This window comes from Mycobacterium sp. NGS40 (genome assembly GCF_059812735.1).
Genome location: NZ_JCALDG010000009.1, coordinates 227,824 through 279,661, shown reverse-complemented (window position 1 = coordinate 279,661; position 51,838 = coordinate 227,824). Strand labels below are relative to the sequence as shown.

Here is a 51,838-nt window from a genome sequence, read left to right as displayed (position 1 = left end):
CGAACACTTCGGCAGGCGGCCGGCCCCAGCCTGCCAGCCCAAGCCCACGGCGATTGTCGCTGTGAGGCGGGCACAAAGTCACATGGACCGAGGCATGCCGGTGCGCTTCCCAAGAGTTGTCGGCCAACCAATTTAGACTCGCGATGCCTTGATAGCCACGTCACGAAAGGGGGAGCCGGGATGCGATTCCTGCACACCGCCGACTGGCAGCTGGGAATGACCCGCCACTTCCTGGCCGGCGACGCCCAGCCGCGGTATTCGGCCGCGCGGCGCGACGCGGTGGCCGGCCTGGGCGCCCTCGCGACCGAGGTGGGCGCCGAGTTCGTCGTGGTCGCGGGTGACGTCTTCGAACACAACCAGCTCGACCCGAAGGTGATCGGGCAGTCATTGGAAGCCATGCGCGCCATCGGTATTCCGGTCTATCTGTTGCCCGGCAACCACGACCCACTCGACGCGTCGTCGGTATTCACCAGCGCGTTGTTCACCCGGGAATGCCCGGACAACGTGATCGTGCTCGATCGGACGGGTACGCATCAGGTGCGACCGGGCCTCGAGATCGTCGCCGCGCCATGGCGGTCCAAGGCCCCGACCGCCGATCTGGTTGCCGAAGTCCTCGAGGGACTCGACGCGGGCTCCGTCACCCGCGTGCTCGTGGCCCATGGCGGCGTCGACGTGCTCGACCCCGACCGCGAGAAGCCGTCGCTGATCCGGCTGGCCGGGCTCGAAGAGGCGCTGACCCGCGGCGCGATCCACTATGCGGCACTGGGGGATAAGCACTCGCTCACCCAGGTCGGTGAGAGCGGCCGGGTCTGGTACTCCGGGTCGCCGGAAGTCACGAATTTCGATGACGTCGAATCCAATCCGGGGCACGTCCTGGTCGTCGACATCGACGAGAGCAACGAGGTGGCGGTGACGCCCCGGCACGTGGGCCGTTGGCAGTTCGTCACCCTGCACCGTCAGGTCGACAGCAGCCGCGATATCGCCGACCTCGACATGAATCTCGATCTGATGACCGACAAGGACCGCACCGTGGTGCGCCTGGCACTCACGGGTTCGTTGACGGTGACCGACCGCGCCACCCTGGACGGCTGCCTGGACAGATTCGCGCGGCTGTTCGCCGACTTGCGCACCTGGGAACGCCACACCGACCTCGCGGTGATACCCGCCGACGGCGAGTTCACCGATCTCGGCATCGGCGGATTCGCCGCCGCGGCCGTCGAGGAGCTGGTGGCCACGGCGCGCGGGGACGACACCGACTCCGCGACCGACGCCCAGGCCGCACTGGCGCTCTTGCTGCGCCTCACTGATCGGGGCGCGGCGTGAAGTTACACCGGTTGGTCCTGACGAACTATCGCGGAATCGGCCACCGCGAGATCGAGTTTCCCGACCACGGCGTGGTTGTGGTCAGCGGGGCCAACGAAATTGGCAAGTCCTCGATGATCGAGGCGCTCGACCTGCTGCTGGAGTCCAGGGACCGGTCGACGAAGAAGGAAGTCAAGCAGGTCAAACCCACCAACAGCGATGTCGGCTCGGAAGTGACCGCCGAAATCAGCAGCGGCACTTACCGTTTCATCTACCGCAAACGCTTCCACAAGAAGTGTGAGACGGAGTTGACCGTGCTGGAGCCGCGCCGCGAGCAGCTGACCGGCGACGAAGCCCACGAACGGGTTCGCAGCATGCTCGCCGAAACGGTGGACAACGACCTGTGGCACGCCCAGCGCGTGCTGCAGTCCACATCGATGTCCGCGGTGGATCTTTCCGGCTGCGATGCCCTTTCGCGTGCACTCGATGTCGCGGCCGGTGACGAGTCCGCCCTATCCGGCAACGAGCCGCTGCTGATCGACCGGATCGACGCCGAGTACGCGCGCTATTTTACCCCCACCGGGCGCCCCACCGGCGAGTGGGCCACGGCCATCGCTGCACTGTCCGACGCCGACGCTGCGGTTGCGGAGTGCACGGCGGCCGTCGCGGAGGTCGACGACCGGGTGCGTCGCCATGCCGCGCTGACCGAGCAGGTGGCCGAACTGTCGCAGCTGCGGCTTGCGGCCGGCCCGCGGTTGGCCGTCGCGCAAGCCGCCGCGGACAAGGCCGCCGAACTCACCCGCCAAGCGCGGGAAGCCAAGCTGGTCGCGGCCGCCGCCGCGGCGACCAGTGCAGCGGCCGACGCCGCACACCACGGCCGGTTGCGTCTGGTCGCTGAAATCGCAACGCGCACTGCGGCTGTCGCGACTGTCGAGGCGGAAGCTCAACTAGCCGCCGATGCGCTGACGGCCGCGCAGGCCGATGCCGAGGCGGCCGGTACCGCGTTGCAGGAAGCCACCCGAGTTCTGGCCGATCTGCAGACCCGCGTCGAATCGGCCCGCCGCGCCGTCGATCAGCTCGCCGAGCGCGAGGAGATCGACCGGTTGAGCGCCCGGCTGGCCAAGGTCGATGCCATCCGCCGTGACCGTGACCGGGTCGGTGCGGAGCTCTCCGAGGTCGTGCTCACCGAGGAGCTGCTGCGCCGAATCGAAAGCGCCTCAGCGGCGGTCGATCGCGCCGGCGACCAACTGACGTTGATCTCGGCGGCCGTCGAGTTCACGGCGGTCGCCGACATCCAACTCGCGGTCGGGGCAGAACGTGTCTCGTTGTCGGCGGGTCATACCTGGTCGACGACGGCCACCGGCCCGACCGAAGTCGAGGTTCCGGGTGTCCTCACCGCGCGGATCACTCCCGGTGCGACCGCGCTTGATATACAGGCGAAATATGCGGCGGCACAACAAGAACTGGCCGACGCACTAGCCGCAGGTGACGTGGCCGACCTCGCCGCGGCGAGACTGGCCGACCAGCACCGCCGCGAATTGCAGAGCGTCCGCGACCAATTGAGCGCGACGCTGGCCGGACTGTGCGGCGACGACGATATCGATGTGCTCCGGGAGCGGCTGGCACAGCTGCGCGCCGGGCAGCCGGCCGAGCCCGATCTGTTCGCCATCGATATCGCCGCTGCCCGCGCCGAACTCGACGCCGCGCGGGCCGCTCGCCTGGCCGCGGAAGCCGCATCCGAGGCCAGTCGCCGGGCCGCCGCGGCCGCCGATGCGAAGCTCGTCGAAACCTCCACCCGGGCAAAACTTTTGCTCAACGAATTGACAACGCATCGAGCCGAACTCGCCAGGGCGACCGAACAGCTCTTGGCCGAGCGTAGCTCGGTGGCCGACGAGGACCTGGCTTCGTCGGCGCAGGCCGGACGGCAGGCCGCGGCAACCGCCGAGCGTCAGGCCGCCGAACTTGCCGAAGAATTGTCCGCGGCTGCGCCCGATGCGGTGACCGCCGAATTGGCCGCGGCCAACGAGGCTGCCGCGTCGCTCGGGGCGAGCTACGAAGACGCGGCTCGCTCGCTGCGCGAGCTCACCATCGAACTGTCGGTGTTCGGCAGCGAGGGTCGCCAGGGCAAGCTCGATGCCGCGCAGGTCGAGCGTGAGCACGCCGCCAATCAGCACAACCGGATCGGCGGCCGGGCCCGCGCCGCACAGCTGTTGCGTTCCGTAATGGCCCGCCATCGCGACACCACCCGGCTGGGCTATGTCGAGCCCTACCGCACCGAATTGCAGCGACTCGGCCGCCCGGTGTTCGGGCCCAGCTTCGAGGTCGACGTCGACACCGACTTGTGTATCCGCAGCCGAACACTCGATGGCGTCACGGTGCCGTACGACTCCCTATCTGGCGGGGCCAAGGAGCAACTCGGTATCCTGGCGCGGTTGGCCGGCGCCGCGCTGGTAGCCAAGGAGGACGCCGTTCCGGTCGTCGTCGACGACGCGCTCGGGTTCACCGACCCGCAGCGGCTGGCCAAGATGGGCGAGGTGTTCGACACCGTCGGCGCGCAGGGTCAAGTGATCGTGTTGACCTGTAGCCCCGATCGTTACGACAGCGTGAAAGGTGCGCACCGCATCGATCTCAATGCGTAGCACCCGCCGCGCTGCTGATCGCCACTGACCCCGGCAGAATGGGCGGCGATGACCATGAACGCGAAAAGGCGCCGAATGCACGAGAGGCTTGCGGGAATGCCCGGCGTGCGACCGGTGCGCAGGCCGATATCCCCGGGCAGCGCCGAAGAGTTCGATCTGTACTACGTGCGCACCGGCCGCAAGTCCGCCCACCCGCTGGTCATCATCCCGGGCGGTCCGGGCGTGGCGTCGGTGCAGGTCTACAAGGGATTACGGCGTCGCGCCGCCCTCGCCGGTCTGGACATCATCATGATCGAGCACCGGGGGATCGGCATGTCGCGCCATGACGACTCCGGCGCGGACCTGCCGCCCGAAGCGATCACGGTCGATCAGGTGGTCGACGACATCGCCGCCGTGCTAGACGACGCCCATGTGGACTCCGCGGTCATCTACGGCACGTCCTACGGCAGCTATATCTCAGCCGGGTTCGGGGTACGTCACCCCGGCCGGGTGCACGCGATGGTTCTGGATTCGCCCCTGCTGTCACGACACGACATCGAGGTCGTTCGCCGCGCGGTCCGGGGCCTGCTGTTCGATGGCGATACTCCGGAGACCGCCGCATTGGCTCCCAAGGTTCGCAAACTGATCGACACCGGGGTGATCGCCGGGACGGCGGGGGAGATTGCCACCACCATCTACGCTTACGGCGGGGCGCCGCTGCTGGATCGTGAACTCGACTTGTTACTCAGTGGCCGAATGACGTTGTGGCGGATGTTGTCGCGCTTCTCCGCGGTAGTGAGTATGAATGTCGCGTACCGTCACGAAATCGACCTGGTGAGTCGCATCGCGTTCCGCGAGCTCGACTACGGCGCCCAGCCCGACGGCCTGCCGCTCGATCCGGCGGTGGCGCTGCGTGAAATCATCAGCGGGACAGATGCTTTCGAGTCCGAGCCGTACGATCTGGTCGCGGAGATGCCGAAGTTCACCTGGCCCACGGTCGTGGTCTCCGGCGGCCGTGACCTGGTGACACCGCGGGCGGTCGCAGAGCAGGTGGCATCGCTGGTGCCGAATGCTCTGTTACTCGCGTTGCCGACCATGGCGCACAGCGCCGTGGACTTTCGTGAGCCCGCGGCACTGATCATCGCGGAGGCGGTGTGCCGCGGCGAAGTCGACCAGCTTGCCGGCCGGGGACCGGCGCTGGACACCCTGCCGGCCCGCCCGGCGATGCGCCTGCTGTGGAAGGCCGTCGAGGTGGCCGCGATCGCGGAGGGTGCGCTGCCGGTGGTGACACCGCCATGGCGGCGGCTCAGGTCCGCATGAACCCGACCGCGGTGTAGTCCACATCGGCCAACCCGGCCGCGCCGTAATTGGCCAAATCCTTTCGTACCGCTCGGTTCCCGGGCGACTGGAACAGCGGCAGGTTGAAGCCCTCCTGCCAGATCATCTGGTCAACCTGGTTGGCGAGGTCACGCGCTTTGTTTACGTCCAGCTCAGAAAGCGTCTCGGCGATCTTCGCATCGATCGCGGCGTTGCCGATCCTGCCGAAGTTGCTGTCACCGTCCGAGGTATAGATCTGTGCAAGTGCGGACAACGGGAAAGCGTTGCCCTCCCAACCGAATTGGGCGATATCGAAATCGCCGACGCCGACGTACTGGCTGAAAAAGCCGCTGCCGGCCTTGAGGTCGAGTACCAGCTTCACACCGATCTGCGCCAGGCTGTTCTGCGCGACCATGGCAATCTGCCGGTTGGATGCCGCGTCGAAGAGCACGTCGCGAACGACGAGCTGCCTGCCGTCCTTCTCCCGCACCGCGCCGTTGAGTTTCCACCCCATGGCATCGAGATCTCTTCTGGCCTTCTCCGGGTTGTAAGCGCCCGGCGCGCTGTTGTCTTGGTAGCCAACCTGTCCGGCCACATAGACGTGATTGTTCAGCGGCACGGGATGGGTGCTCAGCCCGTGCTGGACGACATCGACGATGGCTTGGCGGTCGATACCCTGGCAGATCGCGAGCCGCAGCCGCTCGTCGGCCATGATCGAACCCTCGGCGCCGTTGAACGTGAAGTGGAACCACGTCGGGGCCGGCGCGCGCCGGATCACGATGCCGGGTGTGCGCCCGGCGGTCACCATATCGTCGAGCGTCGTGATGCCGGCGGCATCGATGGCCTTGTTCTGTAAGGCAGGGATGATGGCGGAGACATCGAGCACCAGGAAGGTGATCGAATCCAGCCGAGGCTTGCGGCCCCACCATCGTGGATTACGGGTCAGCACGATGCGCTGCGCGGTCCGGTCGATCGTGGACACGACGAAGGGGCCGGCCGACGGGCCCGGCGCTTCGAGCTGGCCCTTGTTGAATACCTCCGGGTTGGCCGTCATGCTGCGCGGTTGCATCCCGCCGGCGAACATCCCCCGCCATTCGGCGTACGGATCGGAGAAGGTGACCACCGCCTGCCGGTCGTTCACACCCCTGGTCACCGACTTCACCCGTTCGAACCCGGCCCGGCTGGCGATCAAGTACCTCTTGTCGCGGCCGTTGCACGCGTCGACCTCCGACTTGAGGTCTTCCCAGGTGATCGGCGCGCCGTCGCTCCACGTTGCTTTGGGATTGATTGTGTACGTGACGGTTTGGGGGTTGGTCCCGGTCAGCTCGGCACCGGTGAAGTAGTCGGTGTTGAGCGTCAGTCTGCCGTCCGCCTGGGTCATGAACGCCCCCGGCAGCGTGGCCGCCAGCACCGCGCCGGTGTCAGAGGTATTGCCGTCGATGTTCAACTGATTGAAGTTGTCCGGGAACTCCGTCAGCGGTAGTCGCAGGTTGCCGCCGTCTTGCAGCGTCGCCGGGTCTTGCGGATTCATGTCGCTGGTGGCGCCGACCTGAGCCGCTCGGGTCTCCGGCATGTCCTCGTAGCCACTCGAGCAGCCGGTGACCACCACCACGAACGCCAGTGCCAGCGCCGCGAGCGTGCGGGCTCTCGGTAGGTGTGTCACGCGCACGATGCTAACCGGACGCGGCATCGGGATGCGCCCGTGGAACGGCGGCCAGCAGTCGCCGGGTGTAGTCGTGCTGAGGGTTGGTGAAAACCTCATCGCCGTCGCCCTGCTCGACGATGCCACCCCGGTACAACACCACCACCTGGTGCGCCAGGTGCTTGACGACGGAAAGGTCATGCGAGACAAACAGATACGACAGACCAAAGCGCTCCTGCAGGTCGAGCAGCAGGTTGATGATCCCGGCTTGGATCGAGACGTCCAGCGCCGACACCGGCTCGTCGAGCGCCAAAATCTTCGGCTGCAACGCCAGCGCTCGGGCGATACCGATGCGCTGCTTTTGCCCACCGGAGAACTCGGCCGGATAGCGAGCGGCGTCCGCATAACGCAGACCGACGGTGTCGAGCAGTTCGGCTACGCGTGCATCGGCATCGACCTTCCGGAATCCATTGGCCTGCAAAGGTTCGGCTATGATTTCGGAAACAGGTAGACGGGGGTCCAGTGATGCCACCGGGTCCTGGAACACCACCTGAATGTCGTGCCGCATCGCGCGCCGGCTCTCCGGATTCAGCCCGGCGACGTCGGCGCCGAGAACCTCAATCGAACCCGATTGCGGCTCGTTCAATTCCAAGATCTGTTGCAGAATAGTCGATTTTCCCGAACCGGACTCTCCGACGATCGCCAGAGTCCGGCCCTGCTGCAGGGTGAAGCTGACGCCGGCGACCGCTCGCACCTCTCCCACCCGCCGGCGAAATACCACGCCCTTGGTGAGCGGGTAGGTCTTGCTGAGGTCGGTCACCCGCAGCACGGTTGCGTCCTGGTCTGCCGCGGTATCGACGGCCGGCGGCCCGGTTGTCACGTCGAAGATCTCGGAGGCGGTGCGCCCGGCGACGTCGTCGGTGCGAATGCACGCCGCCCGGTGGCCTTCGGAAACCATCACCAGAGCTGGCTCGGTCGAGCGACATTCGTCGATGGCCAGCGGACAGCGGGGGGTGAACGGACAGGCGTCGGGGACAAGCGTGGCCAGGTTCGGCGGCGCTCCGGGAATCGGAACCAGCCGGGTGCCCTGCGGGGCGTCCAGGCGCGGCACCGACCCGAGCAATCCGACCGTGTAGGGCATGCGGCGGTCCCGGTAGAGATCGTCCACGGCCGCGATCTCGACCTCACGTCCGGCGTACATGACCATTGCCCGGTCGGCGAACGCCGATACCACCCCCAGGTCGTGGGTGATGATCAACACTCCCGCGCCGGTGACGTCGCGTGCGGTCCGCAGCACATCGAGGATTTGAGCTTGCACGGTGACGTCCAGCGCGGTGGTGGGCTCGTCACAGATAAGCAGGTCCGGATCGTTGGCGATCGCGATCGCGATCACCACCCGCTGGCGCTCGCCGCCGGATAGCTCGTGCGGGAACGCTTTTGCCCGCCGATCTGGCTGCGCGATACCGACCAGCTCGAGCAGCTCGACGGCCCGGATCCGGGCCGTTGCGCGGTTGACGTCGTGGTGGTGAACCTGGATGGCTTCGGCGATCTGTTCCCCGACGGTGTAGACGGGAGTCAGCGCCGACATCGGGTCTTGGAACACCGTGCCGATCGTCTTGCCGCGGATACGTGACATCGCCTGGTCGGGCAGCCCGAGCAGCTCCTGGCCGTGCAGCCGAACCGAACCCGAAATCTCGGCGTATTCGGGCAGCAGCCCGACGACCGCCATCGCGGCGGTGCTTTTGCCCGAGCCCGATTCCCCGACGATCGCGAGCACCTCGCCCGGATCGATGTGATAGGTCGCCCCGCGCACCGCGGGCACCCGCGTATCCCCGGTGTCGAAGGTAACGCTGAGGTCGGTCACCTCCAGCAGTGCGGTCATTGCGGCGGCCCGATTGGCTTGAGCTTCCTGCGGCGGGACGGCTTCGCGCCCGGATCGATCGCGTCGCGCAGACCGTCGCCGGCGAGGTTCGCGCACAACACAATCAATATCAACGCCGAGCCGGGGACCAGGAAGACCCAGGGGAAGGTGGTCGCCGACGGAGTGCCTTCGGCGATCAGCGTGCCCAGCGATACGTCCGGTGGCTGAACACCGAATCCCAGGAAGCTCAACCCGGTTTCGGCCAGGATCGCGAAACCCACGTTGAGCGTTGCGTCGATGATCAGGATCGAGGCGACGTTCGGCACGATGTGATGCACGATCACCCGTCGGCTCGACACTCCCATATACCGTGCCGCACGGACGAATTCGCGTTCCCGCAGGCTCATGGTCAGGCCACGCACCATCCGCGAGCTGACCATCCAGCCGAACGCCGCGAGCAGCACAATGAGCCACAGCACGCTGTTCGAATGTTTGGTGCGCGGCGTGACGATCGCAATGAGCAGGAAGCTGGGCACCACCAGCAGCAGGTCCACCAGCCACATCAGTGCCCGGTCGCGCCAGCCACCGAAGTAGCCGGCTACCGATCCGACGGTGGCGGCGATGGTGGTCGAGATCACCGCCACGCAAACACCGATCAGTAGCGACTTCTGCATGCCGGTAAGAGTGCGGGCCAGTAGGTCCTGGCCCAGCGCGTTGGTGCCCAACCAGTGTCGCCACGACGGCGGCTGCAGCAGTGAGTGCAGATCGAGATCGGTGTAGCTGTACGGCAATAGCGGCGGCACCGCGTAGCAGCCGACGAATGCCAGCGCCAGCAGAATCAGCGCCACCGCCGCAGGCTTGTTGCGAAAAAAGCGTCGCAGCAACAGGTTTCGGCGCGATGTAAAGGTGGCGACCGGGTGGATGTCGGAGTGCCCCGGTGCGCTTTGATCGGTCTTCTGGGTCACGAAACCCGCACCCTGGGATCCAGTGCCGCATAAATGACGTCGGACAACAGCCCCGCCAGCAGAACGGCCGCGCCGGAGAAAAGCGTGATCGCCGCGACGACGTTGGCGTCCTGGGTCGCGATTCCGGACACCACCCATTCGCCCATGCCGTGCCAGCCGAAGATCTTCTCGACGAACACCGCGCCGACGACGAGCCCACTCACTCCGTAGGCGAACAGGGTCGCCATCGGAATGAGCGCGGTGCGCAAACCGTGTTTGAACAGCGCCCGCCGACGGGTCAGTCCTTTTGCCCGCGCGGTCCGGATGAAGTCCTCGCCGAGCACGTCGAGCATCGCATTCCGTTGGTAGCGGCTGAAACCCGCGATGGCGCCCAGGGCCAGGGTCAGGGTGGGCAGCACGATGTGCTGCAACCGTTCGATGATCGCGTCGACGGTTCCGGTGGGCGCAAGCGGCGAGGTTTCCCCGGTGTACTGAAAGATTCCCACGCCGGCGAACATGTTGATCCGCAGTGCGCCCAGAATCAGCAGGCTTGCCAGGACGAACGACGGGATGCTCAAGACGATCAGCGACAGCACGGTGATCACCCGATCGCTGAGCCGGTACTGCCGCACCGCGCCCCAGGCCCCCACGATGACGCCGATCAGCGTGCCCAGCACCGAACCGGTCACCACCAGTCGCAGGCTCACCCCGACCCGGCGCCACAGTTCCTGGGAGACCGGGTGACCGCTCACCGTCACCCCGAAGTCACCGTGGACCACACCGGAAACCCATTTCGCGTAGCGGATGGCCACCGGTTTGTCCAAGCCCAGCGCAACGGCCTTGGCGTGAATCGCCTCCGGCGGCGGCGTCGGGTGGCGCTGCATAAAACTGTCGAGCGGATGAAAGGTCTGCGAGGTCAGCAGGAAGGTCAGGAAGGACGCGAGCACCAGCAGGACGACGTAGTTGAGGAAACGCCGGGCGAGGTACCGGATCATGCCCGGCGGGCCTGCCTGCATCGCATTGGGACAGGGTAGCGAGATACGCGCGACCCGGCTTGGATCGCCCGGCGCCGGCCGCGCCGAAGCGGTTCGCCCGGAGTTGCGTATGATGAATTCTTCAATTGATGAACTACAGCATTAACAAAGCCTTCAGGAGCACGGGTGGAAGCAAAGCCCCTCTACAAGCTCAAAGCCGATTTCTTCAAGACGCTTGGGCACCCCGCGCGCATCAGGATTCTCGAGCTCCTGGTGGAGCGGGACCGCTCCGTTGGAGAGTTGTTGGTGTCCGATGTCGGACTCGAGGCGTCCAACCTGTCCCAGCAGCTGGCGGTGTTGCGTCGGGCGGGAGTCGTCGCCGCTGACCGTGACGGCAACGTGGTGACCTACTCGATCGCCTCGCCCGACATCGCCGAGCTCCTCGCGGTTGCTCGCAAGGTGCTTGCCCGGGTGCTTACCGACCGGGTGGCGGTGCTGGAGGATCTGCGCGCCGACCACTCGGCGAATTAGCGCCATGGGTTGGTTCGCCAAAATTCTGCACGTGGGCCGCGTCGTCGAGCCCGCGGGCGCGCCACCGCCGCCGGCAATGGAACCACCGGCGGGAGTGCGTGGTTCGCTGCAGATCCGGCATGTCGACGCGGGTTCGTGCAACGGATGCGAGGTGGAGATATCGGGTGCGTTCGGGCCGGTGTACGACGCCGAGCGGTTCGGGGCCCGGCTGGTCGCCTCGCCCCGGCATGCCGATGCGCTGCTGGTGACCGGGGTGGTGACGCGCAATATGGCCGGCCCGCTGCGCAACACCGTGGAGGCGACGCCCCGCCCACGGGTGGTGATCGCGTGCGGAGATTGCGCCTTGAACGCAGGGGTGTTCAAGGATGCCTATGCCGTGGCCGGTGCGGTCAGTGACGTGGTGGGAGTCGATATCGAGATCGCGGGGTGCCCACCGACACCAGCCGCCATCGTTGCGGCTCTGCGGTCGGTGACTGGGAAATGACGGCCACGTCGACTCTTGGTTCGGTGGCGACGCCGAAAACGTTGTCACGAAAGGGTTTTGGTCCGGCGGTCGGTGGGATCAGCACGTCGGGCGTGGGCATCGCCGGGGTGTGGCTGGGCTTGCAGGCCATGTTCGGGTCGGTGCGGGCGATACATATCGACTGGCTTCTTCCGCTGTCCGGTGTACACCTCGAGCTTGACCCGCTGGGCGGATTCTTCATGGCGCTCACCGGCGCGGTAGCGGTCCCGGTTGGTTGTTATGCGATCGGGTACGCGCGGCATGAGCGGCTGAGTGGGGCCACGGTTGGCATGCTGCCGATGTTCGCCGCGACGATGATGCTGGTGCCGGCCGCGGGTTCGGTGACGACCTTTCTGCTGGCGTGGGAGTTGATGGCGATCACGTCGCTGATACTGGTGCTGTCCGAGCACACCCGTGCGCAGGTCCGCGCGGCGGGTATGTCGTATGCGGTGATGACCCAGCTCGGGTTCGCCGCGATCCTGGTCGGGCTCATGGTGTTGTCGGCAGCCGGCGCATCCGACCGGCTCGCCGACCTCGAGGGGGTGTCCGGTGGGGTCCGCGCGGTGGTGTTCGCGCTGACAGTCGTCGGCTTCGGGTCGAAGGCGGGATTGGTGCCGCTGCACGCCTGGTTACCCCGCGCCCATCCCGAGGCGCCCAGCCCGGTGTCGGCGTTGATGAGTGCGGCGATGGTCAATCTGGGCATCTACGGCATCGTTCGCTTCGACCTGCAGTTGCTCGGGCCGGGTCCCCGTTGGTGGGGTCTGGCGCTGATGGCCGTTGGTGCCGTGTCCGCGCTCTACGGTGTGCTGCAGGCCTCGGTGGCGACCGACATCAAACGGCTGCTCGCATATTCGACGACGGAGAACATGGGCCTGGTGACGCTGGCGCTGGGTGCCGCCGAGCTTTTCGTGGACACCGGTGCCGACGGTCCGGCGACAATTGCCGCAGCCGCTGCGGTAGTACATCTGATGGCGCACGCGGCGTTCAAGAGCCTCGGGTTCTTGTCGGCCGGATCGGTGCTGGTCGCCACGGGTGTGCGCGATCTCGATCTGCTCGGCGGACTGGCCCGCCGGATGCCGGTCACCACAGTGTTCTTCGGCTTGGCCGCGCTGGGCGCGTGTGGACTCCCGCTCGGCGCCGGCTTTGTCGGTGAGTGGCTGCTGGTGCAGTCCCTGATCCACGCCCCACCCGGACACGATCCGACGGTGGCACTGACCACTCCGTTGGCGGTCGGCGTGGTCGCACTTGCCACCGGCCTGAGCGTGGCCGCGATGGTCAAAGCGTTCGGGATTGGGTTCCTCGCCCGTCCCCGCTCGAGCCAGGCCGCCGGCGCGGGTGAGGCGCCGGCCAGCATGCGTGCCGGGATGGCGACCGCGGCGGGCGCCTGCGTGATCCTGGCGGCCGCGCCGGGGTTCGTCGCCCCGATCGTGCGGCGGGCCGTCGCGACGCTGCCGTTCGCCCACGGGTTCGCCGACTTCGGCACCGTGGTCCGACTGCCCGGAGTGCCCGGTTCGATCGCACCGGGTGTGATCGCCGCCAGTGTGCTCGCCACCGCACTGGTGGCGTCCGGGCTGGCCCGGTTACGCGCCCGGCGCCGCCCTGCGCCTGTCGTGCTGCCGTTATGGGCTTGTGGCGCAGACGATCTCACCGAGCGCATGCAATACACGGCAACGTCCTTCGCCGAGCCGCTGCAGCGAGTCTTCGGTGAGGTGCTGCGCCCCGATACCGACATCGAGGTCACCCAGACGGCCGAATCACGGTTCATGGCTGACCGAATCACCTACCGTAGCGCGATCACCGACGCGGTCGAACAGCGTCTGTACGCCCCGGTGGTCGCGGCGGTCGCCGCCGCCGCCGGCTTGATGCGCCGTGCCCACACCGGCAGCGTGCACCTCTACCTGGCCTACGGGGCGCTTGGCGTGCTGATCGTGCTGGTGGCCGCCAAGTGAACGCGATGTCCTACGTCGCGGGGGCGGCTCAGCTCGGCCTGGTCACACTCGGTGCGCCGCTGGTGATCGGCGTAACGCGTCAAGTGCGGGCCCGCTGGGAGGGCCGAGCAGGCGGCGGAGTGTTGCAACCATGGCGAGATCTGCTCAAACAGCTTGGTAAGCAACAAATCACGCCGGCGGGAACGACGATTGTGTTTATCGCCGCGCCCGCGATCGTCGCCGGGACCACATTATTGATCGCGGCGATCGCACCGATCGTCGCCACGGGATCACCCCTGGACTCCAGCGCCGATTTGTTCGCCGTGGTGGGCTTACTTTTCCTGGGCACCGTGGCGCTCGCTCTTGCCGGCATTGACACCGGCACCTCGTTCGGCGGTATGGGCGCGAGCCGCGAGATCACCATTGCCGCTCTGGTCGAGCCGACGATCCTGCTGGCGGTGTTCGCGCTGTCCATCCCGGCCGGCTCGTCGAATCTCGGTGCGCTGGTGACAAATACGATCGCGCACCCAGAGCATGTACTGTCCTTGACCGCGGTGCTCGCCTTTGTTGCGCTGGTGATCGTCATCGTCGCCGAGACCGGGCGCCTGCCGGTCGACAACCCGGCGACTCACCTGGAATTGACAATGGTGCATGAGGCGATGGTCCTCGAATATGCCGGACCCCGGTTGGCGCTCGTCGAGTGGGCGTCTGGGATGCGACTCACGGTTCTGCTGGCGCTGCTGGCAAACCTGTTCTTGCCGTGGGGTATTGCCGGTGCCGCGCCCACCGCGCTTCAGGTGCTGGCGGCTGTCGCGGCGATAGTGATCAAGGTGGCGGTGCTGGCCGCATTACTCGCGACATTCGAGGTGTTCATCGCCAAACTCCGATTGTTCCGGGTGCCCGAACTGTTGGCGGGTTCGTTCCTGCTGGCCTTGCTCGCTGTCACCGCCGCCAACTTCTTCACGGTGCGCACATGACGGACGCGAACTTCTCGACCTTGGTCGACTTCGCCGCAGGCGGGCTCGTGCTGGCCGCCGTCTTGATCGTCTGGCGCCGCGACGTGCCCGCCATCGTGCATCTGCTGGCCTGGCAGGGCCTGGCACTGACCGCGATCCCGGCGCTGCGCGGCATCCACGACCACGATGGCGCACTGATCGCGGTCGCCGTCGTCGTAATGGTGCTGCGCGTGGTGGTGTTGCCGTGGCTGCTCGGGCGCGTGGTGGGTGCCGAAACCACCTCGCGACGCGAGGCCACGCCGCTGATCAACACCACCAGTTCGCTGCTGATTACCGGGGGATTGACGGTCGCCGCCTTTGCGATCACCCAACCGGTGGTGGACCTGGCACCCGGTCCCAGCACCAACGCCGTGCCCGCCGCGTTCGCGGTGGTGCTGATCGCGCTTTTCGTGTTGACCACCCGGCTGCACGCGATCTCGCAAGCCGTCGGATTCCTGATGCTGGACAACGGGATTGCCGCGACGGCTTTCCTGCTTACGGCGGGAGTGCCGTTGATCGTCGAACTCGGAGCCTCACTCGATGTGCTCTTGGCCGTCATCGTGATCGGCGTGCTGACCGGCGGGCTGCGGAACACCTTCGGCGACGCCGACCTGGACAAGTTGCAGGAACTGCACGACTGATGACCGCTTTGCTCCTCACCGCGATCCTGGCGCCACTTGCCGCGTCGATCGCCACCCTGGTCGGCGGATGGCGGCGCGTGACCGCGGCACTGACCGTCCTGTCCGCAGTCATCGTGCTGGTGTGTGGCGTCGCGTTGGGTTTTCGGGTCGGATCCGGTACCCGGTTCGCGCTCGGCGGGCTGCTGCGTGCCGACGCGCTCACGGTGACGATGCTCATCGTCATCGGGATCGTCGGCACGCTGGCCACCTGGGCGAGCGTTGCCTACATCGACGGCGAGCTGGCGCGCGCCCACACCGATGACCGGGGTGCCCGCCTGTTCGGTGTACTGACACCGGCGTTCTTGGCGGCGATGGTTCTCGCGGTGAGCGCCAACAATATTGGCGTGGTGTGGGTGGCGATCGAGGCCACCACCGTGATCACCGCCTTCCTGGTGGGGCATCGGCGCACGCGCACCGCGCTGGAAGCGACCTGGAAGTACGTGGTGATCTGTTCGGTCGGTATCGCCGTCGCGTTCCTGGGAACCGTGCTGCTGTACTTCGCCGCACGCTACGCCGGGTTGCCCGCCGCCCACGCGTTGAACCTCGATGTCCTTGCGGCGCACGCGCGCGGCCTGAATCCCGCGGTCGCGCGGTTGGCCGGGGGACTGTTGCTGATCGGCTACGGGGCCAAGGCCGGGCTCTTCCCGTTCCACACCTGGCTGGCCGACGCCCACAGCCAAGCCCCCGCGCCGGTGTCCGCGCTGATGAGTGGCGTGCTGTTGTCGGTCGCGTTCTCGGTGATCCTCCGACTGCGACCGATCGTCGACGCTGCCACCGGGCCCGCTTTTCTGCGCGGCGGACTGCTGGTTGTCGGGTTGACGACGCTGCTGGTCGCCGCGCTGATGCTGACCGTCACCGGCGACATCAAGCGGATGCTGGCGTACTCCTCGATGGAGAACATGGGGCTGATCGCGATCGCGGCGGCCGCGGGCACCACGCTGGCGGTCGCCGCACTGCTGCTGCATGTGCTCGCCCACGGAATCGCCAAGACGGTGTTGTTCCTGGCGGGCGGTCAGCTGCAGGCCGCGCACAACTCGACGGCGATCGCCGATATCACCGGCGTCATGCACCGGTCGCGGCTGATCGGCGTGTCGTTCGCCACCGGCCTGATCGCGCTGTTGGGCCTGCCACCGTTCGCGATGTTCGCCAGCGAACTGGCGATCGCGCGCTCGCTGGCCGGCGCGCGGCTGGCCTGGGTGCTGGGGATCGCAATCCTGCTGATCGCGATCGCCTTCGCCGCTTTGGCCCGCAACTGCGGGCGAATACTGCTCGGTGCGCCCGCGGCGGGTGCGCCACCTCTTGCCGTGCCGGCCACAGCCGCAACGGTCTTGGTCCTTGGCATCGCCGCCTCCGCCGCCCTCGGCATTACCGCTGGTCCGCTCACCCAGCTGTTCACAATGGCCGCCAGCGCCAACACCGGAGCCTCGCGATGAACCGAATCTGGTTGCGGCACAGGGTGTCGCAGCGCGAGCTTGCAGAAAGGGCCGAACAACTGCTGGACGATTCCTTCAGGCTGGCCTTGGTCGCCGCACACGACGATTCAGACAGCCTGCGTGTCGTCTACCTGTTCCTGGCCGGCTGCCCCGATCGCCGCGTCGAGCTTGAATGCGTTGTGCCCGTCCATAATCCAATGCTCCAATCGTTGGCCTATGTGTCGTTTCCGGCGAGTCGATTCGAGCGCGAGATGGCCGATCTCTACGGAATCCGGCCCGTCGGCCACCCCAAACTTCGCCGCCTGGTCAGTCACGCGCACTGGCCCGACTGGCATCCGATGCGCACCGACCCGGGACCCGCGCCCGAATTCGCCGGCACCGGCGCGTTCCCGTTCCTCAACGTCGAAGGGCCCGGGGTGTACGAGATCCCGGTTGGCCCGGTCCACGCCGGTCTGATCGAACCGGGCCACTTTCGCTTTTCGGTCGCGGGTGAGACCGTCGTGCGGTTGAAAGCCCGGCTGTGGTTCGTCCACCGCGGCATCGAGAAGCTGTTTCACGGCCGGACCGCCGATGGGGCAGTCGATCTCGCCGAACGGATCAGCGGCGATACGTCGGCCGCGCACGCCCTGGCCCACAGCCTCGCCGTCGAAGACGCCCTCGGCATCGAGCTGCCCGAAGAGGTGCACCGGCTGCGCGCGCTGATCGTTGAACTTGAGCGGCTCTACAACCACGCCGCCGATCTCGGCGCCCTCGCCAACGACATCGGCTACTCCATCGCCAACGTCCATGCCCAACGCATCCGGGAAAGACTGCTGCGGCTCAACGCCTCCGTCACCGGCCACCGGCTGCTACGCGGTGCCATTCGCCCGGGCGGCGTTGTGCTGCAGGGTCTTCCCGATATCGAGGAACTTCACCGGCTCGCCGCGGACCTGGCCGAGGTCGTGTCGCTGACACTGACGAACGCGGTCGCCTACGACCGATTCGCCGGCACCGCGATTCTTCGCTGCGAAGACGCTCGTGCCCTGGGTTGTCTGGGGTACGTCGCTCGGGCCAGCGGCCTTCGCACGGACGCCCGGGTCGAGCACCCCACCGTCGATCTGCCCGTCGTGGAAATTGCCGCGACGACAGGCGATGTTCTGGCCCGTTACACCGTGCGGCGCGACGAGTTCGCCGCGGCCGCTGACCTGGTCCGGCACGTCGTCGAGTCACACAGCGGCCCAATCGAATACGGTGTCAGCACCGAAGCGGGTACGCCCGGCAGCGGTGTCGGCATAGTCGAGGGTTGGCGTGGCACCATCGTGCATCGCGTCGAAATCGACGCGACCAACCGCATCACCCGGTCCAAGATCGTCGACCCGTCCTGGTTCAACTGGCCCGCGCTTCCCGTGGCGATGGCCGACACGATCGTCCCCGACTTCCCGTTGGCCAACAAGAGCTTCAACCAGTCCTACGCGGGCAACGACCTGTAGCCGAGGCAAGCCCGGACTCCCGGCCGGCCGCCGCCGAGACATTCAAAATTCGCTGAGCAAAATTAGACCCTGCGCCTATGGCAGGAGATATGCTGCGGCACCGATTGCCTGGCAATTTCCATCCGAGGAGGCTTGCGTGACGGTTACCGATGATTACTTGGCAAACAACGCCGGTTACGCGAGCGCATTCAATGGTCCACTGCCGCTGCCGCCGAGCAAACACGTCGCGGTCGTGGCGTGTATGGATGCCCGGCTCGACGTCTACCGCGTCCTCGGCCTGAACGAGGGCGAGGCCCATGTCATCCGCAACGCCGGCGGAGTTGTCACCGACGACGTCATTCGGTCACTGGCCATCAGCCAGCGACTGCTGGGGACTCGGGAGGTCATCCTGATTCACCACACCGACTGCGGGATGCTCACGTTCACCGACGACGACTTCAAGCGCGCCATCCAAGAAGAGATCGGTGTGAAGCCGCCGTGGGCGGCCGAGGCGTTCGCAGACCTCGCCGAGGACGTGCGGCAGTCGTTGCGGCGCGTCGAAAACAGCCCGTTCGTCACCAAGCATGTGTCGGCGCGCGGATTCGTCTTCGACGTCGCCAGCGGCAAGCTCGAAGAGATCACCCTCTAGCACTCCCGTCTCTTGCGCCGACTTCGGCGCGCTGGAGTGCATGAATACTTGCCCCCTTCGAGCGACAACCGAATTTCCCGTCGATCGGCGCTCGGATTGTCGCTCGGAGGAGGGCAAATCGTGATGTCCTCCGAAGTGCGCATCAACCGCCGCTAATCAGCGCCATTGACACGGCCGGGCCGGGCTGGTTCTATGAACGTCAATGACCGTAAACATGGTCAGTTCTACCAAGATTATCCGGATAAGCGGTTTGGACAGGGAAGCCATGACCAGTGGTGTGACGACGGGCCCCGCGGCCGGTCAGTACGAATTGAGCCACCTGCGCTCGTTGGAGGCCGAGGCCATCCACATCATCCGTGAGGTGGCCGCGGAGTTCGAGCGGCCGGTGCTGCTGTTCTCCGGCGGCAAGGACTCCATCGTGATGCTCTACCTGGCGCTCAAGGCGTTCCGCCCCGGGCGGCTGCCGTTTCCGGTCATGCATGTCGACACCGGCCACAACTTCGACGAAGTGATCTCGACCCGCGACGAACTCGTCGACGAGTTCGGGGTGCGCCTGGTAGTGGCATCGGTGCAGGAAGACATCGACGCCGGCCGGGTCGTCGAGACCATCCCGTCGCGCAACCCGATTCAGACCGTGACGCTGCTGCGTGCCATCCGCGAGAACAAGTTCGACGCCGCGTTCGGCGGCGCCCGGCGCGACGAGGAGAAGGCCCGCGCCAAGGAGCGGGTGTTCAGCTTCCGCGACGAATTCGGCCAGTGGGACCCCAAGGCCCAGCGTCCCGAGCTGTGGAACCTCTACAACGGCCGGCACCACAAGGGCGAGCACATCCGCGTCTTCCCCCTGTCGAACTGGACCGAGTTCGACATCTGGTCCTATATCGGCGCCGAGAAGGTGAAGCTGCCGTCCATCTATTACGCCCACCGGCGCAAGGTGTTCGAGCGCGACGGGATGCTGCTGGCCGTGCACCGCCACATGCAACCGCGCGCCGACGAGCCGGTGATGGAGAAGACGGTGCGGTTCCGCACGGTCGGCGATGTCACCTGCACCGGGTGCGTCGAATCGGAGGCCGCCACGGTCTCGGAGGTCATCGCCGAAACGGCGGTGTCCCGACTGACCGAGCGCGGCGCCACCAGGGCGGACGACCGCATCTCCGAGGCTGGAATGGAAGACCGGAAACGGCAGGGATACTTCTGATGGCTGCACCGACGACACTGCTCCGCATCGCAACGGCCGGCTCGGTCGACGACGGCAAGTCCACCCTGATCGGGCGGCTGCTGTACGACTCCAAGGCCGTGATGGAAGACCAGTGGGCCGCGGTCGAAAAGACCTCGAAAGAGCGCGGCCACGACTACACCGATCTGGCGCTGGTCACCGACGGCCTGCGGGCCGAGCGGGAACAGGGCATCACGATCGACGTCGCCTACCGCTACTTCGCGACCCCCAGGCGCAAATTCATCATCGCCGACACTCCGGGGCACATCCAGTACACCCGCAACATGGTCACCGGTGCGTCGACCGCCGCACTGGTGATTGTGCTCGTCGACGCCCGCCAAGGCCTGCTCGAGCAGTCCCGGCGGCACGCCTTTTTGGCCTCGCTGCTGGGCATCCAGCACATTGTGCTGGCCGTCAACAAGATGGACCTGATCGACTGGGACAGAGAGAAATTCGAAGCGATCAAGGACGAATTCCACGCCTTCGCCGCACGTTTGGACGTGCAGGACGTGGCCACCATCCCGATGTCGGCGCTGCACGGCGACAACGTGGTGACCAAATCGGACAAGACGCCCTGGTATGAGGGTCCCGCGCTGCTCTCGCATCTGGAGGAGGTCTATGTCGCCGGCGACCGCAATCTGGTCGACGTGCGCTTCCCGGTCCAGTACGTGATCCGGCCGCAGACCCACGAGCATCGCGACCACCGCAGCTATGCCGGAACGGTGGCCAGCGGCGTGATGCGTCCCGGTGACGAGGTGGTGGTGCTGCCGATCGGCAAGACCACCCGGATCACCGAGATCGAAGGCCCGAACGGCTCTGTGGGAGAGGCATTTCCGCCAATGGCCGTCTCGGTGAGCCTGGCCGACGACATCGACATTTCGCGCGGCGACATGATCGCCCGCACCAACAACCAGCCCAGGGTCACGCAGGAATTCGACGCGACCGTGTGCTGGATGGCCGACGGCGCGTCACTCGAGCCGGGCCGCGACTACGTCATCAAGCACACCACCCGAACCACCCGCGCGCGGGTCACCGCGCTGGACTACCGCCTCGATGTCAACACCCTGCATCGGGACAAGAGTGCTACGGCGTTGAAGCTCAACGAACTTGGTCGCATAACGCTGCGCACGCAGGTGCCGCTGCTGCTCGACGAATACACCCGCAACGCGAGCACCGGCTCGTTCATCCTGATCGATCCGAACACCAACGGCACGGTGGCGGCGGGCATGGTGCTGCGCGACGTCGCGGCGCAGAAGGCCAGCCCGAACACCGTGCGGCACAAGTCGCTGGTCACCGCCGATGACCGGGCGGCTCGCGGCCGGACGGTATGGCTCACCGGCCTGTCGGGTGCGGGTAAATCGTCGGTGGCGATGCTCGTCGAGCAGAAGCTGCTCGAAAAGGGCACTCCCGCTTATGTTCTCGACGGCGACAACCTGCGCCACGGCCTGAACGCCGACCTGGGCTTTTCGATGGCCGACCGCGCGGAGAACCTGCGCAGGCTGGCTCATGTCGCGACGCTGCTCGCCGATTCCGGCCAGACGGTGCTGGTGCCCGCGATCAGTCCGCTGGCCGAGCACCGCGAGATGGCTCGTAAAGTGCACGACGACGCCGGATTTGAGTTCTTCGAAGTGTTCTGCGATACCCCGCTCTCGGAGTGTGAAGCGCGTGATCCCAAGGGGCTGTATGCCAAAGCCCGCGCGGGCGAAATCACGCATTTCACCGGCATCGACAGTCCGTATCAGCGGCCCAAGAATCCGGATCTGCGGTTGATCCCGGACTGTTCGCTCGAGGAAATGGCCCAGCGCGTCATCGACATGCTGGAGTTGCGCGCCTAGCCCGCAGACCCAAGCATCCGCAGCGCAACGGGCCGATGGTGGCACAATCCTCAACGTGCGCATGTCGGCAAAAGCGGAGTACGCGGTGCGGGCGATGATTCAGCTCGCCACCGCGGACAGCGGCACGCTGGTCAAGACCGACGATTTGGCGCAAGCGCAGGGCATACCACCGCAGTTTCTGGTCGACATCCTGACCAACCTGCGTACCGATCGGTTGGTGCGCAGTCACCGCGGCCGCGACGGGGGCTACGAGCTGGCCCGTCCGGGTAGCGAGATCAGCATTGCCGACGTGCTGCGCTGCATCGACGGGCCGCTGGCCAGTGTCCGCGACATCGGCCTCGGTGACCTGCCGTACTCGGGGCCGACGGCACCCCTGGCCGACGTGTGGCGTGCGCTGCGCGCCAGCATGCGCTCGGTCTTGGAGGAGACAACGCTGGCTGATGTGGCGTCGGGCGCCCTGCCCAAACACGTGGCCAAGCTCGCCGACGACTATCGCGGCCAGGAAAGCCTGCGGCATGGCGCTCCGCGCGCCGACTAGCCCGGTTGGCTCAGCTGCCTGACCCATAGGGCCGAGTCAAGATCTCCATAGCGTGCCCGGCGGGATCCAGGAAGTAGACCCCGCGGCCGCCGTCGCTGTGGTTGATCTCGCCGGGTCGGCTTTGCCGTGGATCGGCCCAATGCTGCAGGCCGCGCGATTGGATCTTGCCGTAGATCGTGTCGAACTCCGGCTCGGACACCAGGAACGCGTAGTGCTGGCGCCGGATCTCATCCCCCTCGGGGGCGTCGGCGTAATCGAGGCTCACCCCGTGCTCGAGTGCGACGACCATGAAGTGGCCGAATGGCTTCGGGGCGGGCAGGTCGAAGAGCTCGGCGAGGAATTCCGCGGATTCGTGTTTGTCGCGGGCGGCGACGATGGTGTGGTTGAAACTGATGGACATAGTTCTTTCCAGTATTCACCTATTTGGGCGCGGTCAGCTCCAGCGCGATGTTGTCCGGGTCGCGGAATTCCAGAATGTAGGACGGCCCGATATCCTTGATCGGCTCGTGCTCGACGCCCAGTTCGTCGAGATGTGCTGCCGCGGTGTCTAATTCGTCCAGGCTGGCGAGCCGGAAAGCGATGTGGTCAAGACCGCACCGGTCTTCGTGAAAGCGATCCGAGGCGACCGGCCGCAGCCCGAGCAGCGTGCCGCCGAGGTCGTAGATGACGCCGCCGTACAAGAAGGAGAACTGGTTGCGGGTTGCCTCGTCGGCATTTTCGGGAAGTTCCAGCAACACCGGCCAGCCGAACACGCTCTCGTAGAACTGCCGCGATCGCTCGATATCGGTGACGGTCAGCCGGACATGTGCGATGGAGGTACTGGCTAAGGGCACTTACCCGAGCATGCCAGAATCGCCGTCGTGCGGATAGCAATGACGATGCCGGTGATGGAGCCGGATTTGGATGCCGCGGTGCTCGAGACCTGGGCGCGCGCGATCGACGAGGGCCCCTTCTCGTCGCTGTGCTGGGGTGAACGCATCGCGTTCGAAAACCCGGACAACCTCACGCTGCTCGGTGCGCTCGCGGCCTGGACGAAACGGGTGCGCCTGATGACGACGGTGATCGTGCCGCAGCTGCACGATCCGGTGATGTTGGCCAAGGGCCTGGCGACCGGCGACATGCTGTCCGGCGGCCGGTTGACCGTCGGCATCGGCGTGGGTGGCAGGCACGAGGACTACCACGCGGTGGGCGCCGACCCCGCGTCGCAGACCATGCGCGACATGGCCGATCGGGTCGCGGTGATGAAGCGGGTATGGGCCGGTGAAAAGATCACTGAGTCGGTGCTCCCGGTCGGACCGGCACCCGTCCAGCCCGGTGGTCCGCCGTTGTTCGTCGGCAGCATCGGACCGAAGACCATCCGCAGCGCGGCCGCCTGGGCCGACGGGCTGGCCGGCACCACCCTGGACCTGGACGTCGGCAAGCAAAATGAGCTCTTCGACGTCACACGGGAAGCGTGGGCGCGGGCCGGCAAGCCCAAACCACATCTGGTGACGTCGTTCTGGTTCGCGTTCGGCACGCCCGAGGAGTCGCGCGCCCAGGTACACCGGCACCTGCGCCGCTACATGAACTGGATCCCGGCTGAGTACGTGGACGCAATGGCCCCGATGACCGGCTGGGCCGGCGACGAAGACGAGCTGCTCGCGGTCCTGCGCAAATTCGAGGAGATCGGCACCGACGAGGTTCAGCTGATTCCGACCAGTTCGGACGTCGGCCAGGTGCGCCGGGCCGCCGACGTCGCCGCGCGGCTCTAGGCCGGTAGCCGCTCGCGACCGACCTCCGGCTGCGGGGGTTGGCCCTTTTGCAGCGTCGCGACCAGCTCGCGGTAGGGGCCGACGAGGTAGACGGTGTCGCCGGCGCGCAGCCGGGCGTCGCGTCGCGGGTGCAGCTGGACCGGGGTGTCGTCGCGGGTGATCGCGATGACGCGGGTCTGCGTGGACAGTTCGAACATCCGCATCCCGTCGAGCTCGCTGCCCGCCGCCACGTGCATGCCGCCGACCATGAAGTAGCGCTGCCCGACCGAGAACGTCCCCAGCACCTGCAGGCCCATCGCGGCGCCGACGAACCACGGAGCGGCCAGTGCGACGGTCGAACGCACGGTGTCAAAACCGAACCGTTCGGCCACCGCGCTGCCGAGCGCGTGGTCGAAAATGCGCAGCACGATCGGCACATCGGGCCGGATGACCCTCGGGATCACCCGCGGACCGAGCATCTCGCGCAGCACGATCCCGGTCTCGATATTGGTCATGTCGTCGTGGGTCAGCACCGCGATCGCACGTGCGGTGTCGACCCGGGCCGCCTCCAGCGTCTGGCGCAGCGTCGCATCCCCGAAGATCACCGGCACCTCGGCAGCGGTCGACAGGTAGCGGTTGTTCTCGTCGATCTCGATCACCGCGACCTCGTATCCGGCGGCGGTCAGGTCGGCGACGACGCGGCTGCCGAACGAACCCAGTCCGACGACGACGATGTGGTTGCGCAAGTGGCGCGCCCGCCGGCGGCCGGCGGTGTGGGCGAAGCGCTGCGAGATCAGCAGGTCGGCGATGAATGCCACCAGGACCGCGGTGGTCATCAGGCCGCCGAACATCAAACCGATGCTGAACAGTCGCAGCCAGGTGGGCTGCGTCAGGAAGCTGAAGTCGCCATAGCCGACCGTCGCGATCGTCTCGGTGCTGAAGTACAACGCGTCGACCCAGGTCATCTTCGCCTGCGGTTGGTAGCAATAGCGCAATAACACCGTCGAGCCGATCAGCACGGTCAGCACCGCGGCGACCGCACGCATGAACATCGGGTTGACGTCGTTGCGCAGGCCGCGGGCGACGTCGATGGCCAGACGCACGCGGCGCTGACGGCGCCGCGTCGTGTTGGGCCGCGGGGCCTTGATGCCGCGTGCCGTCAGCTCGTCGACGGTGCCGATCATCGCTGTCCAGTCGCCGGCGCGGACCTTGAGGTCGCGGCCAGGACAGGTCTCCAGCAGCCCGGGCGCGGGCGAGTTCTCGCCGTGGATCACCGCGACCGGGGCCAGGTCGGCGTAGATCTCGCGCAACGTCGCGTCATAGGGTGCCTGCGAGCCCGAGACGAGAAACTCGATGCCGGCCGCTTCGAACGGGTGCACGGTATGCGCCAGAGCAGCCTCGACCACCGACGGCGCCGCCAACTCGGCGACATCGAGGATCGCTCCGGGACCGTTGTCGTCGGCGACCGCTTCGCGCAGTACGTCGTTGGCCAGCCGGGCGACCACGCGCACATTCGGGTTGGCTTTCCTTGCCAGTAAAGCGATTTCGAGGTTGATCGCGTCGTCGTCGCCGGCGCAGACCACGGCGGCCGCGCGGACGATCCCGGCCTCGATGAGGTCTTCCTTGGTGTCGGCGACGGAGTCGTCGATGAGCTTGACCACGGTGGCGCCGGCGTTTTCCAGCTCCTCGGCGATCGTCGTCGCCAGCGCGTCGTCACCGCTGACGATGATATGGCCGTGCATGCTCACCTGCCTCCCGGGAACGTCACATTGCTATGACTATCGGCTACTGTGCCGATTTCTGCCAGCGCAACACCCGCTATGGCGACGGCCAGCCCGGCGCCGAATCCGTATTTTCTTGGGCTGTAATGGTTTTGCGCTAGAGGACACGGACGTCGGACGGCCCCCAGAACGCCCGCATCGACGTGATCTTCGCGTCGTCGTCGAACGTCATCAGCGAGATGGGCGAAATTCGGGTGCGGGTGTCGCCGGCATCGAGTGTCAGGTGCCAGTAGAACGCCGCCTCGTTGCCGCCGACGCGTATTTCGGCGAGTTCGGTGTCTTTCTTGGCATCTTGGAACGCCGTGTAGAACTCGCGCACCGCGTCCTGCCCGTGCCGGACTTCCGATCCGGCGGGATCCTCGATGGTGGCATCGGCGGAGTAGAGGTTCACAATCTCGTCGGTGGCGCCGCTGGCGACGTGGGCGAGGTAGCTGTTGACGGTGTGGGTGATGGCTTCTTGGGAAGGCATGGCTCCGGACGCTACCTGTTCGCCATGGCGGTCGCTTCGGGTTGGTGATACTAGCAACGTGCCTTTCATCGAACGCCTCGCTTCGCGTGAGATCTATCGGAATCCGTGGCTGATCCTCCGGGAGGACGACATCCGCCGCCCCGATGGCAGCCCCGGCATCTACGCCGTAGTGGATAAGCCGACCTATGCGCTGGTGATGCCCTATGACGAACGCCGGTTCCGGCTGGTCGAGCAGTTTCGCTATCCGGTGGGCGCCCGGCGCTGGGAGTTCCCGCAGGGCACGGCGCCCGATCTGGCCGACACCGAGCCCGCCGAGCTGGCCGCGCGCGAGCTGCGCGAGGAAACCGGGTTGAGCGCGACGTCGTTCGAGGCACTCGGCCTGCTCGACGTCGCTCCCGGCATGACCAGTCAGCGCGGCTGGGTGTTCCTGGCCACCGGGATCTCCGAGGGGCAAGCAGCCCTCGAGCACGAGGAGCAGGACATGCGCAGCGCATGGTTTTCCCGCGAAGACGTCGAGGAGATGATCCGCTCAGGGGTGATCGCCGACGCGCAGTCCGTGGCGGCCTACGGGTTGTTCCTGTTGCACGGGCGATGAGTTTCGGGGCGGGGCCGGTTGGAACCGTTCGGCGCCACGAAGTTTCGGCTGGACGCGGCATTACCGTGCGATCGTGTCCGTGCCGATATCGCATCGCGTCATCGAGTCCGCACCATGGGCACGGTGTGCGCGCGTTACCTGGCCGCGGTGCTCGCCGTCGTCGCGATCCTTGGCGTGCCCGCTATTTCGGCGCACGCCGCGACGCCCGTGTGGAATGGCAAGTACTCGTTGGTCAGATACGCCGTGAACAAGACCGGCACCAGCGTGGCGGCCGGTCAAGCCGAACCCACCTTCAGCGCCGACTACGTCTTCGTGACGTCGTGCGCGTCGGGCAGGTGCGTCGCGACCGCGACGAACGGGCCGGTCCCGAAAAACCCGACGCTGCCCCAACCGTCCCACTACACCTGGGACGGAGCCCGCTGGGTGGAGCACTTCAATTTTCAGTGGGATTGCTATATGGGTGAAGGCGTTCCGAAAGTCTGGGCACCCGCGACGTCATGGGCGTTCTACGCGCCGCAACCGGACGGTTCGCTACGTGGCACCTGGCACACCGACATCTCCAGCGGCCCATGCCGCGGGACGGTGGAGATGCCGGTGGCGGCGTTTTCAGCGGGCCCGCAATAGCCGCGGCCCGCTCAAGTCATTAGGGGCAGTAGTTGGATTCCGCGGCGCTGACGACGCCGGTCGCGTCGCTGAGGCTGATCCCCGGGTTCTTGCTCTGCACCACCTGCGCCAGCTGGTCCGGGGTCTCGCCGTTGGCGCGGTCGACGCAAATCAGGTGCCCGAGCTGGATCAACCCGGTGGGGTCTCCGGTGAGGCCGATCTTCTTGATCTGTGCGAGATAAGCGTCGTCGTCGGCGACCGCGATCCCGGTGCCCACGGTCAACGCGGCGGCAGCAATGGCGGGGACCGTCAATAAGCACAGTTTGCGAGCGGAAATCATGGTCGTCTCCTTGTTTGGGAGGGGCGGTGCAACCGCATCATTATGCGATTCTTAACGCGGCTGTGCGCGCCGAATTGACGCAGCGGGCAAAGATTAGCACCGTACTCGTCGCGCGGTCGGCGCGCTTGAGAGCACGATGTTTCTGACGGATACGTTGCTGGGCGCGGCGTTGGTGAGGCCATTCGACGGCAAAGCGGGGACCGCAATTGGTTCGGTGTCGTCCTGGCCGGCAGCAAATGGGCAGGCTACGACATGAAAAACTGTGAAATTCCCATACCCACGAAATAGTGAACATCGGCAATGATGTCTTTTTCGGAGTTTCTCCCGAGTGTCGCTATCGGATGATGGTTAGGTCGGGATGTGGCGTCTTGGGTGAAATTGTTCCGCGACACCGTCGCGGTTCGGATGGCGGTAGTCGTGGTGCTCGGCGTGGTCGTCGCCATCCTGGTGGGACATGCCCTCGGTTCGCGGTATGCGCTGGTCGGCTGGATCACCGCCGCCGGGGTGTATGTGGTGTGGACGCAGCTCATCCTGCGCGGAATGGACGCTGACCAGACCCGCGAGTGGTCGACGCGAGAAGACCCGACCCGGTGGCTCGCGGACGCGATCATCCTGACCGCAAGCGTCGCGAGCTTGGGTGGCGTCGGATATGTGGTGGCCGCCGGGTCACGCTCCGGCGCCGAGGCCCTCCCAGCGGCCGTCGTCGGCATTCTGAGCGTGGCGGCGTCCTGGTTCGCCGTGCACACGCTGTACACCGTGCACTACGCGCGGCTCTACTACTCCGGCAATCCCGGCGGCATCGATTTCCATGATCCGGAGCCGCCGCGATTTCAGGACTTCGCGTATGTCGCCTTCACCGTCGGCATGACGTATCAGGTGTCAGACACCGAGATCAATCTGACGTCCATTCGCGCCGCGGTGTTGCGTCAGGCGCTGGTGTCTTACCTGCTCGGCGCGGTGGTTCTGGCGGTCACGATCAATTTGATCGCGGGGCTGGGCTCCAAGGTGTGATCGAAAGGTGTTGCAGCTAGCCGATTTTCGTCAGGGTGAAGATGTCGTGCGAGTCGGTGAGGCCGCATGGCGCGGTGCTGTCCAAGAAGACGGCAAGGCCGGTGAGCGTGAGCGGGTCCCACGATTGTTGGACGGTGACCGGATGCAGGCTGTTGTCGTTCGGACAGATCGCGGCCTCCGGGATGGTGCGCGTCACGCTGTACTGGCCGTCGATCAGCGGGGCGTTGAATCCTTGACCCGGAGCGGTCGTCACGTGAGCCACGCAGACCTGCTTGCACGTGGTGTTGATCGTCCACGTTCCGGTGTCACCGTCCTCGTCCGCGTAGTGGTAGACACCGTTCAATTTCGTGTCGTCGGGAGCGGCCAGTGGCTCGGCCGAGGCTGGTAGTGCCGGCAACGTGGCCGCGCCAGCAAAGAATGCGGTCGCCACGATTAATCCGCTTGCCCTCATCTTTTCCGTCCTCATCTCCTGGTTTCACCGCCGCGCGGGCCAGACGAGAACGTATCAGCAAACTGAAGCGGAGTATCCGTTTGCTCCGAGACGCATAGCGAATTGATAGAGAAATTGGTCGGCTGTCCCGAAATCTTCTATGAAGTCGACATGCGTCCCGGATCGCTACCGTGTCGCGGCATTCAGCAGTGCGGGGCCCAGCACCTCTGGTTAGGGCAATAGGTCGCGTGCGCGATGCCGACCATGGATGCGACGTCGCCGATCGTAATGCCTCTGGGGTCCAAGTTGGCGTGCACGTCCCGGGATATCTGGTCCGCCGACCAGCCCCAGCCGAGATCGTCACAAATGAGCTGGGCCATCCCGATCAGGGCGCCCTCGTGTCCCGGTGGCCAGGACAGGCCGGCGGCGCGTAGTTGAGCAAGGTATCCGTCATTGACGGGATCGGCAGTCGCCATCGGTGCGCTCGCAACCAGGGCGGCACTAATCATTGCGGGAGCGGTAATTCTGACCAGCCAGGCAGATGTGGACATGGAGTCAGTGTGCGCCAAATGTGTGAAGAACAAAGAAAGTCGGGATAGCCGTTGAGCTCTGACAATCTTGGCCATCATGGGCGGGGGCCGCCGAGACCGGCGGCGGCCCGGATCTGTCGACGAGCCGCGCCGCGATCAGTCTCGGGAAATATGTAGTGGCTCAAGGCAGTCCGTGCGATGGCGCCGGCAAGGTCGCGGGGATCCACCGTCCCGGCCAGCGCCCCCTCGCGGGCGCAGCGCTGCAAGACCCCTATCAGCCCTTGGGTGATCATGGGTAGTGCCGCGGCCATCTGGTCGTGGGCGAAGCCCGGCTCGAGGTCGAGCAGCCGCCCGGGCGGCTGAGCCTCGAGGAATGCTGCGACGACGTCGAGCGCCGCCTCCAATCGTGCGACACCGACGACTCCCGACATCGCGTCGTCCATCGCCGTACCGAACCGACGGCGTTCGCGTTTTCCCATCGCGTCGATCAGGTCTTCTTTGGACACGAAGTAGCGATAGATGGTGGGTCTCGACACCCCGGCCAGCGTTGCCACGTCCGACAGTGACAGTTTGCGGGCGCCGGTCCGGAAGATCAGCCGCTGCGCCGCGTCCAGGATTCGGTCGGACAGATCTCCGTGATCTGAACGGGGTCTGCGCGATTCGGCGGTCGACACCGTGGCGGCCCCTACAGCTTGCCGAGTTTGCGCAGCCACGAGATCAACAGCCGCAGCCCATCGTCGAAGGACATCGGCACATACCCGAGGCGCCGGGCGGTCAGGTTGTCTTTGGTTCTGGGCTTACGCTCGCTGCGGGCCGCGGCTTCCGCGATGGCCATCAGGGTGGGCCCGAATTCGGCGGTCAGCGCCGCGGAATCGGTGCGGTAGTCGAGATCCTCGACGCGGTGCTCGATTCCGGCCACCTCGCAGGCGCGGTTGATGCCGCCCGCCGTGCTGAAGGTGTCCTCGGGCCGGCCGACCAACAGGTAGCGCTCGCCGGCCACCCCGTTGTCCAGCGCGGCGATCGAGCCCTTCGCGACATCCGCTCCGGCCACCCAGGTCACCGGAAAAGCCAAGTAGCGCTTGATCTTTCCGCGCATGCCCGCCAACAGCACCCGATTGAAACTGGTGCGGTGCAACGCGCGTTCCACCACCAGGCCGGGCCCGAAGATGGCGCCCGGGTGACACGTCAGCACGTCGTCGCCGGCGTCCGCGCGCCGGTGGGCCTCCTGAAAGGCGGCGAGCTTGGTGACGGTGTAGGGGTCGTTGGGCGGGTTCTCGAGCAATGGCGCCTCTTCGAAATCGACGCCCGTGCTCAGGTCGAGGAAGGTGGCGGTGCTCAGGGCGACGACTCGGCGCATGCCGTGCGCCTTGCCCGCGTCTAGGACGTTTGTCGTGCCGTCGACATTGACGGCCTTGAAGTCGTCGAGGTCCTGACTGGCACCGCCCAGCAGCGCGGCGCAGTGGATCGCGGCCTCGGCGCCCTTGGCCGCATGGAGCACATCATCGGTGTCGCTGATATCGCCCTTGACCAACTCGACGCCGATCTCGGCCAGCGCGACCGCGTCGTCGGGATTGCGCACCAGGGCGCGGACGTGGTCGCCGCGCTCGATCAACTGCTCACAGACGTTGCCGCCGGTCTGACCGGTGGCGCCGGTGACGAAGATCGTGCTGGCCATCGCAGCCTCCCTGGAACTAGCCATGCGTTACATATCGAACATATTTAGTGAGAACTGTAAGCCTTGAAGTGGGATTGTTCTATAGTCGACTCCATGGCACTCACCCCCGCCAGCGTGCTGCTGACCAACCGCGTCGCGGTCGTCACCGGCGGCGGTGCGGGCATCGGGCGCGGCATCGCGGCCGGGCTGACGGCATTCGGTGCGCGAGTCGCGATCTGGGAACGCAACCCCGATACCTGCGCGGCCGCCGCCGACGAGATCGGCGCTCTGGGCATTCCGGTGGACGTCCGGGACAGCGCCGCGGTCGACGCCGCGCTGGAACAGACCGCGGGCGAGCTCGGGACGGTGTCAATCCTGGTCAACAACGCGGGCGGTGTCTTCTGGTCGGGAATCCTCGACACCAGCGAGAACGGCTGGGATGCCCTGTACAAGTCGAACCTGCGGCATGTCTATCTCTGCACGCAGCGAGTGGCCCGCGTCCTCGTCGAGCAGAAGCTGCCCGGCAGCATCATCAGCGTCACCTCGATCGAGGGCGTGCGTGCCGCACCCGGCTATGCGACCTACGCGGCCGCCAAGGCCGGTGTCATCAACTACACCAAGACCGCCGCGCTCGAACTCGCACCGCACGGCATCAGGGTCAACGCGCTGGCCCCCGACATCACCTGGACCGAAGGTCTCGAGCAGATCGCGCCGCCGGGATCCCAGCAGCGGATGGGCTTCACGGTCCCGATGGGACGCGCGGGTCACGTCGACGAAATGGCCGGGGCGGCAGTGTTTCTCGCCTCCGACATGTCCAGCTACGTCACCGGCCAAACGATCCACGTCGACGGGGGCACCCATGCCGCCAGCGGCTGGTACCACCACCCGGAAACCGGGGCATACGCTCTCGGACCGACAACTCAATAACGATTCGTTAATTCACGTCCGCCGGTCGCCATCGCGGTTGTGTTGATAACCGCTGCGACTAATTAATCGCCGGTATTCATCGAGACATGCGCTGACATCCCGCCGTCAATAGAAATCATTTGTCCCGTGATGTAGCGGGACTGCTCGGAAGCCAGAAAAAGAACAAGTTCTGCGACGTCTTGTGGCTGTCCTACGTACGGCGTCAGCGTGGCCCGGCCCAGGCCGTCGAGGATGTCGGGGGACAGGTGCGCGCGCACGGCGTCGGTCAGGATCAAGCCGGGCACGATCGTGTTCGCCCGGATGCCGGCCTTGCCTTCGCTGGTGGCCACATACATCGTCAGGGCGTGCACCCCCGCCTTCGAGACGCCGTAAGCCAGGCGGGTGCGGTCACCCGAGAGCGCCGCGCCCGACGACATGTTGACGATGGAACCGCCACCGGTGCTTCGCATTTCGGGCACGGCGTGTTTGCACATCAGCAGCTGACTGCCGAGGTTGGCCTCCATGGATCGCTGCCACACATCGAGAGGCATCTCGGAGACGGTGGTGTCGCGGGCCAGGAAGCTGCTGGCCGTCAGCGCCGCATTGTTGTGCAGGACATCGATGCGCCCGAACTCTGCGACGGTGGCGTGCACCACCGAGCGCGCCACGTCTTCCTCGGCAAGATCGCCGCCGAGGCCGATTGCTCGCGCGCCGCTGTGCCGAATCCGGTCGGCGACCTCTTCGGCTTTGACTTCATCGATATCGACGACGGCAACCGCCGCGCCTTCACGGGCCAATTCGGCCGCGGTCGCCGCACCAATCCCGCCAGCCCCTCCGGTAACTATTGCGACCTTTCCGGCGAGTCTGGACATCGATTTCTCCTTTTCAGTGCCGCACGCAAAAGATAGCCTGAATTAGTGCCGCGTATTGCACCAATCCCGATGGAAGAACTCAGCGCGCACTCGCGCGAGATCGTCGATGCCGGCGTGGCCGCCGGGCTCTACGCGACGCCGGTACCGTTGCAGATCTTCGCCTATCGCAGCGCGCAGCTCGAACAGGTGAACACGGCGCGGACCCACCTCGGTGCCGGCACTCTGCTCGGCGGACGCATTCTCGAGCTATTGCGCATCCGCAGCGCCCAACTCGGTGAATGTGAGCCGTGCAGCCAGTCGCGCAAACATGATTCGATCACCGACGAGGACGTCGTCTGCCTGCTCGCGCCGGGCCACGACACGCTCACCCCACAGGAGCAGCTGGCGGTCGAGTTCCTCGATCTGCTCTCGGCGGACCATCATGCGATCGACGACGAGTTCTACCAGCGGCTGGGTGAGCACTTCACCGCGGCACAGATCATCGAACTCGGGTTCACCTGTGCGGGCGTCATGGGGTTGCATCGCTTTATCCACACCCTCAACGTGTACGGCGATTCGCCACCTGTCATCGAATACGGCCGGGACCAGGTCGACGCGGCCAAGGCGGTGTGAGAATGCCAAGCCGATCCTTCAGCCATGCTCAGGGGAGAATGCGCAAGCCCCACCGGCCGAGCAGTGGATACACGAGTGTGAAGTACGTCGTATGGTCGTCACCTTCCGGTGAAGACATCAAGATGCCGACTGCGCTAACGCTGCCGTCCGCGTTCTTCACGAAGCCAGGGCTCCCGCTGTCGCCTTTCAAGCTGTAGACGCTGGCTTCGACCACTCCGTCGTCGACGCTCTTGACGGTGCCGCAAGTCTCACCGGTGACCGCGCCGAGCTTGCAGAACGGCGTGCCCACCTGAATCTGGGAGGGACTCAGGACATCTCGGACCGGGTACTTGCCGCCGACATCTCCCACCGGTACCCCGACGCTCGGGTCAAGGCGGATGATGGCGGCGTCCTTGTTATCGCCATCGTTCTCGCTCGCGGTGATTCTTCCCAGCGGGACATCCTGCTCGTAAGTCCATATCGAACCGTCGTGCGCATCGCAGTGCCCACTGGTCAACAGGTAGTAGCTGTTATCGCTGCCTTGAGTCGCGAAACCCGCTGTGCATCTGCCGCTTTCATCGTCGACCTCGACGCCCGGCATCGGAGGTGCGGCGGCTCGCGCCATGGCGGCGAGCGCCGTGGCCCCAATCAGCACGGCACTTCCGATCGCGAGACTCCGAAACCATACTGCCGTGGCATGGACCGAGACGCGGCTTGTGCGCTTCACCGACTAGTCCAGAGGAGTTGCGACGCAGTCACTGATGCCCCGCAACATAGTGAGGCGTTTCTCAAGTTCTCGCTTGGCGACCTCACACGCCGAGCCGGGATCGTCGGCGGCGGTGTCTGGCACGGTTAGCGTGACTCTGCGCTGTGTGCCACCGATGGATTCCCAGTCGGTGAACATCGGCGATTGCTCGACAAACGGTCTTGCGGGGCCCTGGTGAGGGATGTCCGCATAGATGATCACACGCCAATTCATGTTGTTGACCCCAACCGTCGGGCCGTCGCGGCTACCAAGGCGATGGCTTTCGATGATGCTGTAAGCGGGCCCGCGCCGGAAGGGTGCTGAATCCGGATCCGACGCGGGCCCATCTGGGTGCCTGCTGACTTGCGCCCAGAACCCCATCGTCGCGTCGGTACCGGACCGGCCACTAGGGACTAAAGACTCCAGTTGTCTGCGAATGCTGACCCGCCCATGACCCACGGCGCTTAGGGGATGTGGCCGCTCGGGACGATGTCGGGTGCGTACGGGCGATTCAGGGTGGCGGTGACAATCTGTCCGCCGACAGTCACGACGAAGGCGCACCGTTAATCCATTGCGGCAGCTTGCCTCTGGTGCCACCGCTCAATATTGCGCACCCCGTCGCGCACGAAAGGACTCGCCCGTAACAGACCGAACAAGGTGTCGCGCACCAGCGAGCCGGGGAAGCGCAGCGGCCGCTTCACGTGAAGCAGCAGGATCACGCGGTGATCCTCGGTGTCGTTCCACACCTCGTGCGGGAACATGTCGTCAAAGATCGCGATGTGGCCCTCCTGCCACACCACCTCATGGTCGCCGATCGTCATCCGACAGTTCTGGCGGTCACGCGGCACGGTGAGGCCCAGATGGGCGGTGACGATGGCCTTGGTCGGCCCGGTATGGCGCGGCACGTGTGCGCCGGGCAGCATTACCGAGTACATGGCGGTCATCAGGCCCGGGATGCGCTCGAGGGCCCGCGCCGTCTCTGGGCAGCGGCCGCAGTTGACCTCGCTGCGGATCCCGTAGCCCCAAAGGAAAAAGGAGCGCCAGCGCTCATCGACCGCGATCTTTTCATGATCGACCGAAATCTCGCGCAACGCGGGAACCGACATCGGGTCGCGCATCACCTCCCGGGCCTCGTCGCGGATGGCGGTCCAGCTCTCGGCGAGGTCGGTCGTCCAGGGAAACACCTCGTTCGGGAAGACCTGGTATTCCTCAGTCGCCGCGAACCGCATCATGATCCAGTCGATGATCGGTAACAGCCAGAGGCCGAAGGCGATGATCAGTTCGCGGCCGGACTTGAGCCCTACCATCTTGTATTCGGCTGTCCTAGAGAACATTCCGCTCGCTCGTACGGCTTAAACCGCACGGCTCGAGCGTTGCGTCGGGACAACGGCGGGCGCTGACGGCGCGGCAGTGTCCAGCGAGTCCCCGTTTCGGTAAAAGGTCTTCTCCCATTTCTTGTGCGCCTTCTTTCCCTCCCTGATGAACGGGGTGAAGGCGGCGATGTTGAGGAGCAGCCAATTGACGAGGGAGGCCGGGAAACGCAGCGGCTTGACGAAGTCGACGAACAGCACGACGCGGGTTTCGTTGGAGCGGTTCCACGCCTCGTGCTCGTATGAGTCGTCGAAGATCAGGATCTTGCCTTCGTCCCACTCGCAGACGGTGTCGTCCACGCTGATCGCAACCGTGCCGGGCGCGGCGTCCGGCACGAGCAGGCCGAGGTGGAGGCGGAGCACGCCGTTGTAGGGTCCGCGATGTGGCTTGAGGTGCTTTCCCGGCTCGAGGACCGAGAACATCGCCGTCTTCATACCCGGGATCGTGTGCAGGATGCGCCACGTTTGCGGGCACCGGCGAATGGCCTCGGCCGACTTGGCGCCGTAGCAGGCCAAGACGAACGTTTTCCAGTCGCGGTCGGTGCTGATCGAGCGCAGCTCACTCAAGATCTCGTGGCAGCCGGGCAGCTCCTCCTTGCGGATTAGCAGGCTATCGAGTTCGGCGCGGACCTGGTGCCATTCACGCTCGATGTCCATCGCCCACGGAAACTCCTCGACGTCATACACCGGTCGATTACCGAGTTTCGCGTACTTCTCGTTGAGCTCCTGGGCCCATTCGACTATATGCATCAACGCACGATTTATGAGTCCAGGCCGGTTCAAAGTGTCTTCGATTCCCGCGGTGCGCCGGACGGAACCTGCCATGAATTCAGCCTTTCTGTGGCCGCTATCTCGCAATACATATAGGGCCGATCCTGTCCAGGTCCCGAAGGGCCCGACCCGACCCTAGCCGCAACCTCGTTATTCGCTCAACACACGCGCCGGCCAACATGTTTCGTCACCGACCGGCCATGTAATGGCAACGGGACTGACAGGTTATCTTGCCCGCCGGAGGGCTACCACTGGCTCGAGACGCGGGAATCGGAGCCGATGTCATTGCGGATTAGCCACTGCGATGCGAGGATGTTCGCGAAGAATGCAATAGCGGCAAGATGAATCAATGCTTAACGTACCCAAGAAAAAGGGTTGTCATGCGTACCGCGGTTTTCGACGAGATAAATTCTCTCACCATCAATTCACCTTCCATCAAATTGCATGTCACAGAACTGCTCGCGTCGATCGGGTACCGGCCACCCGCTGTGGGCGCGTGAGGGAGCACGCCCGGCCAGTGTTGGCCGCGCTGATCGGGGGCGGGGCATACGGTTGCTGGGCGGCGTTTACTCACCACCGGCTCGGCTTGGAGGTCGCGGTGCGCACGGGCTTCGCACAGCTGGCACTGAGCGTGATCGCGACCCTGGTGGCGGTGCTGGTGCTCGAACGGCTTTTCCGCGTGCCGTCGAATCCCGTGCGCGGCTTCTGGTTGGCCGCGCTGGGAACTTCGACGCTGAGTGCGATTTGGCTGTACGTGGGCCACGAGCTGGCGGCCACACCCGACATCGCGGTGACGATTGCACCCCCCGTGATTGTGGGCACCGCGTCGGACTTCCTTTACGCCGGTGCGCTGCTCGTGCTGGCCAGAAGGGGCGCTGGCACCAAGGGGGCGTCCGTTCGCTGAGCGCGCGGCCGCCACCGTTCGCGGCGGGGTCCGGCCCGTATCGCGTCAACCGATCCTGAACAGGGGAGCAGGCGGTCATGGCAGTAATCCAGTCGTCGACCTGGCGAGCCGAACAAGATGGCAAGTCTGGCCGCGTCACCTCGTGCGTGTTAGTGGCGGTGGCGCTGGCCGGCCTATGCCTCCAGCTATTGGTCCTGCCGCTCTGGTTGCTGCCGGCGGATCCGGGCTTCGGATGGCTGCTGGCGCCGATCGCGCTGCTCTCGATGCCGTTCTGGTCGCTGATCCACGAGGCCATCCACGGCACATTGATGCGGCAAAGGAAATGGAACGATGGCTGCGGTCGGGTGCTTGCCATCGGCTATGGCGCGCCATTTGTGCTGCTCAAGTCCGCTCATCTGTTGCATCACCGGTACAACCGGACCCGCCGGGAGCGGACCGAGGTCTTTGATCCGGCAACCTCAAGTTGGGCTGCGGCGGCTCCCGCGTACTACTTGCACCTTCTGGGCGGGCTTTACGTCATTGAGGCCGCTTCAGTGTTGCTCGTCGCCGCGCCGCGCCGGCTCTGGCGCTACCTGGGGCGCCTGCTCGACTCGCCCGACACGTTCGGCGGCATGTTGCTCGAGGGCATCAGCCGACGGCACCTGGGGGAGTTCCGCTCGGACGCGGTTTTGGTGGGCGCGGTGTATGCGGCCGCGGGCTTCGCCTACGGTCGGCACGTTTGGATGCTGGCCGTCGCGATCGCTGCGCGCGCGGTTTTGATCTCTATCGCGGACAACGCATACCACTACGGCACCCGGCTCGACGCGCGGTTGGAGGCGCTGAATCTTCGGCTGCCGCGAGCTTTGGAACGATTCGTCCTCGCATTCAATTTGCACAGCGTTCATCACCGGCATCCGGGCCTGCCCTGGTACGAACTTCGCTCGGCATTCTTGGCCGACGGTGACGAATTCCACCTCGGCTGGTTCACGGCCGCGGCGCGGCAACTGCGTGGGCCGATCTCGGCTGATTCGGCCGACCTTCGGCAGCCAACATTGCTTCGAAAAAACTCAATCGAGCGAGGCTAAAAGGCAAGCGAGACAAGGACTGTGGCTCCGTTGTTGCGGACTTCGCCGGCGCCGGTCCGGGAGCGGTTACGGTTGGTCGCCTGGGGATCCATCAGTTGGTACATCTGGTTCAGGTCCGAGCTCGTTGTGCGACAACCGGTCCCAATCTGGTCACCTGACGACGTCGCCGCCGCGTTGGGCCGACGTCGTGGTCGGGCGGTGCGCTCAATAGCAGCGGTATTCATCGGCCGAACAAGTCAGCCTCTGCGGGCGACGTCTTGGCTCAGGATCTGGGGCCAGGTCTCGACATCGGCCGGGACGTGCGCCACGGTGAGCGTTGACCGCGGCATCAGTGTCGCAAGCGATTCCGCCGTCGACATCGGATGCGCCGGGTCACCGACCCAGGCAAGAATCGTCGTCGGTACATCGATTCGTGCGACCGCTTCGCGAGCGGGCAGGTCGCTGAGAGCCGCGCCTCGAAACAGTGACGGCAGCAGTGCATCGGCCACATCCGGAACTGTCTCGGGCGCGCCGACCGTGGCTGGCGGCGGAGTCGCCCCACGCGCCGACGCGATGAACGCCCCGACTCCCTCGGTTTCGATAAGTTCGGCCGCAGCCCGGTAGATGGCCGCCTGCGCGGGCCGGGTTTCCCACGCGGTGGCCGGGACCATGAGCGTGAGGCCGGCGAAGCGGTCCGGCTCGCGGGCAGCCGCGTGCAGCAGCGTGCCGGTACCCATGGACGGGCCGACTCCGTGCACCCGTTCGCCGGGAAACCATTTGTCGAGCAGCTGCAGAAGATCCTCGGCAAGGCTTTCCCATCGGTAATCCTCGTCGACCTTGCGCCCAGTCGACTTGCCATGGCCGCGTGCGTCGTACCGCAACAGTCGGGTCCCGCTGAGGCCCCTGCCGAGGTCGAGATTGAGTACCCGGTCACGCGCGCGGCTGGAGGTAAGTCCGTGCAATTGAACAACCGGATGACCACCCTCGTCGCTCAGTTCAACCGCAAGCTCTGCTCCAGGAACCACGAAAGTGGACATCACGCAACTCTTTTCACGACCCGACGGCTCGCCCCGCGCTGACCGAGCATTCAGGCTATCTGGGGCGTTAGGGTACCGCCATGCGGCTGACCAACGTGGCGCACCTGCGGCTACCCTTCGGACGACTCTGGGGCTACGACGTGTCGGTGTCTGACCTCGGCCGGCAGCTCCCGGTGTCTTTTGACCAACGCATGCACGTTGGTGCGGGCCCACGGCCCGGTTCCTGGATGGCTCTGTCCATTCGGTTGTCTGCGGGGGTCAGCCGCCAATCGTTGGCCGATGCGTGGCTGGCGGTGATCGCCCGTCACGGCACGCTACGAACGGCATTCACACCCGGGCCGGACGGCGAACCGCAGCTGCATGAGATCGATATTCACCCGGACAGATGGGTCGAGCATGAGATCACTCCGGGCCAGGCGGTCAACGACGCATTGCGAGTAGTTCTCAATGCGGCGTGCTCGCCCTATGCGCGGCCCTCGCATCGGTTGTGTGTGTTGGAGACTGCCGCCGGATTGACGGTGGTGATCGCCGCCGACCACGCCCACGTGGACATGTGGTCGATGCTGGTGATTGCCCGGGACCTGTTGTCGGTGCTCGCTGACGCGCGCATCGGTCGTAAGCCGTTGCTGCAGCCGCCGCCGGCATTTGTCGTGCACACGCAAGCACTGTTGGACCGTCCTGCGGCACCGGACCATGTGCGCGCCCGATGGGCACAAATCATCAACGACAGCGGTGGGGTCATGCCACGGTTTCCGCTGCCGTTGGACGAATTCGGGCCGCATCCCGAACGCGTTGAAGTGCGTGACGTGTTCGACGTCGATGATGGCGCCGCGTTTGCCGAGCAGGCACGCGAGGACGGTGTCTCGACGCTGGCGCTTGCGGTGGTCGCCATGACTGCGGTGACCCGCGAGTTGGCCGGGGTCCCACTGCGCGCGGTGTTCCCCGTGCACAGCCGATTTGAAGAAAAATGGCACGACTCGGTGGGCTGGTTCATCACCAATTCGGTATTGGAGTCGGCGGTGGCCGAGCCGTCCGCCGCGGCCGCCGCCGTCAAAGAAGCGGTGCAGCTGGGTTCCTGGCCACTGGCCGACGTACTGGCTCCGTGGGGTGGAATGCCCGTTGCGCCGGGCATGTTCGCGATTTCCTGGCTGGACCAACGCAAACTTCCGGTGCGCATCGACTCGGTCGGACTCGACGCCCAGTATGTGAGCGCGAGCGTTGACACCGACGGCGTGATGCTCTGGTTCATCCAGGACGAGTCGGGGCTGCATCTGCGATGCCGCTATCCAGATACCGCGGAGGCACGAACCAACGTGGGGGCGTGGCTGGACCTGTTGGTGGCGCGCCTACAGGCGCTGGCACAGTCCTCGGTTCGAGGACTGCTGCAGGTGTCGGGCCGCACATTCCGTGTGCAGCGCGCGGCGCGCGAACACGTGGGGGTGATCGCCCAGCTGCTCTCCGACGACGAATTCAGTCAGGATCGCGAAGACGCCCAACTCGAACGCTACGAGACGGCCTACGACCTCGTCGTTCGCAACCGATCCAACTATCTCGGAGTCGTCCTGAACAGTTCCGACATGGTCGTCGCGACGGTGCAATTGACCGTCATTCCCGGCCTTTCCCGCGGCGGTGCCACCCGGCTGCAGATCGAGGGTTTACGGGTCGCCAAAGCCGAGCGTGGACAGGGCCTTGGTACTGCACTCGTCGAGTGGGCGCACAACTACGGCCGAGCACACGGGGCGCAGCTGGCGCAGGTGACCACGGACGAGGCTCGCGAAAGGGCGTTGGCGTTCTATCGCCGGCTCGGGTACCACGCCGCCCACGTCGGGCTGAAATGCACCATCTGATTAGCCGAGCTGACTAACCGGCACATCGTCTGACCTGCGTAAATCCTGGTGCCCCCGGCAGGATTCGAACCTGCGGCCTTCTGCTCCGGAGGCAGACGCTCTATCCCCTGAGCTACGGGGGCGCACGATATACATGCTGCGCCGATGGGCTTGAAACTATCCGGGACAGACTAACGCATCCGGGTGGCCGAGCTGACATCCAATGGATTCGGGGCATAGGCACGCTAACCAATAGGATGGACGCTCGTGACCCCTGCTGACCTGGCTGAGCTGCTCAAAGCCACCGCATCCGCGGTGTTGGCCGAGCATGGCCTCGACGCGTCGGCGCTCCCGGCGACGGTCACGGTGGAGCGGCCCCGCAATCCCGAACACGGCGATTACGCGAGCAACCTGGCCATGCAGCTGGGCAAGAAGGTCGGCGCGAACCCACGCGAGTTGGCAGGATGGCTGGCCGAGGCGCTGGCCAGCGCCGACGGTGTCTCCTCGGCGGAAGTGGCCGGACCGGGCTTCATCAACTTGCGCCTCGAGGCGTCGGCCCAGGCCAAGGTCGTCAACGACGTGATCGACGCGGGCGACCGCTACGGATACTCCGACACACTGTCCGGCACCAAGATCAACCTGGAATTCGTCTCGGCCAACCCGACCGGACCGATCCACATCGGCGGTACTCGCTGGGCGGCCGTCGGCGATGCGCTGGGCCGGCTGCTCTCCACGCAGGGCGCCGACGTCACGCGCGAGTACTACTTCAACGACCACGGCGCCCAGATCGACCGCTTCGCCAACTCGCTGATCGCCGCGGCCAAGGGCGAACCCGCGCCGCAGGATGGCTACGCCGGCAGCTACATCAACGACATCGCCACTCAGGTGTTGCAGAAGGCGCCCGACGCGCTGGGGCTGCCCGATGCCGAGATGCACGAGACCTTCCGCGAGATCGGCGTCGACCTGATGTTCAACCACATCAAGGAGACGTTGCACGAATTCGGCACCGACTTCGACGTGTACACCCACGAAGACTCGATGCACACCAGCGGGCGCGTCGACGAAGCCATCGCCCGGTTGCGTGCGGTCGGCAACATCTACGACAAGGATGGCGCAAGTTGGTTGCGCAGCAGCGCTTTTGGTGACGACAAGGACCGCGTCGTGATCAAGAGCGACGGCAAACCCGCCTACATCGCCGGGGACATCGCGTACTACCTGGACAAGCGCCAACGCGGGTTCGACTTGTGCATCTACATGCTCGGAGCCGACCACCACGGCTACATCGCGCGGCTCAAGGCCGCGGCGGCTGCGTTCGGTGACGACCCCGCCACCGTCGAGGTCCTGATCGGGCAGATGGTCAACCTGGTGCGCGACGGCCAGCCGGTGCGGATGAGCAAGCGGGCCGGCACCGTGATCACGCTCGACGACCTGGTGGACGCGCTCGGTGTCGACGCCGCCCGCTACAGCCTGATCCGCTCGTCGGTGGACACCGCGATCGACATCGATCTCGCGCTGTGGTCCTCTGCGTCGAATGAAAACCCGGTCTATTACGTGCAATACGCGCATGCCCGGCTCTCGGCGCTGGCCCGCAACGCCGCCGAGCTCGGCCTGATTCCCGGCGGTGCCGGTTTTGAAGGGCATCTCGAATTGCTCAGCCACGACAAGGAGGGTGCGCTGCTGCGCACCATCAGCGAGTTTCCGCGGGTGCTCGACACCGCCGCGTCGCTGCGCGAACCACACCGGATCTGCCGTTACCTGGAAGACCTTGCCGGTGACTACCACCGGTTCTACGACTCGTGCCGGGTATTGCCCCAGGGCGACGAACAACCCACGGACCTGCACATCGCCCGGCTGGCGCTGTGCCAGGCCACCCGGCAGGTTATCGCCAACGGACTGGCAATACTCGGCGTCAGCGCCCCGGAGAGAATGTGAACGTCCATCCGGCCGGTCCCCGGCATGCCGAAGAGATCCGTCACGCGGACAGCCCGCCCCGACCGCAGTCTCCGGAGGAGCTGCTGGCCTTGGCTCCGAATGTCTGGCCGCGCAACATGGTTCGCAACGATGCCGGGGTGGCCGTCATCGCCGGAGTCCCGGTGACCGAGCTGGCCCAGGAATACGGAACTCCACTGTTCGTCATCGACGAGGACGACTTCCGCTCCCGCTGCGCAGAGATCGCGTCGGCGTTCGGCGGCGGCGCCAATGTCCACTACGCCGCAAAGGCGTTCCTGTGCAGCGAAATTGCGCGCTGGATCGACGAAGAGGGCCTCTGCCTTGACGTCTGCACCGGCGGGGAACTGGCCGTTGCGCTGCACGCCAACTTCCCGCCGGAGCGAATCACCCTGCACGGCAACAACAAATCCGTCGCCGAGTTGACGACCGCGGTCAAAGCAGGTGTGGGCCACATCGTCGTAGACTCGATGACCGAAATCGAGCGCCTCGAAACCATCGCGGGGGAGGCCGGCGTCGTCCAGGACGTCTTCGTGCGACTCACGGTCGGCGTCGAGGCACACACCCACGAGTTCATCTCCACCGCGCACGAGGACCAGAAGTTCGGCCTGTCGGTCGCCGGCGGCGCGGCGATGGCTGCGGTGGAGCGGGTGTTCGCGACCGATCACCTGAGGCTGGTCGGCCTGCACAGCCACATTGGTTCGCAGATCTTCGACGTGGCCGGATTCGAGCTGGCCGCACGCCGAGTCATCGGCCTGCTGCAGGAGGTCGTCGCGGTGTTCGGGGTCGAAAAGACCGCGCAGATATCCACCGTTGATCTCGGTGGCGGCCTTGGCATTTCGTACCTGGCCTCCGACGACCCGCCGCCGATGTCCGAACTCGCGGCCAAGCTGAGCGCGATCATCAACAACGAGGCCGCGGCCGTGGGGCTGCCCACGCCCCGGCTGGTGGTCGAGCCCGGCCGCGCCATCGCCGGACCCGGGACGATCACGCTCTACGAGGTCGGCACCGTCAAGGACGTCGAGGTCAGCACGACGGCCATCCGGCGCTATGTCAGCGTCGACGGCGGCATGAGCGACAACATCCGCACCGCGCTCTACGACGCGCAGTATGACGCCCGGCTGGTGTCCAGAATCAGCGACGCACCGGCGGCGCTGGCCCGTATCGTCGGGAAGCACTGCGAGAGCGGCGATATCGTGGTGCGCGACGCCTGGGTGCCCGGCGACCTGGGGCCGGGGGACCTGCTCGGGGTGGCCGCGACCGGTGCCTACTGCTATTCGCTGTCGAGCCGCTACAACATGATCTGCCGGCCTGCCGTGGTCGCGGTTCGCGATGGGCGGCCCCGCCTGATCCTGCGCCGCGAGACGGTCGACGATCTGCTGAGTCTGGAAGTGAGGTGACTGTGTCGGGTAATGCAAAGCCAGTCGGCGTAGCGGTACTCGGGTTGGGCAACGTCGGCAGCGAAGTGGTCCGCATCATCGAGGAGAGTGCGGACGATCTCGCGGCCCGGGTCGGCGCCCCTCTTGCGCTGCGCGGCATCGGGGTACGGCGCGTCGCCGACGACCGTGGTGTGCCCGTTGAACTGCTCACCGACAACATCGAAGAGCTGGTCTCGCGGGAAGACGTCGACATCGTCGTGGAGTTGATGGGGCCGGTCGAGCCGTCGCGCAAGGCAATCCTGGCCGCACTCGAGCACGGCAAGTCGGTCGTGACTGCCAACAAGGCTCTGTTGGCCACCTCGACCGGCGAGCTGGCTCAGGCCGCCGAAAACGCGCATGTCGACCTGTATTTCGAGGCGGCGGTCGCGGGCGCGATCCCGGTGATCCGTCCGCTCACCCAGTCGTTGGCCGGTGACACGGTGGTCCGGGTGGCCGGCATCGTCAACGGCACCACCAACTACATCCTGTCCGCGATGGACAGCACCGGAACCGACTACGACAGCGCCTTGGCCGACGCGAGTGCGCTGGGCTACGCGGAAGCCGATCCCACTGCGGACGTCGAAGGCTACGACGCGGCGGCCAAGGCCGCGATCCTGGCGTCCATCGCCTTCCACACCCGGGTGACCGCCGACGACGTCTATCGCGAAGGCATCACCAAGATCACCCCGGCCGACTTTGCGTCCGCGCATGCGTTGGGCTGCACGATCAAGCTGCTGTCGATCTGCGAGCGCATCACGACCGACGATGGTCAGCAACGGGTTTCGGCGCGCGTCTACCCCGCGCTGGTGCCGCTGGAGCATCCGCTGGCCACCGTCAACGGCGCGTTCAACGCAGTGGTGGTGGAAGCCGAGGCAGCGGGCCGGCTGATGTTCTACGGCCAAGGGGCCGGCGGTGCGCCGACCGCATCCGCGGTGACCGGTGACCTGGTGATGGCCGCTCGCAACCGGGTGCTGGGCAGTCGCGGGCCGAAAGAGTCGAAATACGCCCAATTGCCGGTCGCACCAATGGGTTTCATCTCCACGCGCTACTACGTGAGCATGAACGTCGCGGACAAGCCCGGGGTGTTGTCCTCGGTGGCGGCCGAATTCGCCAAGCGCGAGGTCAGCATCGCCGAGGTCCGTCAGGAAGGCGTCGCGGACGAGGGCGGGCGACGGGTGGGGGCTCGCATCGTGGTGGTCACGCACAGCGCCACCGATGCCGCACTATCGGAAACCGTTGATGCGCTGGCCGATTTGGACGTCGTGCAGAGTGTGGCAAGCGTGCTGAGACTGGAAGGAACCAGCATATGAGCACGCCGCGAACCGCCGTCCACAAGCCCTGGCCGGGTCTGATTGCCGCCTACCGCGACCGGTTGCCGGTCGGCGAAGACTGGACGGCGATCACGCTGCTCGAGGGTGGCACGCCGTTGATCCCGGCCGCCCGGCTGTCGGAGCAGACCGGCTGCACGGTCCACTTGAAGGTGGAGGGGCTCAACCCCACCGGCTCGTTCAAGGACCGGGGCATGACGATGGCAGTCACCGACGCCGTGGCGCGCGGACAGCAGGCCGTGTTGTGCGCATCCACCGGAAACACCTCGGCGTCGGCGGCGGCCTACGCGGCGCGCGCCGGCATCACCTGCGCGGTCCTGATACCCCAGGGCAAGATCGCGATGGGCAAGCTCGCGCAGGCGGTTATGCACGGCGCCAAGATCATTCAGATCGACGGCAACTTCGACGATTGCCTGGAGCTGGCCCGCAAGATGGCCGCCGACTTCCCGACAATCTCGTTGGTCAACTCGGTCAACCCGGTGCGTATCGAGGGCCAGAAGACGGCCGCGTTCGAGATCGTGGACGCGCTGGGCACCGCGCCGGACATCCACTCGCTGCCCGTCGGCAACGCCGGGAACATCACCGCGTACTGGAAGGGCTACACCGAGTACCACCAGGACGGCGTGTTCGAGAAGCTGCCCCGCATGCTGGGCACCCAGGCGGCCGGAGCGGCGCCGCTGGTGCACGGCAAACCCGTCAAGAACCCCGAGACCATCGCCACCGCGATCCGGATCGGTTCGCCGGCGTCATGGACTGCCGCCGTTGCGGCTCAGGAGCAATCCAATGGACGCTTTCTGGCAGCGACCGACGAGGAGATCCTGGCGGCCTACCACCTGGTGGCCGAATCCGAGGGCGTGTTCGTCGAGCCCGCCTCGGCGGCCAGCATCGCGGGCTTGCTCAAGTCTGTCGAAGACGGTTGGGTGCCCCGCGGGTCGACCGTGGTGTGCACGGTCACCGGCAACGGTCTGAAGGACCCCGACACGGCGCTGAAGGATGTGCCCAGCGTTTCCCCGTTGCCGGTGGATCCTGTACTCGTCGTCGAGAAGCTCGGGCTGGCCTAGTCGTGAATCAGCTGCTGCCCGCCGGGCTGGTGGCCAGCGCCGTGGTGTCGGCGTCCAGCGCCAATCTTGGCCCGGGTTTTGACACCATCGGCCTCGCATTGAGTCTGTACGACGAGATCGTGCTGGAGACAATCGATTCCGGCTTGGTCGTCGAGGTCGAGGGCGAGGGCGCCGGCCAGGTGCCGCTGGGGCCCGAGCACTTGGTGGTGCGCGCCATCGAGCGCGGGCTACAGGCCGCCGGGGTCCGTGCCCCCGGCCTGGCGGTGCGCTGTCGCAATGCCATCCCACATTCTCGCGGTCTCGGGTCGTCCGCGGCGGCTGTGGTCAGCGGTCTTGCCGCGGTCAATGGCCTTGTCGCGCAAACTCATTCCGCCCCGTTCAGCGAGGCGCAGCTGATCCAGCTGGCCTCGGAGTTCGAGGGTCACCCCGACAATGCCGCGGCCGCGGTGCTGGGCGGCGCGGTGGTTTCGTGGACCGAGCGGGCCGACGACGCACCGGCTTACTCCGCCGTCCCGCTGGCGCTGCACCCTGATATCCGCCTGTTCTGCGCGATCCCGGAGGAGCGGTCATCGACCGCCGAGACGCGGGTACTGCTCCCCGCTCAGGTCAGCCACGAGGATGCACGATTCAACGTCAGCCGCGCCGCATTATTGGTGGTCGCGCTGACCCAGCGCCCGGATCTGCTGATGGCGGCCACCGAAGACGTCCTTCATCAGCCGCAACGAGCCCCGGCCATGCCGGCGTCGGCGGAATATCTGCGGCTGCTGCGGCGTCTTAATGTGTCAGCGACGCTTTCTGGGGCGGGTCCGTCCGTTATCGCATTGACTACCGAGTCGGAGTTGCCTTCGGAGGCGTTGGACTGCGGCGTTGCCAACGGATTCAGGATCACCGAGGTGACGGTCGGCGAAGGGGCTCGCTGGAGCCCGGGTGTCACAGTCGCTGGTTAATCCACAAGCTCGCCGGGGGGTTTGCTTGCTTCGAGCACAGATGCGGGTTATCCTCGGCATCGTCCAGCAATCGCAGCATCTGCATCTGCATACATACTGCCTTGCCGCTGGGATAACACCAATTCTTCTCGTGGACGAGGTTCGCCGTTTTCTCCGCCATCCCAGGCGATCACCGTTGCAGAGTCGATGATTGGGTGCACTCGGCAATTTGGCTGAATGCGACGAACCCCTCGTATGACGTGATCAGCGAGGGAAAGAAAGGAAATCCGTGACTGATACGGACCTGTTCACGGCTGACGAGAGTACGGACAGCAATCAGCTGCCGAACGCCGTGACCACCGACACTCCGGACGTGAAAACCAACGTTTCGGCCGGCTCCCTGTCCACCATGGTGCTGCCCGAACTGCGTGCGCTGGCTAATCAGGCCGGCGTCAAGGGCACGTCGGGGATGCGTAAGAACGAACTCATTGCCGCGATCAAGGAAATCAGGGGACAGACCAACGGCAAATCCGCCGCCACCCCGTCCGAGGACACCGGCAAGTCCGAACAGGACAAGAACCAAGAGAAAACTGCCGCCGAAGAACCGACTGCCCAAGGGGAACAGAAGGATTCGGCGAACGAGGGCAGCCAGCGCCGGGAACGGCGCGGCGCCTCCCGCGAAGCGGGATCGGCCCCCCGCACCGCCGACGAGGCGGACGGCGAGGGCTCGGAGAGCCGCAACGGCACCGCTCCTCGCGAGACCGACAAGCGCGACGGCAACCAGGCCGACAAGCGCGACGGTGGCCAAGGTCAAGGCCACAAGGAATCCAAGAACGACGACCGCGGATCAGATTCCGGCGATCAGCAGGGCTCGGGCGGCCAGCAAGGCCGCGGCGCCTCGAACCAGCAGGATGACGACGGCGACGGCCGTGGGGGCCGGCGTGGCCGCCGGTTCCGCGACCGCCGGCGTCGCGGTGAGCGCTCCGGCGAGGGCGGCGGCGGTGGCGAGGCCGAACTGCGTGAGGACGACGTCGTCCAACCGGTAGCCGGCATTCTTGACGTCCTCGACAATTACGCCTTCGTGCGCACTTCCGGATATCTGGCCGGCCCGCACGACGTCTATGTGTCCATGAATATGGTGCGCAAGAACGGCCTGCGCCGCGGCGACGCCGTGACCGGCGCGGTGCGGGTGCCCAAAGAGGGCGAGCAGCCCAACCAGCGGCAGAAATTCAATCCGCTGGTTCGCCTGGACAGCGTCAACGGTGGACCGGTCGAAGACGTCAAGAAGCGTCCCGATTTCCAGAAGTTGACGCCGCTCTACCCCAACCAGCGGCTGCGCCTGGAAACCACCCCCGACCGGCTGACCACGCGAGTCATCGATCTGATCATGCCGATCGGTAAGGGTCAGCGTGCCCTGATCGTGTCGCCTCCCAAGGCCGGTAAGACCACGATCCTGCAGGACATCGCCAACGCGATCACCAAGAACAACCCGGAATGCCACCTGATGGTCGTGCTCGTCGACGAGCGACCTGAAGAGGTCACCGACATGACGCGTTCGGTGAAGGGCGAGGTCATCGCCTCAACCTTCGACCGGCCGCCGTCAGACCACACGTCGGTCGCCGAGCTGGCGATCGAACGCGCCAAGCGGCTCGTCGAGCAGGGCAAGGACGTCGTGGTGCTGCTGGACTCGATCACCCGCCTGGGTCGCGCGTACAACAACGCGTCACCCGCGTCGGGCCGGATCCTGTCCGGTGGTGTCGACTCCACCGCGCTGTACCCGCCGAAACGGTTCCTCGGCGCGGCGCGCAACATCGAAGAAGGCGGATCGCTGACCATCATCGCCACGGCGATGGTCGAGACCGGGTCCACCGGTGACACGGTCATCTTCGAGGAGTTCAAGGGCACCGGTAACGCCGAGCTCAAGCTGGACCGCAAGATCTCCGAGCGCCGGGTGTTCCCGGCGGTCGACGTCAACCCGTCCGGTACCCGCAAGGATGAGCTGTTGCTCTCGCCCGACGAGTTCGGCATTGTGCACAAACTGCGCCGCGTGCTGTCGGGTCTGGACTCCCACCAGGCCATCGACTTGCTGATGTCGCAGCTGCGCAAGACCAAGACCAACTACGAATTCCTGGTCCAGGTGTCCAAGACGACACCGGGCAACATGGACAACGACTAGCGTCCCGACGTGACCACCGCTGAGGCGACACTGTAACCACGCAGACGACACGCCGATCCGTGTCTGCGTGGCTACAGTCTCGGCGTACCGGCCGCCGGGAATGCGCGGGCGTATCTCGCTGTTTGGGCTGATGTAGGTTGACCTGGCATAATCGACGGTCGACTACCCCCGAGGACCAGTTCAGGTCCCAGGAGTTCGCGCCGGGGCGACAACGATCGAAGAGGACATCATGAAAGCTGACATTCATCCCGCATACGGGGAGACCACCGTGCTCTGCGGTTGCGGTAACACGTTCAACACGCGTAGCACCAAAGACGGCGGTCACATCACTGTCGAGGTCTGCTCGCAGTGCCACCCGTTCTACACCGGCAAGCAGAAGATTCTGGACAGCGGTGGCCGCGTGGCGCGCTTCGAAAAGCGCTACGGAAAGCGCAAGGGCGGAACCGACAAGGCCGAATCGGCCGACAAATAGCTGCCTTACCGACGCCCGAACTGTGCACGAAACTGCGCAGGCCGGGCGTCGGTTCGCGTTTGCGGTAAATAAGCTCGCTGGGACCGGGGAGGAGGTGTGAAATGACGCAGCCGGTACAGACGATTGACGTGCTGCTGGCCGAGCACGCCGAACTGGAGCGGCGACTGGCCGACCCTGAGCTGCACAGCAATCCCGACGAGGCGCGCAAGGCCGGCCGTCGATTCGCGCGGCTGGCCCCGATCGTCGCCACGCATCGCAAGCTGGAGTCGGCACGCGACGACCTGGAGACCGCCCGCGAACTGGCCGCCGACGACGACTCGTTCGCCGACGAGGTCGTCGAACTCGAAGCGCGGGTGGCCGAACTGGACACCCAGCTCACCGACATGCTGGCGCCGCGCGATCCGCATGACGCCGACGACGTCGTGCTCGAGGTCAAATCCGGTGAAGGCGGCGAGGAATCGGCGTTGTTCGCTGCCGACCTGGCCCGGATGTACATCCGCTACGCCGAACGGCACGGCTGGACGGTGACGATGCTGGACGAAACCACCTCCGACCTGGGCGGCTACAAGGACGCGACGCTGACGATCGCCAGCAAGGGCGACTCGGCCGACGGGGTGTGGTCGCGGCTGAAGTTCGAGGGCGGCGTGCACCGGGTGCAGCGCGTCCCCGTCACGGAATCCCAAGGGCGTGTGCATACTTCGGCCGCCGGGGTGTTGGTCTACCCAGAACCCGAGGAAGTCGAGCAGGTGCAGATCGACGAGAGCGACCTGCGCATCGACGTCTACCGCTCGTCCGGCAAGGGCGGGCAGGGCGTCAACACCACCGACTCCGCGGTGCGAATCACCCACCTGCCCACCGGAATTGTGGTCACCTGCCAAAACGAGCGATCGCA

General features: G+C 65.9%; 50 protein-coding genes and 1 tRNA gene (1 of these 51 cut by a window edge). 31 read left to right on the top strand and 20 right to left on the bottom strand.

Translation table 11 applies throughout. From position 1 onward, the window contains the following. Window positions 1-180 precede the first annotated feature (180 nt). Genes AC5Y5O_RS16530 through AC5Y5O_RS16520 form a run of 3 tightly spaced genes read left to right on the top strand, consistent with a single transcriptional unit; the run spans window position 181 to window position 5,240 of the window. Window positions 181-1,323 (top strand): metallophosphoesterase family protein, encoded by a 1,143-nt coding sequence (locus tag AC5Y5O_RS16530; RefSeq protein WP_096289610.1) that lies wholly within the window; start codon window positions 181-183, stop codon window positions 1,321-1,323. Continuing rightward, window positions 1,320-3,941, top strand: coding sequence for an AAA family ATPase (locus AC5Y5O_RS16525; protein ID WP_500025789.1), 2,622 nt, complete (start codon window positions 1,320-1,322; stop codon window positions 3,939-3,941). The genes AC5Y5O_RS16530 and AC5Y5O_RS16525 overlap by 4 nt, the downstream gene beginning before the upstream one ends. Window positions 3,942-3,989: 48 nt before the next feature. Further along, window positions 3,990-5,240: an alpha/beta fold hydrolase gene (locus tag AC5Y5O_RS16520; RefSeq protein ID WP_096289609.1), complete on the top strand. Its 1,251-nt coding sequence runs from the start codon at window positions 3,990-3,992 to the stop codon at window positions 5,238-5,240. Here AC5Y5O_RS16520 and AC5Y5O_RS16515 read toward each other — a convergent pair. The 4 genes from AC5Y5O_RS16515 to AC5Y5O_RS16500 all read right to left on the bottom strand — a co-directional run bounded on the left by AC5Y5O_RS16515 (window position 5,227) and on the right by AC5Y5O_RS16500 (window position 10,679). Next, entirely contained in the window at window positions 5,227-6,810 is a 1,584-nt protein-coding gene (locus AC5Y5O_RS16515; RefSeq protein ID WP_243394166.1) for an ABC transporter family substrate-binding protein, read from the bottom strand. The two genes, AC5Y5O_RS16520 and AC5Y5O_RS16515, sit on opposite strands and share 14 nt — an antisense overlap. A 100-nt stretch (window positions 6,811-6,910) precedes the next feature. Continuing rightward, on the bottom strand, window positions 6,911-8,761 hold the full coding sequence (locus tag AC5Y5O_RS16510) for a dipeptide ABC transporter ATP-binding protein (protein WP_500025787.1): 1,851 nt from the start codon (window positions 8,759-8,761) through the stop codon (window positions 6,911-6,913). Then, the gene (locus tag AC5Y5O_RS16505; protein WP_500025810.1) at window positions 8,758-9,663 is read right to left on the bottom strand and encodes an ABC transporter permease; all 906 of its coding nucleotides are present in this window, start codon (window positions 9,661-9,663) and stop codon (window positions 8,758-8,760) included. Before AC5Y5O_RS16505 ends, AC5Y5O_RS16510 begins: the two co-directional genes overlap by 4 nt. 38 nt (window positions 9,664-9,701) lie before the next feature. Then, window positions 9,702-10,679, bottom strand: coding sequence for an ABC transporter permease (locus AC5Y5O_RS16500; RefSeq protein ID WP_096289605.1), 978 nt, complete (start codon window positions 10,677-10,679; stop codon window positions 9,702-9,704). Window positions 10,680-10,844: 165 nt separating this feature from the next. On the opposite strand from AC5Y5O_RS16500, the gene AC5Y5O_RS16495 reads away from it, so the two are divergent. From AC5Y5O_RS16495 to AC5Y5O_RS16445, 11 genes are all read left to right on the top strand, one after another. After that, on the top strand, window positions 10,845-11,189 hold the full coding sequence (locus AC5Y5O_RS16495) for a lsr2/espR transcriptional regulator (protein WP_096289604.1): 345 nt from the start codon (window positions 10,845-10,847) through the stop codon (window positions 11,187-11,189). 4 nt (window positions 11,190-11,193) lie between these two features. Further along, complete coding sequence (locus AC5Y5O_RS16490) at window positions 11,194-11,673, top strand: NADH-quinone oxidoreductase subunit B family protein (protein ID WP_096289603.1); 480 nt, start codon at window positions 11,194-11,196, stop codon at window positions 11,671-11,673. Continuing rightward, window positions 11,670-13,640 carry a proton-conducting transporter transmembrane domain-containing protein gene (locus tag AC5Y5O_RS16485; protein ID WP_500025784.1) on the top strand — a complete coding sequence of 657 codons (1,971 nt, stop codon included), beginning with the start codon at window positions 11,670-11,672 and terminating at the stop codon, window positions 13,638-13,640. The genes AC5Y5O_RS16490 and AC5Y5O_RS16485 overlap by 4 nt, the downstream gene beginning before the upstream one ends. 5 nt (window positions 13,641-13,645) lie before the next feature. Further along, entirely contained in the window at window positions 13,646-14,596 is a 951-nt protein-coding gene (locus tag AC5Y5O_RS16480) for a respiratory chain complex I subunit 1 family protein (RefSeq protein ID WP_096291297.1), read from the top strand. Further along, window positions 14,593-15,255, top strand: a complete 663-nt coding sequence (locus tag AC5Y5O_RS16475; protein ID WP_500025782.1) for a hypothetical protein — start codon at window positions 14,593-14,595, stop codon at window positions 15,253-15,255. Before AC5Y5O_RS16480 ends, AC5Y5O_RS16475 begins: the two co-directional genes overlap by 4 nt. Next, window positions 15,255-16,727, top strand: a complete 1,473-nt coding sequence (locus AC5Y5O_RS16470) for a proton-conducting transporter transmembrane domain-containing protein (RefSeq protein WP_500025780.1) — start codon at window positions 15,255-15,257, stop codon at window positions 16,725-16,727. The genes AC5Y5O_RS16475 and AC5Y5O_RS16470 overlap by 1 nt, the downstream gene beginning before the upstream one ends. Beyond that, on the top strand, window positions 16,724-18,196 hold the full coding sequence (locus AC5Y5O_RS16465; protein WP_500025778.1) for a hydrogenase large subunit: 1,473 nt from the start codon (window positions 16,724-16,726) through the stop codon (window positions 18,194-18,196). Before AC5Y5O_RS16470 ends, AC5Y5O_RS16465 begins: the two co-directional genes overlap by 4 nt. 136 nt (window positions 18,197-18,332) lie before the next feature. Next, window positions 18,333-18,824 (top strand): beta-class carbonic anhydrase, encoded by a 492-nt coding sequence (locus tag AC5Y5O_RS16460; protein ID WP_500025776.1) that lies wholly within the window; start codon window positions 18,333-18,335, stop codon window positions 18,822-18,824. Window positions 18,825-19,038: 214 nt separating this feature from the next. Then, on the top strand, window positions 19,039-20,019 hold the full coding sequence (cysD, locus tag AC5Y5O_RS16455; RefSeq protein ID WP_500025774.1) for a sulfate adenylyltransferase subunit CysD: 981 nt from the start codon (window positions 19,039-19,041) through the stop codon (window positions 20,017-20,019). After that, complete coding sequence (cysC, locus tag AC5Y5O_RS16450) at window positions 20,019-21,872, top strand: adenylyl-sulfate kinase (RefSeq protein WP_096289597.1); 1,854 nt, start codon at window positions 20,019-20,021, stop codon at window positions 21,870-21,872. The genes cysD and cysC overlap by 1 nt, the downstream gene beginning before the upstream one ends. 55 nt (window positions 21,873-21,927) lie before the next feature. After that, window positions 21,928-22,410, top strand: coding sequence for an Rrf2 family transcriptional regulator (locus AC5Y5O_RS16445; RefSeq protein ID WP_096289596.1), 483 nt, complete (start codon window positions 21,928-21,930; stop codon window positions 22,408-22,410). 10 nt (window positions 22,411-22,420) lie between these two features. Here the strand turns inward: AC5Y5O_RS16445 and AC5Y5O_RS16440 are convergent, their stop codons facing one another. Next, window positions 22,421-22,810 carry a VOC family protein gene (locus tag AC5Y5O_RS16440; RefSeq protein WP_096289595.1) on the bottom strand — a complete coding sequence of 130 codons (390 nt, stop codon included), beginning with the start codon at window positions 22,808-22,810 and terminating at the stop codon, window positions 22,421-22,423. A 19-nt stretch (window positions 22,811-22,829) separates the two neighbouring features. Further along, window positions 22,830-23,243, bottom strand: a complete 414-nt coding sequence (locus AC5Y5O_RS16435) for a VOC family protein (RefSeq protein WP_096289594.1) — start codon at window positions 23,241-23,243, stop codon at window positions 22,830-22,832. 39 nt (window positions 23,244-23,282) lie between these two features. Between AC5Y5O_RS16435 and AC5Y5O_RS16430 the strand changes: the two genes are divergently transcribed. Next, a complete protein-coding gene (locus AC5Y5O_RS16430) occupies window positions 23,283-24,161 on the top strand; it encodes an LLM class flavin-dependent oxidoreductase (protein ID WP_096289593.1) in 879 nt (292 codons plus the stop codon). On the opposite strand, the gene AC5Y5O_RS16425 is transcribed toward AC5Y5O_RS16430, so the two are convergent. Continuing rightward, entirely contained in the window at window positions 24,158-25,882 is a 1,725-nt protein-coding gene (locus tag AC5Y5O_RS16425) for an NAD-binding protein (protein WP_096291296.1), read from the bottom strand. The genes AC5Y5O_RS16430 and AC5Y5O_RS16425 overlap by 4 nt on opposite strands. Before the next feature lie 136 nt (window positions 25,883-26,018). Continuing rightward, window positions 26,019-26,390 carry a nuclear transport factor 2 family protein gene (locus AC5Y5O_RS16420; protein ID WP_096289592.1) on the bottom strand — a complete coding sequence of 124 codons (372 nt, stop codon included), beginning with the start codon at window positions 26,388-26,390 and terminating at the stop codon, window positions 26,019-26,021. Between AC5Y5O_RS16420 and AC5Y5O_RS16415 the strand changes: the two genes are divergently transcribed. Next, complete coding sequence (locus tag AC5Y5O_RS16415) at window positions 26,389-26,985, top strand: NUDIX domain-containing protein (RefSeq protein ID WP_207768561.1); 597 nt, start codon at window positions 26,389-26,391, stop codon at window positions 26,983-26,985. The two genes, AC5Y5O_RS16420 and AC5Y5O_RS16415, sit on opposite strands and share 2 nt — an antisense overlap. A 114-nt stretch (window positions 26,986-27,099) precedes the next feature. Next, the gene (locus AC5Y5O_RS16410; protein WP_207768560.1) at window positions 27,100-27,609 is read left to right on the top strand and encodes an Rv2253 family sensor-like surface protein; all 510 of its coding nucleotides are present in this window, start codon (window positions 27,100-27,102) and stop codon (window positions 27,607-27,609) included. Window positions 27,610-27,628: 19 nt separating this feature from the next. Here the strand turns inward: AC5Y5O_RS16410 and AC5Y5O_RS16405 are convergent, their stop codons facing one another. Beyond that, window positions 27,629-27,928: a DUF732 domain-containing protein gene (locus AC5Y5O_RS16405; RefSeq protein WP_096289590.1), complete on the bottom strand. Its 300-nt coding sequence runs from the start codon at window positions 27,926-27,928 to the stop codon at window positions 27,629-27,631. Window positions 27,929-28,333: 405 nt separating this feature from the next. Between AC5Y5O_RS16405 and AC5Y5O_RS16400 the strand changes: the two genes are divergently transcribed. Beyond that, entirely contained in the window at window positions 28,334-28,939 is a 606-nt protein-coding gene (locus AC5Y5O_RS16400) for a DUF1345 domain-containing protein (RefSeq protein WP_500025806.1), read from the top strand. Window positions 28,940-28,955: 16 nt separating this feature from the next. Here AC5Y5O_RS16400 and AC5Y5O_RS16395 read toward each other — a convergent pair whose 3' ends face one another. The 4 genes from AC5Y5O_RS16395 to AC5Y5O_RS16380 form a co-directional block, all read right to left on the bottom strand. Beyond that, window positions 28,956-29,369: a hypothetical protein gene (locus AC5Y5O_RS16395; protein WP_096289589.1), complete on the bottom strand. Its 414-nt coding sequence runs from the start codon at window positions 29,367-29,369 to the stop codon at window positions 28,956-28,958. 203 nt (window positions 29,370-29,572) lie between these two features. Further along, on the bottom strand, window positions 29,573-29,920 hold the full coding sequence (locus AC5Y5O_RS16390) for a DUF732 domain-containing protein (protein WP_423790915.1): 348 nt from the start codon (window positions 29,918-29,920) through the stop codon (window positions 29,573-29,575). A gap of 74 nt (window positions 29,921-29,994) precedes the next feature. Continuing rightward, complete coding sequence (locus AC5Y5O_RS16385; protein ID WP_096289588.1) at window positions 29,995-30,573, bottom strand: TetR/AcrR family transcriptional regulator; 579 nt, start codon at window positions 30,571-30,573, stop codon at window positions 29,995-29,997. Window positions 30,574-30,584: 11 nt separating this feature from the next. Further along, entirely contained in the window at window positions 30,585-31,574 is a 990-nt protein-coding gene (locus tag AC5Y5O_RS16380) for an NAD-dependent epimerase/dehydratase family protein (RefSeq protein WP_096289587.1), read from the bottom strand. A gap of 93 nt (window positions 31,575-31,667) precedes the next feature. Here AC5Y5O_RS16380 and AC5Y5O_RS16375 point away from each other — a divergent pair, with 93 nt between their 5' ends. Further along, a complete protein-coding gene (locus AC5Y5O_RS16375; RefSeq protein WP_096289586.1) occupies window positions 31,668-32,480 on the top strand; it encodes an SDR family NAD(P)-dependent oxidoreductase in 813 nt (270 codons plus the stop codon). A gap of 62 nt (window positions 32,481-32,542) precedes the next feature. Here the strand turns inward: AC5Y5O_RS16375 and AC5Y5O_RS16370 are convergent, their stop codons facing one another. Continuing rightward, window positions 32,543-33,331 (bottom strand): SDR family NAD(P)-dependent oxidoreductase, encoded by a 789-nt coding sequence (locus tag AC5Y5O_RS16370; protein WP_096289585.1) that lies wholly within the window; start codon window positions 33,329-33,331, stop codon window positions 32,543-32,545. Between the two features lie 45 nt (window positions 33,332-33,376). On the opposite strand from AC5Y5O_RS16370, the gene AC5Y5O_RS16365 reads away from it, so the two are divergent. After that, window positions 33,377-33,943, top strand: a complete 567-nt coding sequence (locus AC5Y5O_RS16365; RefSeq protein WP_096289584.1) for a carboxymuconolactone decarboxylase family protein — start codon at window positions 33,377-33,379, stop codon at window positions 33,941-33,943. Between the two features lie 28 nt (window positions 33,944-33,971). On the opposite strand, the gene AC5Y5O_RS16360 is transcribed toward AC5Y5O_RS16365, so the two are convergent. The 4 genes from AC5Y5O_RS16360 to AC5Y5O_RS16345 form a co-directional block, all read right to left on the bottom strand. Next, window positions 33,972-34,547, bottom strand: a complete 576-nt coding sequence (locus tag AC5Y5O_RS16360) for a S1 family peptidase (protein WP_243394161.1) — start codon at window positions 34,545-34,547, stop codon at window positions 33,972-33,974. Between the two features lie 105 nt (window positions 34,548-34,652). Next, window positions 34,653-34,901 carry a hypothetical protein gene (locus tag AC5Y5O_RS16355; protein WP_500025758.1) on the bottom strand — a complete coding sequence of 83 codons (249 nt, stop codon included), beginning with the start codon at window positions 34,899-34,901 and terminating at the stop codon, window positions 34,653-34,655. A gap of 329 nt (window positions 34,902-35,230) precedes the next feature. Beyond that, entirely contained in the window at window positions 35,231-35,899 is a 669-nt protein-coding gene (locus tag AC5Y5O_RS16350) for an aspartyl/asparaginyl beta-hydroxylase domain-containing protein (RefSeq protein ID WP_165796445.1), read from the bottom strand. A 120-nt stretch (window positions 35,900-36,019) separates the two neighbouring features. Continuing rightward, entirely contained in the window at window positions 36,020-36,787 is a 768-nt protein-coding gene (locus AC5Y5O_RS16345; RefSeq protein WP_500025756.1) for an aspartyl/asparaginyl beta-hydroxylase domain-containing protein, read from the bottom strand. 517 nt (window positions 36,788-37,304) lie between these two features. On the opposite strand from AC5Y5O_RS16345, the gene AC5Y5O_RS16340 reads away from it, so the two are divergent. Together AC5Y5O_RS16340 and AC5Y5O_RS16335 are read left to right on the top strand one after the other, a co-directional pair. Then, window positions 37,305-37,712, top strand: coding sequence for a hypothetical protein (locus tag AC5Y5O_RS16340; RefSeq protein ID WP_500025754.1), 408 nt, complete (start codon window positions 37,305-37,307; stop codon window positions 37,710-37,712). 152 nt (window positions 37,713-37,864) lie between these two features. After that, the gene (locus AC5Y5O_RS16335) at window positions 37,865-38,776 is read left to right on the top strand and encodes a fatty acid desaturase (protein WP_207768559.1); all 912 of its coding nucleotides are present in this window, start codon (window positions 37,865-37,867) and stop codon (window positions 38,774-38,776) included. Window positions 38,777-39,012: 236 nt separating this feature from the next. Here AC5Y5O_RS16335 and AC5Y5O_RS16330 read toward each other — a convergent pair whose 3' ends face one another. After that, the gene (locus AC5Y5O_RS16330) at window positions 39,013-39,792 is read right to left on the bottom strand and encodes an alpha/beta fold hydrolase (protein WP_096289578.1); all 780 of its coding nucleotides are present in this window, start codon (window positions 39,790-39,792) and stop codon (window positions 39,013-39,015) included. Between the two features lie 80 nt (window positions 39,793-39,872). Between AC5Y5O_RS16330 and AC5Y5O_RS16325 the strand changes: the two genes are divergently transcribed. Continuing rightward, the gene (locus tag AC5Y5O_RS16325) at window positions 39,873-41,639 is read left to right on the top strand and encodes a GNAT family N-acetyltransferase (protein ID WP_096289577.1); all 1,767 of its coding nucleotides are present in this window, start codon (window positions 39,873-39,875) and stop codon (window positions 41,637-41,639) included. 46 nt (window positions 41,640-41,685) lie between these two features. On the opposite strand, the gene AC5Y5O_RS16320 is transcribed toward AC5Y5O_RS16325, so the two are convergent. After that, window positions 41,686-41,761: transfer RNA gene (locus AC5Y5O_RS16320), tRNA-Arg, on the bottom strand. A 124-nt stretch (window positions 41,762-41,885) separates the two neighbouring features. Here AC5Y5O_RS16320 and argS point away from each other — a divergent pair. The 8 genes from argS to prfA all read left to right on the top strand — a co-directional run. Further along, window positions 41,886-43,550, top strand: coding sequence for an arginine--tRNA ligase (gene argS, locus AC5Y5O_RS16315; RefSeq protein ID WP_096289576.1), 1,665 nt, complete (start codon window positions 41,886-41,888; stop codon window positions 43,548-43,550). Further along, window positions 43,547-44,965 (top strand): diaminopimelate decarboxylase, encoded by a 1,419-nt coding sequence (gene lysA / locus AC5Y5O_RS16310; RefSeq protein ID WP_096289575.1) that lies wholly within the window; start codon window positions 43,547-43,549, stop codon window positions 44,963-44,965. Before argS ends, lysA begins: the two co-directional genes overlap by 4 nt. Before the next feature lie 2 nt (window positions 44,966-44,967). Beyond that, window positions 44,968-46,293, top strand: a complete 1,326-nt coding sequence (locus AC5Y5O_RS16305; RefSeq protein WP_096289574.1) for a homoserine dehydrogenase — start codon at window positions 44,968-44,970, stop codon at window positions 46,291-46,293. Then, window positions 46,290-47,372 (top strand): threonine synthase, encoded by a 1,083-nt coding sequence (gene thrC / locus AC5Y5O_RS16300; protein WP_096289573.1) that lies wholly within the window; start codon window positions 46,290-46,292, stop codon window positions 47,370-47,372. Before AC5Y5O_RS16305 ends, thrC begins: the two co-directional genes overlap by 4 nt. 11 nt (window positions 47,373-47,383) lie before the next feature. After that, window positions 47,384-48,319 (top strand): homoserine kinase, encoded by a 936-nt coding sequence (thrB, locus tag AC5Y5O_RS16295; protein WP_096291291.1) that lies wholly within the window; start codon window positions 47,384-47,386, stop codon window positions 48,317-48,319. A gap of 268 nt (window positions 48,320-48,587) precedes the next feature. Continuing rightward, window positions 48,588-50,474 (top strand): transcription termination factor Rho, encoded by a 1,887-nt coding sequence (gene rho / locus AC5Y5O_RS16290; protein ID WP_096289572.1) that lies wholly within the window; start codon window positions 48,588-48,590, stop codon window positions 50,472-50,474. A 229-nt stretch (window positions 50,475-50,703) separates the two neighbouring features. Beyond that, complete coding sequence (gene rpmE, locus AC5Y5O_RS16285) at window positions 50,704-50,946, top strand: 50S ribosomal protein L31 (RefSeq protein WP_096289571.1); 243 nt, start codon at window positions 50,704-50,706, stop codon at window positions 50,944-50,946. A 101-nt stretch (window positions 50,947-51,047) separates the two neighbouring features. Beyond that, window positions 51,048-51,838, top strand: the 5' portion of a protein-coding gene (prfA, locus tag AC5Y5O_RS16280) for a peptide chain release factor 1 (RefSeq protein ID WP_096289570.1). 283 nt of this gene lie beyond the right edge of the window; 791 of the gene's 1,074 nt are visible here — the first part of the coding sequence; the start codon lies at window positions 51,048-51,050; the stop codon falls past the right edge of the window.

What these genes read in the sequence shown, in the direction of transcription:
- AC5Y5O_RS16530 (WP_096289610.1), top strand. Translation starts at nt 181, where the DNA reads ATGCGATTCCTGCACACCGCCGACTGGCAGCTGGGAATGACCCGCCAC.
- AC5Y5O_RS16520 (WP_096289609.1), top strand. Translation starts at nt 3,990, where the DNA reads ATGACCATGAACGCGAAAAGGCGCCGAATGCACGAGAGGCTTGCGGGA.
- AC5Y5O_RS16515 (WP_243394166.1), bottom strand. Translation starts at nt 6,810, where the DNA reads ATGCCGGAGACCCGAGCGGCTCAGGTCGGCGCCACCAGCGACATGAAT.
- AC5Y5O_RS16510 (WP_500025787.1), bottom strand. Translation starts at nt 8,761, where the DNA reads ATGACCGCACTGCTGGAGGTGACCGACCTCAGCGTTACCTTCGACACC.
- AC5Y5O_RS16500 (WP_096289605.1), bottom strand. Translation starts at nt 10,679, where the DNA reads ATGATCCGGTACCTCGCCCGGCGTTTCCTCAACTACGTCGTCCTGCTG.
- AC5Y5O_RS16490 (WP_096289603.1), top strand. Translation starts at nt 11,194, where the DNA reads ATGGGTTGGTTCGCCAAAATTCTGCACGTGGGCCGCGTCGTCGAGCCC.
- AC5Y5O_RS16485 (WP_500025784.1), top strand. Translation starts at nt 11,670, where the DNA reads ATGACGGCCACGTCGACTCTTGGTTCGGTGGCGACGCCGAAAACGTTG.
- AC5Y5O_RS16480 (WP_096291297.1), top strand. Translation starts at nt 13,646, where the DNA reads ATGTCCTACGTCGCGGGGGCGGCTCAGCTCGGCCTGGTCACACTCGGT.
- AC5Y5O_RS16475 (WP_500025782.1), top strand. Translation starts at nt 14,593, where the DNA reads ATGACGGACGCGAACTTCTCGACCTTGGTCGACTTCGCCGCAGGCGGG.
- AC5Y5O_RS16470 (WP_500025780.1), top strand. Translation starts at nt 15,255, where the DNA reads ATGACCGCTTTGCTCCTCACCGCGATCCTGGCGCCACTTGCCGCGTCG.
- AC5Y5O_RS16465 (WP_500025778.1), top strand. Translation starts at nt 16,724, where the DNA reads ATGAACCGAATCTGGTTGCGGCACAGGGTGTCGCAGCGCGAGCTTGCA.
- cysD (WP_500025774.1), top strand. Translation starts at nt 19,039, where the DNA reads ATGGTCAGTTCTACCAAGATTATCCGGATAAGCGGTTTGGACAGGGAA.
- cysC (WP_096289597.1), top strand. Translation starts at nt 20,019, where the DNA reads ATGGCTGCACCGACGACACTGCTCCGCATCGCAACGGCCGGCTCGGTC.
- AC5Y5O_RS16440 (WP_096289595.1), bottom strand. Translation starts at nt 22,810, where the DNA reads ATGTCCATCAGTTTCAACCACACCATCGTCGCCGCCCGCGACAAACAC.
- AC5Y5O_RS16430 (WP_096289593.1), top strand. Translation starts at nt 23,283, where the DNA reads ATGACGATGCCGGTGATGGAGCCGGATTTGGATGCCGCGGTGCTCGAG.
- AC5Y5O_RS16425 (WP_096291296.1), bottom strand. Translation starts at nt 25,882, where the DNA reads ATGCACGGCCATATCATCGTCAGCGGTGACGACGCGCTGGCGACGACG.
- AC5Y5O_RS16415 (WP_207768561.1), top strand. Translation starts at nt 26,389, where the DNA reads ATGGCTCCGGACGCTACCTGTTCGCCATGGCGGTCGCTTCGGGTTGGT.
- AC5Y5O_RS16420 (WP_096289592.1), bottom strand. Translation starts at nt 26,390, where the DNA reads ATGCCTTCCCAAGAAGCCATCACCCACACCGTCAACAGCTACCTCGCC.
- AC5Y5O_RS16410 (WP_207768560.1), top strand. Translation starts at nt 27,100, where the DNA reads ATGGGCACGGTGTGCGCGCGTTACCTGGCCGCGGTGCTCGCCGTCGTC.
- AC5Y5O_RS16405 (WP_096289590.1), bottom strand. Translation starts at nt 27,928, where the DNA reads ATGATTTCCGCTCGCAAACTGTGCTTATTGACGGTCCCCGCCATTGCT.
- AC5Y5O_RS16400 (WP_500025806.1), top strand. Translation starts at nt 28,334, where the DNA reads ATGGCGGTAGTCGTGGTGCTCGGCGTGGTCGTCGCCATCCTGGTGGGA.
- AC5Y5O_RS16390 (WP_423790915.1), bottom strand. Translation starts at nt 29,920, where the DNA reads ATGTCCACATCTGCCTGGCTGGTCAGAATTACCGCTCCCGCAATGATT.
- AC5Y5O_RS16380 (WP_096289587.1), bottom strand. Translation starts at nt 31,574, where the DNA reads ATGGCCAGCACGATCTTCGTCACCGGCGCCACCGGTCAGACCGGCGGC.
- AC5Y5O_RS16375 (WP_096289586.1), top strand. Translation starts at nt 31,668, where the DNA reads ATGGCACTCACCCCCGCCAGCGTGCTGCTGACCAACCGCGTCGCGGTC.
- AC5Y5O_RS16370 (WP_096289585.1), bottom strand. Translation starts at nt 33,331, where the DNA reads ATGTCCAGACTCGCCGGAAAGGTCGCAATAGTTACCGGAGGGGCTGGC.
- AC5Y5O_RS16360 (WP_243394161.1), bottom strand. Translation starts at nt 34,547, where the DNA reads ATGGCGCGAGCCGCCGCACCTCCGATGCCGGGCGTCGAGGTCGACGAT.
- AC5Y5O_RS16355 (WP_500025758.1), bottom strand. Translation starts at nt 34,901, where the DNA reads ATGAATTGGCGTGTGATCATCTATGCGGACATCCCTCACCAGGGCCCC.
- AC5Y5O_RS16350 (WP_165796445.1), bottom strand. Translation starts at nt 35,899, where the DNA reads ATGATGCGGTTCGCGGCGACTGAGGAATACCAGGTCTTCCCGAACGAG.
- AC5Y5O_RS16345 (WP_500025756.1), bottom strand. Translation starts at nt 36,787, where the DNA reads ATGCATATAGTCGAATGGGCCCAGGAGCTCAACGAGAAGTACGCGAAA.
- AC5Y5O_RS16330 (WP_096289578.1), bottom strand. Translation starts at nt 39,792, where the DNA reads ATGTCCACTTTCGTGGTTCCTGGAGCAGAGCTTGCGGTTGAACTGAGC.
- AC5Y5O_RS16325 (WP_096289577.1), top strand. Translation starts at nt 39,873, where the DNA reads ATGCGGCTGACCAACGTGGCGCACCTGCGGCTACCCTTCGGACGACTC.
- thrC (WP_096289573.1), top strand. Translation starts at nt 46,290, where the DNA reads ATGAGCACGCCGCGAACCGCCGTCCACAAGCCCTGGCCGGGTCTGATT.
- rpmE (WP_096289571.1), top strand. Translation starts at nt 50,704, where the DNA reads ATGAAAGCTGACATTCATCCCGCATACGGGGAGACCACCGTGCTCTGC.